We start from the raw sequence: 56,910 nt of genomic DNA on the forward strand, positions 1-56,910 counted from the left end.
GACAGCGCCGCCGCGAGCCCGCCGAGCACTCCCGCGAACAGGAGGGCGGCGGGCACCCGGAGCCAGGTGAGCAGCACTGCGGACGCCGCCGTCGTGACGGCGGCGAGGGTCCAGGACCAGCGGGCGGACACGCGCTAAGGGACGAGCACGGCGAGCGGGACGTGGTGCTGGCCCGCGTGGACGTCGCGGTCGAACAGGCTGCCCTGGCTGACCGGACGCGGGTAGGACGCCTTCACGACCCGCAGCGACGGGATGCGGAACACCCGCACGCCGTCGACCGGAACGTCGTACACGCGGGCGATGAGGGCCTCGTCGACGAGGTCGGCGGCGAGCGCGTACCCGGCGTCGTCGCGGAGGAACAGCTCGACCGTGACCCAGAAGGGCCCGGCGTTCTTCGACCGGACCTCCAGGGCGAGGTCGCCGAGGGTGGTGTCAGACATGGGCGGCCTTCCGGATCGTGGTGCGGAACATGCTCGTGGGGGTCTCGGTGTCGACCACGTGGTTCAGGACGAACTCGTACGCCGCGCCGCGCTCGGTCTCCGCGGGGGACGTGGCGAACGCGAGGCTCGGCAGGTACGCCATGTCCGTGGCGGGCAGGTGCAGCATCAGCGGGTTGGCGACCTTCGCGACGGCGGTGGCCGTCTCCTGGTCGGCGGCCTGGACGAGCAGCATCACGCCGACCTCGCGCGGAGGCGTGGTCGCGGGGTCGAGGTGGCCGAGGACGGCGTTGTGGCCGTAGAGCCGGATGTCGAAGGCGTAGTCGGCGGGGGCGAGGCCGAGGGTCTGGCTCACCCGCGCGGTGAGGACCTGGCGGAGGAACTCGGCCCAGCCGTCGACGTCCTTGAGGATCAGGGGGTCGCGGATCGCGGAGAACGACATCGTCTCGTAGCCGGTGATCCGCGCGCCCTCCAGCTTCACGGTGTGCTGGTCGGCGAGCTCGAACCGCGAGCCCTCGACGCGAACGCGACGGTCGTCCAGCGCGGTGTAGACGGCGTCGGTGACGTCGAGCGTGCCCGCTGGTTCGCGCATCCGGAACGGGTCGGCCGTCTCGTAGAGCATGTGCGCGGCCACCGAGTGCGGGGTGCAGGACACGGACTCGTCGAGCGACTCGATCACGAACCCGGTGCGGTCGATCGTGGCGAACACGCTGCCGGAGCGCGGGTTGGTCGTGCACTGGCCGCCGCACTCGACGATCTTCGCCGCGTGCCAGGTCGGCCCGGCGGGCATCCCCATCATCAACGGGTACGCGGCGGCGACGGCGGTGTCCGTGGCGCGGCCGGCGAGGACGACGTCGGCTCCGTCCTGGAGCGCGGCGACGATGGGTTCGTGGCCCATCATCGCGACGACGTGCGTGCAGGCCTCCAGCGTCGCGGCGCGCAACTCCCCCATCGGCGCGAGCGGGTGGACGCGCCCGGCGTCGAGGTGCTCCACGAGGGTCGCGGCGGTCTGCTCGGCGTGGATCGTCGCGACCGCGAGGTCCAGCCCGTCCTCGACGAGGATGCCGTCGACGATCCCCGCGACCCAGTCGACCCCGGAGTCGGTCCCGCTCGTGCCGCACGAGCCGACGATGAGCGGAATCCGGGCGCGCGCGGCCGCGCCGAGCAGGATCCGCAGGTCACGGGCCACGGCGGCGGCAGCGGTCTTCGGCTTCCCCGAGCCCAGGTAGTACGGCCCCGAGTCCGTCGACCCGCCGTCGACGGCGATGACGTCGGCCCCCAACACGAGCCCGCGCTCGACCGCGGCCACGTCGAACCCGGCGCCCAACATCCCCGAGGGCACCAGGACCCGCACTTCGTCCGGCTTGCTCATGCGTTCTCCGATGCTTTGTTGATGAGTTTTGCTATAGCATAATGCCTCACGCGGCCTACAGCACCTTGCCCACGCCCGCGGGCAGGCGGCGGGCCAGGACGCGGACGCGCAGGACCGCGGCGGCCGCCAGTGCGGTGAGCACGGCGATGTCGAGGAGCAGGAAGCGCCAGCCGGTGACGTCGACCATGCCGCCGACGACGGTGGGGCCGACCAGGCCGCCGAGTTGCCAGGTCACGGTGTACAGGCCGGTGTAGGTGCCGATCACGCGGACGGACGGGGCGAGGTTCCACAGGACCACGGCGGCGTTGATGATGAAGCCGGACGCGCCGACGCCCGCCAGTGCCAGGGCGATCGTGGTGGCGGTGGCCGTCGGCACGGCCGTGGCCGCGAGCATCCCGGTGGCGAAGACCGCCATGCCGAGCGCCATCGTGCGCAGTCGGCCGAGGCGTTCCGCCAGCAACGCGGCGGGGTAGGCGGCGACCAGGAACGCCACGCCCGCGGGGAGCGCGAGGCCGCCCGCGTCGCCGCGGGACAGGCCGAGGGTTTCCATGCCGTACGGCGTCATCAGCGCGCGTGACGCGGCATAGGCGCCGCCGAAGAGGAGCACCGACGCGAGCAGGAGCAGCCGACTGCGGTCGTGGTCGCGGAGGATGCCGACCACGACGGCACGCATGGGCACGCCTTTGGGGGCATCGGGGCGGTCGGCGGCGTCCTCCACGAGCGCTGTTCGGTACGCCTGCGACCGGTTGTCGCGCACCCGCCACACCAGCACGGCCACCGCGAGGAACGCGATCGCGGACGGGACGGCGAACGCGAGCGTCGGGTGGTCGTCGACCAGCAGCACGCTGAGGACCGCGGTCGTGACAGTGGTGAGGCCGGAGGCGGTCTTCACCGCCGCGTTGCCGCGACTGCGGCGTTCGGGCTCGATGAAGTCGGGCATCAGCGACTCGACGACGGGCTTGAAGCTGTTGCCCACCAAGGCGAACAGGAACATCACCACGACCAGCGAAGCGAACGACCACGCGAGCGGGATGAGCAGGAACAGCAGGGCCGACGCGGGCATCACCACGGCGATGTACGGCATCCGACGGCCCCACCGGGTGCGGGTGTTGTCGGACCGGTTGCCCATCCACGGCTGGACGAAGACGCCGAGCAGGTTGTCCATGCCCATCAGCAGGCCCACGACCGCGGCGCTGCCGACGTGTTCGCGCAGCAGCGGCGGGACCTGGGTGTCGTAGAACGACCACATCGACTCCTGGGCGAACACCGCGAGAGCGCAGTAGAACGTGATCCCGCGGGTCACGGGTGTGCTGACCGTCGTCATGCGCGAGTCCTTCGGTGGAGTCGTAGTGACCCAGACCACCCTAGTTTTGCTATAGCAAGATTGTCAAAAGTCTCTTAACTACTAGCCCATCGCACGTGCCCTAAAGTGGCGGCATGTCCCGCGACACCCTGAGCACGCTCACCAACGACACGCTGGCCGACCGCTCGTACCGCGCGGTCCGCGACGCCATCGGGTCCGGCGAGCTACGCCCCGGCGAGAAGATCACCGAACGCGGGCTCGCCGAACGGCTGTCGGTCAGCCCCACGCCGGTGCGCGAGGCCCTCCGGCGGCTGGAGCAGGACGGGCTCATCGAGCGCACCGGGCCGCGCACGGTCGTCGTGGCCACGATCGGGGACACCGCGCGGCAGGACCTCGCCGAGGTCGAGATCGGCCTGCGCGGCCTCGTGGCCCGCTTCGCCGCCCGGCACGCCACCCCGGAGCAGCTCGACCGGCTCGACGCGGTCCTCGACGAGGCCGACGACCTGCACATCGTGATCCGGAAGCGGCACGACGACGGCAAGCCGATCGACAAGCACCTCGACGCGCTGCTCGACGCCATGTGGCGGTTCAACGAGGGCGTGAACGCGTGCGCCGCCAACGCGGTCCTGGTCCGGCTGCTGGAGCAGACCAGGGTGTTCTCCCCCGCCGAGCGCCGGGCGCGCCTGCTGGAGCGCGTCGCCGCGGACAAGGAGTTCGGCCAGGACCGCTACGCGAGCCACCGCGCGCTGGTCCTCGCGCTGCGCGCGGGCGACTCCGCCGAGGCCGAGCAGATCGTGCTGGAGGACGCCCGCGGCGGTCTCAACGCACTGCGGGGCGAACCACGCCGGACCGGCTGACCAGCACGATCACGACGACCGCCAGGACGATCGCGACCCCGGCCTGCCGGAAGCCGGTGAGCACGCTGACCAGCGCTCCCGCGCATCCGACGACCTCGACGGCGATGGCCAGCGGGCGAGCCCACGGGCGGGAGAGCAGGGAGGCCGCGGCCACGGCGGCGGCGATCGCGATCACCGGGTTGACCACCAGCACGAACCACACGGTCGCGGGCACGTTCTGGCCGTGGTTCAGCCGGTTGAGCGTCGTGAGCACCTGCACGACCCAGATCCCCGCCGACGCCGCCGCTTGCGCGAACAGCACCACCCGTGCGATCCGAAGACCTCGATCGGCCACGGCCAACTCCCCCCGCTTCGGCTTGCGGTAGGGCACCCTAGAGCAGTTCCGCGACCGACCGGAGGATCGACCCCCATGCGCCGTCTTCGACTGGCCGCCGCCGTCCTGCTGCTCGCGGGCTGCACCAGTCCCGCGCCCACGGTGTGCCACGGCCGCCTGTGCAGCGGCCCCGGCTACTCCCCCTCCACGAGCCAACGGATCCAGAACGGCGTGGTCGCCGTGCTCAGCACCATCGGCCTGGTGCCGATCGTGCCGCGCAGCGCGGCGGGCCCGGCCAGGCGGACCGTCGGGCGCTAACCGCGGGTCAGGCCGTCGAGGAGGGTGTCGATGGCCTTGCCCCGGCTCGCCGCGCTGTCGGCGGTCAGGGTCATCCGGACGAACGCCGCGATGTCCTCGACGGTGATCCCGGCCCGCAGACCGCCCGCCTCGCTCAACCGCGTGGTGGCGGGTGCCAGCACGCTCTCGATCAGGCGTTGCGCGTGCTCCCCCGCCCGGCCGCTGACGGTCGCCAGCCGGGCGAAGGTCGCCGTCTCCGCCTCGGACAGGTCGCAGCTGCTGGTGAAGGCGGCGCGGAACGCCTGCTCCGGGTCGCCGGTCGCGGCGGCCAACGCGGCCTTCTCGCGGACCGCGTCCACCAGGTCGTCCAACACCGCCTCGACGAGGTCCTCCTTGCCGTCGAAGTGCCGGTAGAGGGTCGTCGCGCCGACGCCCGCGCGCCGGGCCACCTCGTCCAGCGTGAGGTCGGGGCCGTGCTCGCCGAACGCCTCGCGCGCGGCCGTGACCAGCCGTTGCCGGTTGCGGACCTGGTCCTTGCGGGGTGCTCGCATCGAGGTCCCTCCGGTGAAGCGGTAGCCGGACTCCCACTTTAGCGGGTACGGTGAAACGGCAGTGCCACTACCGTTTTCGGAGGTCTTCATGCCCCTTCCCGATGTCTTGGTCCCGATCTTCGCCTGGCACCAGGTGGCGCTGTGAGCGCCACGAGGTGGACGCTGACCGCGCTGGGTGTACTGGGCGGTGCGATCGGGGTGCTCGGCGTGGTCGCGCCGGACCGGTCGCTGGACGCGGCTGGTTTCGAGCCGGTCGCCGACCGCGCGCCGGGCGACCACACGCTCACGATCCTGCGGAGCAGTTCACTGGCCGCGCTCAGCGAGGGCGGCCTCTACGTGCTCGGCGCGACGCTGGGGTGGCGGCTGTTCCCGGCGCAGGCCGTCGCGCACCGGCTGCTGCTGGCCGCGGACATGGTCGGCCAGGTCGTCACCGGTCGTGGGCCGCGGTCGTTGCTGCGCGGTGCGGCGTGGGAAGGCGTTGGCGCGGCGGCGATCGGCGCGGCGGTGTGGTTCGACCGCCGCCGGTGACGCCGCCCGATTCCGGGCGGGGTGGACTTCCTGGTCCATTTCGGTGATCTTGCCCGGCCCGCACACCCCGGACACGTCGGCGTGGAAGCGTTCCACGGGCGTTCGCCCCGTGACGGCGCCGCGGCGAGGGAGGTTGGGGTGGGTGACGTCGTTTTCCGCGGCCTCGACGCGCTGCTGAGAGAGCTCCAGGTCCTGCTGGACCGGCCAAGGGCGTTGCGCCACGACCGGAAGCCCTACGACAGCGAGCGAACCCGGTGGCACCGCAGCCGGGAACGCGCGCTGCCGATCCTCTGCCTGATCGGCGACCAGGTCGACTCGTGGGTGCGGGCGTTGGACGACCGGCTGGGCAAGGCGGAGCGGCCCGCGGTGCTGTACGCCTCGCTGGACCTCGACAAGACCGCGGCCCCGGACCCGGACGACGGGCTCGAACCCCGACTGCTGCCGCTGCTCGACGTCCTGCGCGAGCGGCTGGCCCGCACCCCGTCGGGCCACCGGCACCGGCTCGGGTTCCGCGTCTTCCGCCTCGTCGACCTGCTCACCCGGCTGCCGATCCGGTCGAGCCGCACCCGTGACGAGCGGTCCGCCACCACCGCCGTGCTGCGGTCCTGGCACCGCGCCGCCGCCACCGACGCCGAGCCGGTCAAGGTCACCGCGCTCGGCGGCGTGGAGTTCTCCCCCGGCGCGGTGGTCCGCGCGCTCCGCTACCGGTGGTGGGCGTGGTTCGGGCGCGAGCGGTCCTGGTTGGTGGACCAGCAGTTCGCGGCCCCCCGCCACTTCGGTTCCTTCGTCGGGTTCGCCGAGTGGCTGGCCGGGCCGAGCCCGAGGGAGGAGGCCCGCGAGGAGGTGAAGCTGCTCCTGGTGCACGCCTTCCTCCAGGAACTGCGCTGGGCCTACGGCATGGGCTCGTGGCGCTTCCGGCGCGGGCGGCGCACGGCGTACGCGCTCGTGGTGCTCAAGGGCGTGACCGAGGAGAACGGCGGCTGGGAACTGCTGCGCCTGATCAACGACGTGCGCAACCAGTCCACCGAACCCGATCCGCTGCTGGTGGTGGCGACGGCGGACGCGGCGCCCCGGTGGCTGGTCGGGGAGGACCGCGCCGAGCCCGTCTACCGCCTGCCGAGCGAGGTCGGGCGGTGGGCTCGCCGTCTTCCCGAGCGGCGGCAGTCGATGCACCGCACGGCCCGGTTCGTCGTGTCCCGGATGCCGGAGGACGACGACGGCCCGCCGAGCGACCAGGACGAGGCCGCGTGGGCGGACGTGGGCCACCCCCGTCCCAAGCCGGTGCCGCTGCTGATCCGCAGGGTGACCACCCGGCTCGCCTGCCTGGTCCTCGTCGCGAGCCTGCTCGTGCCCGCCGGGTTCTGGGTCGTCCCCCGGTGGGTCGGGGACTGCCTGCCCGGCACCGGCATCGGGGTGAGCACCCGACTGGTCGACAGCGGGGGCCGCACGGAGTGCGTCGGCTACAGCGACCGCGCGGGCCAGGTCTTCGGCACCGACGAACGCCTGCTGGCCGCGCAGCGGGCGGTGTTCGAGATGAACGAGACGGCGCTGCGGTTGCACGCCGAGGCCACGACCCGGCCGCTGGTCAGCGTCGTCTACCTGTCCGAGTTCACGAAACCGGACGGCCAACTGGGCGCGGACGACTCCACCACGGAGCAGCTCACGGGCCTGTTGCTGCTCCAGGCCGAGATGAACCGGCGCAGCGACCACTCCACCCCGCTGCTCCGCGTGGTCCTCGCCAACGCGGGGTTCGAGATGCGGCACGCCCGCTCGCTGGTCGACCTGCTCGCTCCCCTGCTGGCCGAGGACCCGACGATCCTGGGCGCGGTGGGCATGAGCCGCACCGTCGAGCCGGTGGAGCAGGCCATCACGGCGCTCGGCGACCTGGGCGTCCCCGTCATCGCGACCACGCTCACCGGCGTCGGGCTCACCGACCGCTCCCCGCTCTACTTCCAGGTCGTCCCGGACAACAAGCGGGAAGCCGCGCTCGTCAAGCTCCACGCGGACAAGGAGGGCAAGAAGCTCACCGTGTACCAGCCCGACGACGTGCGGGGCGACGGGTACCTGACGTCGCTCGGGGCCGAGATGGCCAAGCTCGTGGACCCCGGCGCGTTCAGCCGGTGGACCGACGTCGGCACGGTCGTCCCCGTCTGCGGCGCGGACCAGATCGCGTTCTACGCGGGCAGGCAGGTGGACTTCGACCGGTTCTTCGACCGGGTGCTGGACGAGTGCGGCGCCGACCCGCCCGTCGTCGTCGGCGACGACACGGTGGCGCGCTTCGTGGCCCAGCGGGAGAAGCGGGCCAAGGCGAGGTACAGCGGGAAGTCGATCCTCTACGTCTCGCTCGGCCCGATGACCGTCCTGAACAACCGGTCGTGCCTCCCGGAGGACGGCCGTCCCGTGACCTCGTTGTGCCTGGGCCTGCGGGACCTGCTGGACGGCGCCGACGTGTACGGCCCGGCGGGCCGCGCGTTCGGCGGGATCCTCCGGGCCCAACCGCCCGTGTGGATCGGTGAGCGCGTCGGCCTGAGCTACGACGGCGCGGGCGTGTTCCTCCAGGCCGCCGCGGCCGTCGCCGCCGCCGGGTCGGGCCCGCACCGGTCCGCGGTCGCGCAGGAGCTGCGCGAATCCGCCTGTTCGGACCCCGTCGTCACCACCCGGAACTGCTACGAGGGCGCGTCCGGTCGCATCGACCTCTCCCGGTTCCGCGACGGGCGGGACCGGCCGCTCGCCCTGCTGCGGCTGCCGGACGTGCGGGACGTGACGCGTCCGCCGGACTGCGTGCTGCTGCTCAACGCCGACCAGTTCCCCTGTCCGTGACGGTCACGCGTCGGGCGCGACCGCGCGGCGGACGGTGTCGCGCAGCAGGGCCCGGCGTCGGTCGTGGACGTCGTCCGGCTCGTCGGCGGTGGCGGCGTAGACGTTGCTGACCGGGGACCAGGCCATGGACAGGGCGATGACCAGGGCCATCAGGTCGAACGGGTCGCCGTCGCGGACCAGGCCCGCCGCTTGGGCGTCGGTGATGGCGGCCAGTTTGGTCGTGTCGAGGCGGTCGGCGTCGGCGACGAGGTGGCCCGCGGGGCGGCGTTCCAGGCGGGACCAGGTCGCCAGGCGGATGAGGTCGGGGCGGCGGAGGTACTCGTCGTAGAGGCGCACGGCCCAGCCCGGCAGGTCGGTGGCGTCGATGGGGACGACGTTGACGATCCGTTCCAGCGAGGCGCGGAAGATCGCCTCGAACAGGCCTTCCTTGCTGCCGAAGTAGCCGTAGAGCTGGGCCTTGTTGGTGTTCGCCTCGGCGACGATCCGTTCCACGCGGGCGCCCGCCACGCCGTGCTCGGCGAACTCGCGGGTGGCGACGTCGACGATGCGCTGCCGGGTGGCCGCGCCGCGGGCGGTCAGGTGCTGGTCGGGCATGGTCGCAGCTTACAGACAGACTGTTCGGTTTGCTTTTGGTGCTAGTGTCGAAAACAAACCGACTGTTCTGTTTGAGGAGCGCCCATGAGGAGCACCACCGGCTGGCTGGCCCACGGGTCGACGGAGTTGCGCAGGACGTCGATCCCCCGCCGCGACCTGCGCCGCGACGACCTCGCGGTGCGCGTGGACCACTGCGGCGTCTGCCACACCGACCTGCACGCCCTCCGCTCGCACCACGGCGACGACCCGCTCGTGCCGGGCCACGAGTTCACCGGCGTGGTGACCGAGACCGGTCCGGACGTGACCGGCTTCCAGGTCGGCGATCCCGTCGCCGTCGGCAACATCGTCGACTCCTGCGGCACGTGCGTCGCCTGCGCGGCGGGCCAGGAGAACTTCTGCCGCGAGTTCCCGACGCTGACCTACGGCGGCACCGACCGGCACGACGGGACGCCGACGTTGGGCGCGTTCTCCCGCGAGTACGTGGTCCGCGACCGGTTCGCCTACCACCTGTCCGAGGGCCTGGACCCGGCCGCGGCGGCACCGCTGATGTGCGCCGGGATCACCGTGTGGGAGCCGCTGCGGGCCCTCGGCGTGGGGCCGGGCTCCCGTGTCGCGGTGAGCGGCTTGGGCGGACTGGGGCACCTCGCGGTCAAATTCGCCGTCGCGCTGGGGGCCGAGGTCTCGGTGGTCAGCCGGTCGGCGGACCGCGCGGCCGACGCGGCCCGGCTCGGCGCGCACGACCTCGTCGACTCCACCGACCCGGACGCCATGGCAGCCGCGCGCGACCGGTTCGACGTCCTGATCGACACCATTCCCGTCGCCCACGACGTCGGCCCCTACCTGGGCCTGGTCGCCGTGGACGGCACCCTCAGCCACCTCGGCTACCTCGGTTCCATGACCGTGGACGCGATGGACCTGCTGGTCGGCCGCAAGAAGCTCAGCTCCGCGGGCAGCGGCGGCCGTCCCGCGACGGCCGCCATGCTCGACTTCTGCGCCGCCCACGGCGTCACCGCCGACGTCGAGGTGCTGCCGTCGGCCCGCGTGGCGGACGCGCTCGAAAGGCTCGGCCGCAACGACGTCCGCTACCGGTTCGTGCTCGACCTGTCCGACCTCGACTGACCGGTCACGCCGACTGGCGGACCACCAGGGTCGGCTCGAACACCACGGACGTGACCCGGCGGTCCTGCTTGCCGATCCGGTCGAGCAGCAGGCGGGCCATCTCGGCGGCCATGTCCTCCACCGGTTGGCGGACCGTGGTCAGGGCCGGACGGCTGGCGGTGGCGGCGCTGCTGTCGTCGAAGCCGATCACGGCCACGTCGTCGGGGACGCGGCGGCCGTGGTCGCGCAGGACGTGCAGGGCTCCCGCGGCCATCAGGTCGTTGGCGGCGAAGACGCCGTCGACGTCCGGGTGCTCGGCCAGCAGGCGTTCCATGGCGCGCTCGCCGCTGTCCTGGGTGAAGTTGCCCTCCACGAACGGCGCCTCGGCGTGGCCGTGGCGGGCCCACGCCTCGCGGAACCCGGCCAGGCGCTCCTGGCTCGCGGGCACGTCCAGCGGGCCGGAGATGGTCGCGATCCGGCGGCAGCCGCGGGCGACGAGGTGGTCCACGGCGAGCTTGCCGCCCTCGCGGTGGGCCAGGTCGACGTAGCTGATCGGCAGCGGCCGGGTCGGGCGGGCGAACAGGACCGCGGGCACGCCCGCCGCGACGAGCATCCCCGGCAGCGGGTCCGCCGAGTGGATCGCGACCACGAGCGCGCCGTCGGCGTTGCCCTGGCGCAGGTGGTCCACGACGTGCGCGCGGGTCTCGGGCGTGTCGGCGAACATCAGCAGCGGGTAGACGCCGCGCGGCCTCAGCGCGCTGATGATGCCGCTGGCGACCCGGCCGAAGAACGGGTCGACCAGGATGTCGCCGCCGGAGTCGCCCGCGCCCGAGACGACCAGGGCGATGGTGCCGGTGCGGCGGGTGACCAGCGAGCGGGCCGCCGTGTTGGGCGTGTAGCCCGTCTTGGCGATGGCCCGCCGCACGGTTTCCTGGATGGTCGGGTCGACGTTGCGGGTCGTGTTGATCACGCGCGACACCGTCGCCCGCGACACCCCCGCGACCCGCGCCACGTCCTCCAAGGTGGGAGGACGTGCCTGGGACGCTGCGCTCATGGAGGCTTTATAGCACGTGGGAGAGCGCTCTCCACGTCACGAACCGGTCGCCGCGGCAGCCGAAGGCCGTCGACCGGTGCTCCGCACGGGGTCGTGGGACCTGCTTGGAGAGCGCTCTCCAAGGCGTTCTTCCCAGATGCCCGCGCGCGCCATCCGGGAATGAGGGAATTTGTTCCCGCTCCCAACATGAAGACCAGGTAGTGGGCATCCCTTGACACGAACGACACCGAGAGGCGAGGGTTACCCCAGTTGGAGAGCGCTCTCCAAATCACCCCCAGGAGTGATCGCCCCATGACGACCACGCAGCGAGCCGACACGGGCACCGACCTCGACGCGCTCGTCGACCGGCTGACCCTGGAGGAGAAGGTCCGCCTGCTCTCCGGCGGCGGGACCTTCCGCGCGCAGGCCGAGGAGTCGATCGGGCTGCGCGCGATCGTGTTCTCCGACGGCCCGGTGGGCGTGCGGGGCGAGCGCTGGGACGAGCGCGACACGGCGCTGACCCTGCCGTCGCCGACGGCGATGGCCGCGACCTGGGACGCCGACGTGGTGAGCGGGCTCGGCAGGCTGCTGGCCGCCGAGGCGCGGCGCAAGGGCGTGGACGTGCTGCTCGCGCCGAACCTGAACCTGCACCGGTCCCCGTTGGGCGGCAGGCACTTCGAGTGCTTCTCCGAGGACCCGCTGCTGACCTCGCGGATCGGCGCCGCCTACATCACCGGCGTGCAGTCCGGCGGGGTCGCGGCGAGCCCCAAGCACTACGTGGCCAACGAGTCGGAGACCGAACGGCTGACGCTGGACGCCCGCGTGGACGAGGCGACCTTGCGCGAGGTGTACCTGGCGCCGTTCGAGGCCGCGGTGCGCGCGGGCGCGTGGGTCGTCATGTCGGCCTACAACGGCGTCAACGGCACCACCATGTCCGACAGCCCCCTGCTGGACGAGCCGCTGCGCGGCGAGTGGGGCTTCGACGGCGTGGTCGTGTCGGACTGGGGCGCGGTGCGCACGGTCACCTCGTCCACGGACCTCGCGATGCCCGGCCCGCACGAACTGCGCGGCAGGCCCCTGGTGGACGCCGTGCTCCGCGGCGAGGTCGCGGAGTCGGAGATCGACGACCGGCTGCGGCGGATCCTGGTGCTGGCGCGGCGGGTCGGGGCCCTCGGGCCCGCGACCCCGGTGCCGCCGCCCCGGATCACCCCCGACGAGTCGCGCGGCCGGTTGCGCAGGGCCGTGGCGGCGGGTTCGGTGTTGCTGCGCAACGACTCGGTGCTGCCGCTGGACCCCGCGGTGCTGACCCGCGTGGCTGTGCTCGGCCCGAACGCGGTGGACGCTCGGGTGCAGGGCGGCGGCAGCGCCGGGGTCTTCCCCGCCGCTGTGGTGTCCCCGGTCGACGGCATCCGGGCCGCGCTCGTGGGCCGCGCCGAGGTGGTGCACCGCGCGGGCGCGTTCCTGCACACCCGGCCGACGCCGTTGAAGCCCGAGCACACCAGCGACCCGGTGACCGGCGAGGCCGGGGTGCTGGTGCGGTACCTGGACGACGAGGACGAGGTCGTGCACGCCGAGCACCGGCTCAGCGGCCGCATCCTGGACCCGTCCGTCGACGTGGAAGCGGCGTTCGTGGAGGTCAGCGCGCTGTTCCGGCCGCCGACGTCGGGCGAGTGGCGGTTCGCGGTGATCGGGCTGGGCGAGGTGCTGCTGGAGGTCGACGGGCACGTGCTCGTGGACGAGCTGGTGGTGCCGGAGTCCGACGACCCGACGTACGTGCACGTGACGCCGTCGTTCCGCGAGGCGTCCTGGCCGGTCGAGGCGGGCCGCGAGGTGCTGGTGCGGGCCAAGCGGCGGCTCGCGGCCGACACCGGCAACGCGGTGGCGCTGGCCGCCGACCCGCCGCGGGTGGACGAGGACGCGGAGCTGGCGGCGGCCGTGGAGCTGGCGCGCACGGCGGACGTCGCCGTGGTCGTGGTCGGCACGACCGACGAGATCGAGAGCGAGGGCTTCGACCGCACGACCCTGGAGCTGCCCGGCAGGCAGGACGAGCTGGTGCGCGCGGTCGCCGCGGCCAACCCGCGCACGGTCGTCGTGGTCAACGCGGGCGGCCCGGTCGAGCTGCCGTGGCGCGAGGACGTAGCCGCGGTGCTCGTCACGTGGTTCCCCGGTCAGGAAGCCGGTGACGGCTTGGCCGACGTGCTGTTCGGCGTCGCCGAGCCCGGCGGGCGGCTGCCGACGACGTGGGCGGCGCGCACGGCCGACGTGCCGGTGCTGGACACGACGCCGGTCGACGGGGTGCTCGCCTACACCGAGGGCAGCCGCGTCGGCTACCGCGCGTGGGCGGGCGGTCCGGTGGCCCCGGCGTACTGGTTCGGCCACGGCCTGGGCTACACGACCTGGTCCTACGAAGGGCTTTCCGCGCGCGACAACGTGGACGCCGAGTCCGGGTTCGACGTGCGCGTGCGGGTCCGCAACACCGGTCCGCGCGCGGGCCGCGAGGTGGTGCAGGTGTACCAGGCCGAGGGCGAGGACCGGCGGCTCGTGGGCTACGCGGCCGTGCACGTCCCGGCGGGCGAGGCGGCGTGGGTGCGGGTGCCGATCGAGCCGGACGCGCTGCGCCGCTGGTCGACGCTCGACCACGCGTGGCACTCCCCCGCCGGCCCGATCACCCTGTTCGTCGGCCCGTCCGCGGGCGACCTCCAGCTGTCGGCCCGGTTGAACCCGGCTCCCTAGGCGAGGGGGCCGCCGCCGAAGCCGAACTCGTTGCCGTCCGGGTCGACGTAGGTGGCCTTGCGTACGCCGTCCGCGTAGGTCTCCCGCTTCGCGGGCTCGACGCCCTGCTCGGCGAGCCGGGCGACGACCGCCTCCAGGTCGTCGACGAAGACGCTGAGCAGCAGGTGGCCCGCGCGTGCGGGGTTGTGCTGGATGTACACCGCCCGGTGCTCGGCGAGGTCCCACACGGCCTCGTCCCCGGTGACCAGCGCAGGCGGGAAGCCGAACAGCGTCTCGTACCAGGCGAGCGCCCTCGGGACGTCGGTGACGGCGATCCCCGCGTACAGGTCCATGCGGCGATCCTACGTCGACTCGCGGACCACCAATTCCGGCCGGAACATGATCTGCTGGTGGGTGTGCGAGTCGGGGTGGTCGCACTCCTCCACCAGGAGCCGCGCCGCCGTCCGTCCTATGTGGAGGGTCGGCTGGCGCACCGACGACAGGGGCACGGCGGCGTCGGCGGCGAAGTCGATGTCGTCGTAGCCCAGCAGCGCGATGTCGTCGGGCACGCGGCGGCCGGTGCTCACGGCCGCGCGCAGCACGCCCAGCGCCAGCAGGTCGTTGGCGCAGAACACCGCGGTGGGGTCGGCGCCGTCGTCGAACAGCCCGCGCGCGGCCTCGTAGCCGTGGCGGGCCTTGAGCGCGGGCACCTCGACGACGTCGACCTCCACGTCCCCGCCGACCGCGCGGCGCAGGCCGGTGAGCCGGTCCTTGCACTGCCGCAACGACAACGGGCCGGTGACGTAGGTGATCCGGCGGTGGCCGCGCTCCAGCAGGTGCGCGCCCGCGAGTTCACCGCCCGCCACGTCGTCCACGGCGACCGAGCAGCAGTCGACCCGCGGGTCGTGGCGGTCCACCAGCACGGTCGGCGTGCCGCGGCTCCGCAGCGCGTCGAGCCGTTCCGACGTCGGGCCGACCGGGGTGATCAGCATGCCGCGGACCCGCTGCTCCTCCAGCAGTTGCAGGAACCGGTCCTCGCGGGAGGCCTGCTCGTCGGAGTTGCACAGCACCAGCGCGTAGCCCAGTTCGGTGGCCACGTCCTCGATGCCCCTGGCGATGTCGTGGAAGAACGGGTTCGCCAGGTCCAGCACGATCAGGCCCAGCGACCGGCTCGCGCCCGCGCGCAGTTGGGCCGCCTGGGAGTTGCGGACGAACCCCAGTTCGGCGATGGCGGCGAGCACGACGGTCCGGGTGGCCTCGGAGACCTTGTCCGGTCGGTTGAGCACGTTGGAGACCGTGCCGAGGGAGACCCCGGCACGTTCCGCCACGTCCTTGATGCTCGGCGCCATCGCGCGATCCTATTCGTCGGGCGACGATTCTGCTGAAACGATTCACTGCCGTCCGGTGAACCGCCACGTCCCGAACGACACCCGGTGCACGACGTAACCGGGCTCGGTTCGCACGTACTCCGCGCCCTGCGCCGCGGTCACCGCCTCCCGCGACACCGCCGGGACGTGCACCTCGGCGGTCGACCCGACCGGCACCTCCACCGTGAGCTGCACGGCCGTGCCGACGAGCGACCAGCCCGCGGACGCCGTGCCGCGAACCGTCTTCACCGACGTGCGCGCCCACGTGACCCCGACCCGCGCGTCGGGCCGGACGACGAACGTCCGGTACCCGGCGTCACCGGGACGCAGGCCCGCCACGTTCTCGTAGAGCCACTGCACGACCGTGCCCTGGAAGTAGTGGTCGCGCGACCGGGAGTCGGCGGGCCACATCTCCCACATCGTGTCGGCCCCGTTGTCCATCCAGAAGCCCCAGCTCGGGAAGGTCCGCTGCACCGCGAGCGCGTGCGCCACGTCCGGGAAACCCTGCTGCGTCAACACCCTCAGCAGCACGCTCGTGCCCAGCGCCCCGGTGTTGAGGTGGTCGCCGCGCGCCCGGATGTCGGCCACCAGGTTCGCCACCACCGCCGCCACCTGGCCCGGTGGGACGAGGCCGAACATCAGTGGGACCGCCTGGGACGTCTGGCGGAAGTCCGGGTCCTGCGCGCTGCGATAACGCCCGTCCACCAGGAACTTCGCGTTCAGCGCGTCCCGGCAGGCGTCCGCCTGCGCCCGGTACCGGGCCGCCACGTCGGCGTGCCCCAGCAGGTCGCCGAGGTCGGCGACACCGGTCAACGCCCGGTGCAGGTACGCCGTCGCGGTGAGCCGGGTGTCCTCCGGCGGGTTGCCGCCGTAGCCGGGCGCGAGGTAGTCGCCCAGCGCCGTGGAGGCCAGACCTCCTTGCAGGCGGCCGATCTCCCAGTCCAGGTACTTCACCAACGTGGGCCAGTGGTCGGCGGCAAGACGTTCGTCGCCGTACACCCGGTACATCTCGCGGACCAGGAACGGGTACACCGTCGTCCACTCCGGCGACGGCGCGGCCTCCTGGTAGCCCCAGCCGCCGCTGGGCACGATCACCGGCAGCGCGCCCGGCGCGGTCTGGCTGTCGGCGAGGTCGCCGATCCACTTGGACAGGAACCGCTGCACGCCGAACGCGTACGCCATCACCGGCGCCCCGAGCTGCGCGTCGCCGGTCCAGCCGTTCTTCTCGTACATCGGGGTGTCGGTGGGGATGCCGTGCAGGTTGTTGAGCAGCGTCCGCTTCATCGCCCGGTCGAGCTGCTCGAAGAACGGCTGCGAGCACTGGAACGTCCCGGTCTCCGGCACGTCGCTGTGCACGACCCGGCCGACCACGTCGTCCAGGCCCGGCCGGTACGGGAACCCGGTGACCTGGACGTAGCGGAAACCCTTGTAGGAGAAGCGGGGTTCCCACGTCTCCACGCCCTGCCCGGAGCACGTGTACTCGTCGATCTGGTGGCGGCCGGGCACGTGGCCGTTGGTGTTGAGCACACTGCCGTCGGGGTTGAGCCGCTCGCCGTGCGCCAGCCGCACCACCGTGCCCGCGGGTGCCGTGACGGTGATCCGCGACCACCCGGCCATGGTGCGGCCGAGGTCCACGACGTAGACCCCCGCCCGGAGTTCGGTGACGGCCGTGGCGCGCACGGTATCCACCACCCGGATCGGCTCGTGCTGCTGCGCGACCAGTGTCCCTTTGGGAGGGTCGAGCAGCGTGGCGTCCCGCCAGTCGCCCGGAACGCGCCGGGCGTCGTAGGACTCCCCCGCGTACAGGGAGTTCGACGTCGTCGGGCTGTCCGAGACCTTCCACCCGGCGTCCGTGGCCACGGTGGTGTGCGACCCGTCGGTGTGGGTGATCTCCAGCTGCGCCAGCAGTTTGGGCTCGGCGTGCCAGTACGCCTGTTCCCACCGCCACACGTTCGGCGTGGTCATGCCGTAGAACCCGCGGCCCAGCGTCACGTCCAGGGTGTTGGCGCCCTTCACCACCTGCGAGGTGATGTCGTGGGTGGCGTAGAGGACGGTCTCCTCGTAGTCGGTGAAACCGGGGTCGAGCACCCGGTCGCCGACCTTGCCCCCGTTGAGCCGGGCGTCGTAGTAAGCCAGCCCGGCGAGGTGCAGCCGGGCGCTCGCGACCGGCTTGGCGAGCGTGAACTCCTTGCGCAGCACCGGAGCGGGCGGTTCCACGACCAGGCCGACGCCCCGGCCCCACGGCCCCTGCCCGTAGGGCGCGAGCACGACCGCCGCGGCCCACGCCGAGTCGTCGAACCCCTTCTGCTGCCACCCGTTCCGCTCGGCGTCGACGACCTTCCACCCGGCTCCGGTGACCAGTTCCCGCGTCCCGGACCCGGAGTCGACCACCAGCCGCACGAGCAGGCCGCCGGGGTTGACCGACACGGAGCCGCGGTTCGTCGCGAGCGCGGCCAGCACGACCCGACCGCCCGCCGCCCGCACCTGCGCCGTGACGTCGGCGGACTGGCCGAGCTTCCACCCGTCGACCTGCTCGGGAGCGGAGAGCACCTGCTGCCCGTTGAGGTACAGGGTGAAGTCGTCGTCGGCCGTGGCGATGACCCGCGCCCGCGTGACGTCCGCGGGCACGTCCAGGCCCGCCCGGAACCAGCGCGGACCGGTCGGCGCGCCGGACGGGGTCGCGCCGGGCGACCAGATCCACGACGCCGGGTCGAACGCCAGCCCCGCGACCGGTGGCGCGGCCCCGATCCAGCGGGCGGTCCACGGCGTGCCGAGGAACGCCGTCTCCCACCACCTCGCCGCGCTCCACGCCGACGCGCGACCGCGCTCGTCCCACACCCGGACCCGCCAGGTGTACCGGGTGTGGGGCCGCAGCGCGGGACCGTCGTAGACGACCCCGACGCTGCGGTCCGACACGACCTTGCCGGAGTCCCAGCCGCCGTCGACCCTCACCTGGTACGCGGTCTGCCGCGCGCCGACGGCGTCCGCCGCGAGCACCCACGACAGCCGGGGCCTCGCGACGTCCGTGCCCAGCAGGGTTTCCGCGTACTCCACCGCCGTCGACTCGACCCGCAGCCCGCCCGCGGGGTCGACGTCCGCTGCGGCCGTGCCCGCCGGCAACGCCAACGCCCCCGCCCCTACCGCCGTGCCCAGCAAGAAGTCCCGCCGGTTGACGCTCATCGAGTCCCCTTCGTCGTGAGGTTCAGGCGCCCCACCCGGCTTGTTCGCCGCCAACGCGGTCCGCGCTGATCCGATCGCCGTACCCGGACCGGCGGTAGGCCCGGACGGGATCGGGGTCGAGCCCCATGTCGGTCCGCAGCTCGGCGAGCAGCGGGCGCACATCGGTGTTGTAGGCGTCCATCAGCACCTCGTTGGACTCCAGCACGTCGCCGGAGTCCTGCGCGGCCTCGAGCGCGTCCACGTCGACCAGCAGCGCCTTCGCCGTGGCCTCCTGGACGTTGAGCACCGAGCGGATGATCGCGGGGATCTTCGCCTCGATGTTGTGGCACTGGTCGAGCATGAAGGCGATGCCCGCCTCCGGTTTCAACGCGTCCGCCCGGACGATCTCGTGCATGATCCGGAACAGCTGGAACGGATCGGCCGCCCCGACCATCAGGTCGTCGTCGGCGTAGAAGCGGGAGTTGAAGTCGAACGCCCCCAACCTCTTCTGCCGCAGCAGGAACGACACGATGAACTCGATGTTCGTGCCCGGCGCGTGGTGACCGGTGTCGATCACCACCTGCGCCTTGGGCCCGAGCTCCACGCAGTGCGCGAACGCGGTGCCCCAGTCCGGGATGTCGGTGGCGTAGAACGCGGGCTCGAACAGCTTGTACTCCACCAGCATCCGCTGGTCGTCGCCCAGCCGGTCGTAGACCTCGCGCAGGGCCTCGGCGAGCCGGTCCTGCCGCCGCGCCAGGTTGTCCTGGCCGGGGTAGTTCAGCCCGTCGGAGAACCACAGCTTGAGGTCGCGCGACCCCGTCTTGTCCATGATGGCCACGCAGTCCAGCAGGTGGTCCGTCGCCTTGCGCCGGATCCGCGGGTCCGGGTTGGTGACGCTGCCGAGCTTGTAGTCGTCGTCCTGGAACACGTTGGAGTTGATGGCCCCCAGCGCCACGCCGCGCTCGGCGGCGTGGTCGGCAAGGGCCCGGTAGTCGTCGACGGCGTCCCACGGGATGTGCAGCGCCACCGTCGGCGCCACGCCGGTGAAGGCGTGGACCTGAGCGGCGTCGTCGATCTTCTCGAACGGCGTGCGCGGCACACCGGGTTGGGTGAACACCTTGAAGCGGGTGCCCGAGTTGCCGTACGCCCACGACGGCGTCTCGATCCGCTGTGCCCGCAGGGCGTTCCTGACCCGGTCGGTGGTGTCCGTCATGGTGCTGCTCCCAGGACTAGAAGTTGAACTGGTCGATGTTGTCCTTGGTGAACTCGGTCGGCGGGCCGAGCACCAGTTCGCCCTTCGCGCCGATCGTGTAGTCGCCCAGGTCGCCCGCCTTGAACTTCTCGCCCTCCGCGCCGGTGATCTGGCCGGACGCGAGCGCGCCCGCGGCGTACACGGCGAGGTAGCCGAGCTTGCTCGGGTCCCACAGCGCGAACGACTTGACGGTGCCGTCCTTGACGTAGTCGCGCATCTGGTTCGGCGTGCCCAGGCCGGTCAGCGCGACCTTGCCCTTGTACTCCGAGGAGCTGAGGTAGCGGGCCGCCGCGGCGACGCCGACGGTGGTCGGCGAGACGATGCCCTTGAGGTTCGGGTGCGCCTGGAGCAGGCCCTGCGTCTTCTGGAACGACGTCTGGTCGTCGTCGTTGCCGTACGCCGTTTCCACGAGCTTGAGGCCGGCGTTGGCGGGCTTCGCCAGCTCGGTCTTCATGATCTCGATCCACGCGTTCTGGTTGGTGGCGTTGGGGGTCGCCGACAGGATCGCGATCTCGCCCTGGCCACCGGTCGCGTCGGCGATCATCTTCACCTGGATGGTGGCGATCTCCTGCGTGGTGGCCTGGTTGACGAACACGTCGCGGGCGTCGGGAGCGGCGTCGGAGTCGAACGTGACGACCTTGACCCCCTGTGACCGCGCGGTCTTCAACGCCGGGGCGACGGCGTTGGCGTCGTTGGCCGACAGCACCAGCGCGTTCTGCTTCTGCTGCGCGGCGGTGTTGATGTAGGTGACCTGCGAGGAGGCGCTGGCCTCCGACGGGCCGGTCGCCTTCAGCTCGGCCTTGATCGCCGACGCGGCGTCGTCCGATCCCTTCTGCGCCACGGTGAAGTACGGGTTGTTCACCGCCTTCGGCAGGAAGGTGATCTTCAGGCCTTCCTTGATCTTCGCGTTCGGATCGGCCGCGCCGGTGCTGCCCGCGGCAGGCGCGTCGGACGCGGCGCTGTTCTTGCTGGTGCCGCTGCACCCCGCCAGCGCGAGCGCGCCGGACAGCAGCAGCACCGCCGTGGTGACCAGTGGACGAGTGGTCATGGTGACCGCCTTACTGTTCTGGAGGATCGAACGCGGGCCGTCAGCGCGGGTGCGAGGACGCTCACCAGGAGCAGCAACCCGGTCACGACGGTGAGGATCTCGGTGGAGACGTCGTCGAGGATGAGGACGTTGCGGAGACCGCCGAGCAGGAGCACTCCGGCGAGCACCCCGCCCAGCGTCCCGCGACCACCGAAGATGGAGACGCCGCCGAGCAGCACGGCGGCGACGACCGCGAGTTCCAGTCCGACTCCGTTGTCGGCGCGGGCACTGGAGAAGCGGAAGGTGTAGACGATCCCGGCGAGCGCGGCCATCGCGCCCGTCAGGACGAACAGCGTGAACTTGACCCGCTTGACCCGGATGCCGGAGAAGCGGGCTCCCTCCTCGTTCGAGCCGATCGCGAAGACCGACCGGCCGAACGAGCTGGTGTGCAACAGGACCGCGAACACGACCGCGAGCACCGCGCACAGCAGGATCGGCCACGGCACCCACGTGCCGGGGACCGGTGTGGTGCCGAACCGGGTGAAGCTGGCCGGGAAGTCGGCCACGGCCCGGTCGCCGAGCACGACCAGCGCCAGACCCCGGTACAGGGCCAGGGTGCCGATCGTGACGGCGAGGGACGGCAGGCCCAGGCGGGTGACGAGGAAGCCGTTGACCGCCCCGCACACCGCCCCGAGGACGACCACCGTCGGCAGGATCGCCTCCAGCGTCCAGCCCGCGTCCCACAGCTCGCCGATGACGGCGCTGGACAGGCCCAGCACCGAGGCCACCGACAGGTCGATCTCGCCGGACACCACGACCAGCGTCAGCGGGAGCGCGATCAGCGCGATCTCGCCGATGTCGAGGCCGAGGTAGAACAGGTTGCCGCCGTCGAGGAACGCGCCCCCGGTCCTGATCTGCCCGACGACGGCGACGAGCACCAGGAACGCCACCAGCGCCGTCTCCCAGCGGGCGAACCGCTCAGCCATCGTGGTCGCTCCTTCCACGCAGTTCCCTGGCCAGCCTCAGCGCGAGGAGGCGGTCGACGGTGATGGCGCCGATCAGCAGCGCGCCGCTGATGGCCTGCTGCCAGAACGCCGGGATGCGCAGCACCACCAGGCAGCTGGCGATCGTGCCGAGCAGCAGCGCCCCGAGCGCCGCGCCGACGACCGTGCCGGAGCCGCCGAAGATGGCGACACCGCCCACGACGACCGCGGCGACCACCTGGAGTTCCAGGCCGGTGCCCGCGGCGGCGTCGACCGTGCCGTAGCGGGCGACCCACAGCGCGCCCGCCAGCCCGGCGACCGTGCCGGACAGCAGGAACGCGGTGAACACCCGGCGCGGCACGGGGATGCCCGCCAGCACGGCGGCCTCCGGGTTGGAGCCGATCGCGTAGAGGTCGCGGCCGGAGCGGTAGGACCGCAGGTACAGCGCGGCGGCCGCGACGACGGCGAGGGTGACCAGCACCAGCACGGGGACGCCGAACAGGCGGCCGTTGCCCATCGCCAGCAGCTCGTCCGGCAGGTTGGTGGCGTTGATCTGCGTGCCCTGCGCCAGCGCGAAGTCCACGCCGCGGAACACGTACAGCGTGCCGAGCGTGACGACGAGGCTGGGCACGCGGCCGACCGCGACCAGCAGGCCGTTGACCGCGCCGCAGACCAGGCCGATCAGCACGCCCAGGAGCATCCCGACGACGATCGGCATGCCGGGGTGGTCGGCGAAGGTCTGCGCGGTGAGGAACGCCGAGATCCCCAGGACCGAGCCGACGGACAGGTCGACGTTGCGCGTGACGACCACGAGCGTCTGCCCGGCGGCGAGCACGGCCACGACGGAGGCGTTGAGCAGCAGGTCGCGGATGCCCTGGGCCTCCACGAACCGCGGGTTGACGAAGGCGGTCGGGATGACCACCAGCGCGAGGGCCACGACGATGCCGAGTTCACGGGCGCGGCCGACCAGGTCGGCGACCCGGCGGGCGCGCGAGGGCGCTTGCACGGTCATGACGCCACCCGGCCCGCGGCGGCGAGCGCCACCCGTTCCTCGGTCGCGTCGGCGCGCGGGATGTCGTCGACGAGCCTGCCCTCGTGCATGACGAGCACGCGGTCGGCCATGCCGAGCACCTCGGGCAGCTCGGAGGAGATCATCAGCACCGCCACGCCCTCCCCGGCGAGTTCGGACAGCAGCCGGTGCACCTCGGCCTTCGTGCCGACGTCGATGCCGCGGGTGGGCTCGTCGACGATCAGCACGCTCGGCCGCCGCGACAGCCACTTGGCGAGCACGACCTTCTGCTGGTTGCCGCCGGACAGCGTCGCGGCGGGCGCGCCGAGCCGGGCGGTCTTGATCCGCAGCTTGAGCGCCCAGTCCTGGGCGAGCCGCTGCTCGGAGCGGCGGGACAGCAACCCGAACCGGGACAGGCGGCCGAGCGAGGCCAGTGCGACGTTGCGCTCCACCGAGGCGTCCACGACCAGCCCCTGCTGGCGGCGGTCCTCGGGCACGAGCCCGATCCCGGCGGCCATCGCGGCCGTGGGCGAGCCGAGCCTGAGCTTGCGGCCGTTGACGAACACCTCGCCCGCGTCCACCCCGTCGATGCCGAAGACCGCACGGGCGACCTCCGTGCGGCCCGCCCCGACCAGGCCGGACAGCCCGACGATCTCGCCGGCGCGGACGGTGAAGGAGACGTCGGTGAACACGCCTTCCCTGGTGAGCCTGCGGACGTCGAGGAGCACCTCGCCCACGTCGGTGTCCTGCTTGGGGAACAGCGCGGACAGCTCGCGGCCGACCATGCGGCGCACCAGCCCGTCCGGCGTCTCGTCCGCCAGCGGCCCGTCCCACACGTGCTTGCCGTCGCGCAGCACGGTCGCCCGCTGGCAGAGCGCGAACACCTCGTCCAGCCGGTGCGACACGAACAGCACGGCGGTCCCCTGCGCGCGGAGCACCTTGACCACGTCGAACAGCCGTTCCACCTCACGGGCGGACAGGGCGGCCGTCGGCTCGTCCATCACGACCACGCGCGCGTCGAAGGAAAGGGCCTTCGCGATCTCCACGACCTGCTGGTCGGCGATCGACAGCCCGCGAGCGGGCCGCGCCGGGTCGAGCACCACGCCGAGGCGCTCGAACAGCGCGGCGGTGTGCGCGTGCATGGCCTTGGTGTCGATGCGGCGGCCCGCCTTGAGCGGCTGGCGGCCGGTGTAGACGTTCTCGGCGATCGACAGGTCCCCGAAGAGCATCGGCTCCTGGTAGATCACCGCGATCCCGGCGGCCTTCGCGTCGGCGGGCCCGGAGAACCGGACCTCGACCCCGTCGACGAGCACCCGCCCGCTGTCCGGCCGGTGCACGCCCGCGAGCGTCTTGATCAGCGTCGACTTGCCCGCGCCGTTCTCCCCCAGCAGCGCGTGCGCCTCGCCCGCGACCAGCGCGATGCTGACGTCGGACAGCGCCTGAACAGCGCCGAAGGACTTCGCGACGCCGTCGAGCACGACAAGCGGCGGCGGGTCTGGAGGCAGGTCCACGCACGACTCCCGGTCCGTGATGAAACGTTTCAATCATCAGCCGTAGGGAGTGTGCCCCGCGTCACAGGGCCTGTCAATGCCGCGAACGGACGGACTTACCGAGCGCGGTGCTCCCCCCGCTCCGATCTCGACCGGAGCGACTCCTGCGGTTCAGGACGGCGTTCCGCGGGCTCCGGCGGCACAGGCGCGTCGGGGTCGCCGTGCTTCGCGACGAGGGCGGTGTAGATCGGGTGGGGGTCCGGCTGGGTCACGTGGATCGACCTTCCTGCGAGCACGGTGGGGTGGGAATCGCCCCAGGTGAGCACGGGCGACTCGCCCATCCTGCGCCGCGACTACGACATTTGCCGGCCATCCGGCGGAAACACGCGGGAGGTCGTGGATCTTGGTTAAGCGGTTGAGGACTTGGTGACGAGGAGTTTTCTTCCTCGCTCGGTGATCGGCGGTGAAGCGTTCTACCCGACGCGTTCGCGCAGGCCCGCGGCCAGTCCGGCCACGGTCACCAGGTCGAGGAAGCCGCCGAGCGCGCCCATCAGCCGGGGGCGGCGGACCGGGGCCAAGCGGAGGCGCAGGTGTACGCGGGTGCCGGTGGCGTGCGGGGTCAGGGTGATCGCCCAGCTCAGGTTCGTGCGGCCGCGGGTCGAGGTGTGCACGAGGGTGGTCGGGGCGTGGAGGAGGGCCACCTCGAACGTCGCGTCGCGGCCGCCCCAGTCCGGGATCACGTCGCCGACCGCCAACGCCTGCCACGCGGGGTCGAGGTGGCGCAGCGCTCGTCGGCCGCGGGGCAGCAGGCGTTCGACGGTCCGGGGCAGGTACCAGCCCGCGCGGGCCTTGCCGAGTTGCACGATCCACGGCCACACGGCCTCGGGTGGGGCGGGCACGGTGAAGGCGCGGTCCATCACCACGTCCGGGCGCGGCACGAGGTCGTCGCCCGCGACGGGCGTGGTGCGCTCGGCCGCGGTCGGCGCGATGGTGGCGAACATCCGGCGCTCCCGTCCTCGGCCTCCACCGTACGCCCGCAGTCCACGTCGGACGCTGAGCACCCGGTTCCCTTGCACCCCAGCGGTTCCCGACCAGTGGACGTCCCCGTCCCAGATGATCGCCGCCTGCCACAATCGGGGAAAACCCTGGACGAAGGAGCGCCGGTGCCCTCCACCTCGGAACCGCTGCGGAAGCTCGGCTTCCTCACCATCGGCCTGTTCGACGAGGCCGATCCGCGCAAGGGCCACGAGTCCACGCTCGAGATCATCGAGTTGGGCGAGCGGCTGGGGTTCGACAGCGCGTGGGTGCGGCACCGGCACCTCCAGTACGGGATCTCCTCGCCCGTCGCGGTGCTGGCGGCGGCGACGCAGCGGACCAGCCGGATCGAACTCGGCACGGCGGTCATCCCCGTGGGCTGGGAGAACCCGTTGCGGCTGGCCGAGGACCTGGCGACGGTGGACGTGCTGTCCGGCGGGCGGCTCAACCCCGGTGTCAGCATCGGGCCGCCGCTGCACTTCGACCGGGTCAAGGGCGCGCTGTACCCGGACACCGCCGACGTCGAGGACTTCGGCTACGAACGGGTCCGGCGGCTGCTGGGGTTCGTCCGCGGCGAGCCCGCGACCGACACGGCGGGCGTCGAGGGCTTCGAGGTGTTCTCCAACCGCGTGCAGCCGTTCTCGGAGGGGCTGGGACGGCGGATGTGGTACGGCGGCGCCAGCCTGCGGTCCGCGCAATGGGCGGGCGAGAACGGCATGAACTTCCTGTCCAGCAGCGTCGTCAAGGCCGAGGAGTCCGAGGACTTCGCCGCGATCCAGCTGTCCCACGTACGCACGTTCCGCGCCCACCACCCCGACGGCGACCGGGCCCGCGTCTCCCAGGGCCTCGTGGTGATCCCGACCGACAGCGCGTCCCCGGACCAGCGCGCGAAGTACCACGCGTACGCCGCCCAACGCCTCCCCCGCACCACCACCCCACAGGGCCCGGCCCGCCTCCTGTTCGCCCCGGACCTGGTGGGCACGTCGGAGGAGATCGCCGAACGCCTGTACGCGCACGTGGCGTTCCAGGAGATCGACGAGGTCGCCTTCGCCCTCCCGTTCACCTTCGACCACGACGACTACGTCCAGATCCTCACCGACATCGCCACGAAACTCGGCCCGGCACTCGGCTGGAAGCCCGCGAGCTAGATGGTCTGCTGCGATGCGGCACGGTGTGGAAGCCGTCAGGAGTCGGAAACACAGGAGGCAACCCCATGTCCTTGAGAGCGGCTTCTTCACCCGCCTCGCGGAGGGCCTGGCTGAGGCAGGCGTGGCGTCGCTGCGGTTCGACCTCCGCGGACACGGTGAGAGCGAGGGCCGTCAGGAGGACCTCCGCGCGGAGTGGATTGGTCGAACGGGGGAAATGCCCACCGTCCACAGCGGAGCGGCGACGGCCGGGAACTGCAAAGATCCCCTGACCGGACTCGTACGCATCACTCACGTGCGGTAGCCGCTTCCGCGCTGGTGCGGTTCGCGCGTGCAGGCCGTTCGAGGGTGAGGCGGGCCGCACCCACCACTCGAACAGTCGCCGGGGACGCCCGCGCGTCACACCGTGATGACGACCTTCGAGCGGGCGTGCTCGATCTCCACGTGGCGGATGGCGTCGGCCGCGTCCGCGAGGGGGTAGGTGCGCTCGATGACCGGGGTGACCTTGCCGGAGTCGAGGAGTTCGGCGAGCGCCGCCAGGTTCTCCGGGCTGTTCGCCGCGGTGAGGGCGAGGACGCGCTGGCTCACGAACGGCTTCAGGACCACGGACCTGAGCAGCAGCGCGATCGGCCCCAGCAACGACCCGCCCTCGGACACGCCGCCACCCGCGAGGACCAGCGTGCCCGCCGGGGTGAGCGCGCGGCGGTAGTCCGCGAGCGAGCGGTTGGCCACGAAGTCGAGGACGGCGTCGTAGCGGTGACCGGTGCGGGCGAAGTCGTCGGTCCGGTAGTCGACGACGTGGTCCGCGCCCAAGCCGCGGACGAGGTCGAGGTTGCGGGTGCCGCAGACGGCCGTGACCTCCGCGCCGTAGGCCTTGGCGATCTGCACGGCGAACGTGCCGACCCCGCCGGACGCGCCGTTGACCAGCACCTTCTGCCCCGGCCGGACCTGGCCGAGGTCGCGCACGGCGATGAGGGCGGTGTTGCCCGCCAGCGGCACGGCGGCGGCCTGCTCGAACGTCAGGTTCTTGGGCTTCGCGCCGACCGAGGTCTCCGCGACGGCCACGTACTCGGCGAACGTGCCGTCGACCTCGCCGTAGACCTCGTCACCGACGGTGAACCTGGTGACGCCGTCGCCGACGGCCTCGACGACACCCGCGTAGTCCCGGCCGCGAATGGCCTTCTTCGGCCTGCTCAACCCCATCGCCAGCCGGGCGAGGTAGGGGTCGCCGCGCATGAAGTGCCAGTCGTAGGCGTTGACCGCGGCGGCGCGCACCCGCACCAGGAGCTCACCGGGGCCCGCGACCGGCGTGGGGACGTCCTTGAACTCCAGGACGTCGGCGGAGCCGTACCTGTCCTGCACGATCGCCTTCATCGGGCACCTCCTCGGCTACCGCTGACGGTGGCAGGTAGGAGGGGGTCGGCACATCCGGAACGCCCCCTAGGTGAGGACTTCGGGGTTCCGCAGAAAAAATCTTGGAAAATTTCCTCCGCTGACTCTGCGTGACATAACCGCAGCTCAGAGGCCCAGATCGGGACCTTCGGCCAGCGTGTCGGGCTTGACAGGGCCTCAGGAGAACCCCTTCGGCCGATCGCCGAGCCGTTTTTTGTCGGTGCTCACCGGCACCATCTCGAACAGGTGTTCGTTTTGGTGTTGGCGAGCCGAGAGGAGCGTGCGATGCGGGTGAGGCTAGATCCCAGGCAGTGGCCCGGCCGTGTCATCCCCGAGACCGATTCCGAGATCGACACGGCTGTCGAAGCCGTGTGCTTGCGGGCGAGCTGGACCGACGCGGATCGTCGGCTGGCGCGCGCGGTGCTGGAGCCGTGGTTCCGCGACGGCTGGCCGGTCGACGCCGTGCTCACGGCCGTGGACCACCGGCCGGACGGGTCGTGGCAGGGCCGCCCCCGCGGCCGTGACCAGGAGGCGCACGAGTTCCTGCGGGCGCGGCTGCGCACGTGGTCCGGCGCGGGCGGGCAGCGGGCGAAGCCGCCGGTGCCGGGCGTGCCGCTGGGCCAGTGGTGGCGGGTGAACCGGCGCAACGCGCGGCTGACGGAGCGGCGCGCGCCCGTGCCGCTGGGGCCCGCGGGCGAGCAGGCCCGCGAGGAGACGATGGCGCGGGCGCGAGCCCACCTGGCCGATCCGGTGGAGCGGTCGCGCGCCAAGGCGCGGCGGTGGCGCGAGGCGCTGGACACGCTGCTCGTGCCGGGCAAGGCGACACCGACGTTCGAGGACTCGCGGCGGCTGCTGGTCGACCGGGTCGTGCCGCGCACGGTGTGCGCGCACTGCGGGTCGGGGCAGGTGGTGATCCGCCGGGCGGCGTGAGGTTGACGGATGCCGTGCCGTGGTACCCCCCTCCTCCCAGGACAGGAGGGTGCGGCCATGGCTCGGGCGATCTGGAGCGGTGCGATCAGCTTCGGGCTGGTCACGATCCCGGTGGCGCTCTACAGCGCCACCCACGACCACACCGTGCACTTCAACCAGTTCGAGCGGGGCACGTCCGACCGCATCCGCTACCAGCGGATCAACGAGCGGACCGGCGAGGAGGTCGACTACTCCGACGTCGTGAAGGGGCACGACGTCGGCGGCGGCGAGTACGTCGTGGTCGAGCAGGAGGAGCTGGACGACATCGCGCCGGGCCGGTCCCGCACGATCGACATCGACACGTTCGTCGACCTGGCCGAGATCGACCCCGTCCACTTCCAGAAGAGCTACTGGCTGGGCCCGGCCAAGGCCGAGTACGCGCGCCCGTACCGGCTGCTGGTGAAGGCGATGGCGAAGACCGGCAAGGCGGGCATCGCCACGTTCGTGATGCGCGGCAAGCAGTACCTGACCGCCCTCCACGCCGACGGCGACCTGCTGGCGCTGGAAACCCTGTTCTTCGCCGACGAGATCCGCGACCCCGCCGACGTGCTCGACGAGCTGCCGAGCGGCGACCGCGCCAAGCCCCGCGAGGTGGCCATGGCGACGGCACTGATCGAGTCGATGAGCGGCCCGTGGCGTCCGGAGGACTTCCACGACACGTACACGGCGAAGGTCGAGAAACTCGTCCGCCGCAAGCAGGCGGGCAAGAAGACCATCACCGCCGAGGAACCCCCGGACCCCACCGAGGTGGTCGACCTCATGGAAGCCCTGCGCCGCAGCGTGGAGGGCACCCGCAAGAAGCCCCGCTCGACGGACCTGTCCGACCTGTCCAAAGCGGACCTGACCAAACGCGCCCGCCAACTAGGCGTGAAGGGCCGCTCCAAGATGACCCGCGCGGCCCTGGAAAAGGCCATCCACAAGGCATCCTGACCCCTGGGGCTCGGCTTCCCCTGGTCCGACGAAGGCGCCTCCGCGGAAGGCCACGCCCCAACACTCCCGCCAAAGCCGACCGGAACCCCCAACCGGCCTTGGCACAGCCGAACAGGGCGTTCTCCCTGCTCGTTGAGTCCACTGAACCAGTCGCTCCCGGCCGGAAATCTCAGCAAGCCGGCTTGGTCAGACCTGTTCATGGTCGCCCTGCGCGCCCAGGCGAGGCCTTTATCGGAGTTCGGAACCCACCAAGCCCTACCCGGTCTCCCGACTAGCTGTCTCGGTTACCTTCGGGCCTCGCTGTCCCAAGCCTTTGTGAAGTCCTGAGGCGGCCCCCGCCCCCCGGTCGGACACGGCTCCCAGGGGTCCCCCGGTCGTGAAGGGCCCCCCGAAAAGAACGCTACCGGTGGGGTACGACAAAAACGGGGGTTCAAGGGTCGCGTGGGCGGTTTTGGTTTTCTGCCAACGGTTTGCGGGCGATCGACCGCCTTGTGGAAGGGGTGGACCACCAGAGGTAGAGGTCTGGGTCCACAGGTTTAGACCACAGGGGTTGGCGTGTGGCTTGACTCCGGCGCTGGGGCGTCGCAACATGAGAGCGCTCCCACGATCAGGCGTGTGTGGAGTCGTGGTGTCCAGCGGCGTCGGGGGTCGGTGGGCTTCGCGGTTCAGCGGTGTGGTGCCGTTCGTCTGAGACGCTCGTGCGGGTGTTCGCCGCCGCACCGGCGGACGTCCGTGCGAGTTCCGTGTGCGCCCCACCGAGGGGGTGGGGCGCACACGGGGTAACTCCCCCGTCAGATGAGTTTCGCGGGGACGTTGTACGCCTCCACCTGGAGGCGGGGGCGGTTGACCGTGCGGCGTGGGGTGACCGTGACGGTGCGGCTTTCGCCTGGTAGCAGCCAGAAGTAGTTGTCGCCGTACAACGTCGGCAGCACGCGGTCCGTGCCGTTGTTCTCCCGCAGCGACAGGCGGATCATCGGGGCGACGGTCTTGCCCGTGTTGCGGATGGTGGCGGTGTAGCCGTCCTTGCCCGCCGAGCGCACGGTGGTGCTGAGCTGGGTTTTGGCGAGCTGGTTGAGGCCGCGCATCGCGGTGTCGGTGCGGTAGCGCCAGTACGTGTTCTCCGAGATGACCGACCCCTTCGCGTCGGTCATCGTGAGGCGCAGCAGGTGCAGCGCGGGCAGGTCGTCACTGAACGGGACGGTGAAGGCCTTCGCGGTCGACGAGGCCGCCACGTCGAGCTTCTGCTGGGCGGGAGTGCCGATCTCCTTGCCGTCCATGCCGTGCAGCTTGGCGTTGACGGTCACGCCCGCCATCGCGGTCGGCGTGTGGTTGACCGCGATCACCTGCCACGTCGACAGGTCCGCCTGGACGTGGCGGGACTCGCATCCCTTGCGGGAGCCGTAGTAGCTGCCGTTGACGTCGAGGTCGTAGTCGTAGGTCTGCCACACGGTGCTGTGCCACGCGGGGTGCGACATCCAGAGCAGCACGCCGGTGGCGTCGTTCCACAGCTTGGCGTTCCACGCCTCGAAGATGGCCCGCATGCTCTCGTAGTTCACGAACTGCGCCTTGCGGCAGAACTCGGCCAGGCTGGTCGACGGGGCGAGGCGGGCGTCGATCGCGGCGAGGTAGCCCTGCGGCGACTGGTTGCCGTTGGTGGACCAGTCGTGCATGAACCACGCGGTGTCGATGGGCCAGCCGGGATTGCCCTCGCCCACGAGGTTGCGCATGCTCTCGACCACGGACACGGTCGGCAGGCCGATCTCGCTCCAGAACCCCGCTTTGCCGCCGGTGGCCTCGCCGGTGAAGTACTGGCGCGGGTCAAGCCAGCGGTACGGACCGTCGCCGGTGATGACGCCGCCAGCCGAGTTGCCCTGGTACAGCGTGTCGGTGTTCGTCGTGACGATCTCGCGCAGCGCCCGGTCGATGTCGGCGGGCGGGTTGCCCTCGTTGCAGCCGAACCAGACGGTGACGCACGCGTGCGAGCGGTAGCGCAGCACGGTGTCCTTCGCCTGCGCGAGGTAGACCTCGTGGTTGCCGGGGTCGGCGGACCAGCCGTCCCAGAACTCGTTCCACAGCAGGATTCCGTGCTTGTCGCACGCCGCGAACAGCTCCTCGCGGTAGGACGACCCGACCCAGTTGCGGATCATGGTGAAGTTCATGTCCCGGTGCATCGCGACGACGTTGTCCACCCGCGACTCGGGCATGCGGCGCAGCAGTTCGTCCCAGCCCCAGCTGCCGCCGCGGATGAACACCTTCACGCCGTTGACGATGATCGCCAGCGGCTTCGGCGAGTTGTCGACCGACACCACGTCGGTCCACTGCTGACCGTCCTGCGACACCTGGACCTTGAAGTCCTTGGCGTAGGCCGTTTCCCACAACAGGAAGAGCCGGTCGAACGCCACGGCGGAGCCGAGGTCGACCTGGATCCACTGGTTGTCCTCGTAGACGGAGGCCCACCGGGTCTTGGGGTCGCCGTCCACGACGTTGCCCGGCGCGCCCCAGTCGGCGTCCTGCGAGGACGCGGTCGCGGTCTTGCCCCTGGCCAGGTCAGTGCCGGGGGAAGCGCTGTCGACGACCGACAGGGAGAACAGCGAGATGCCCCAGCTGGTCGCGCGCTTGCCCGTCTGCACGCGCAGGAACTTGGCCGTCTGCCGGGGGAAGTTCACGGTCTGCGGGGCCGCGCCGTCCTCGTGGACGATCGGCAGGTCGAACTCGTACCCGAGCTGCCGGATGCCGATCTTGATCGTGCGGCGGTCGCTGACGGTCCTGCCGATCTCGGCGGTCAGCGTCAGGTCGTGCAGGGTGGCGTCGCCGTACCCGTTGGGCCACCACAGCTTCGGCTTCGACAACCGAAGCTGGGCGAACTCCGAGGGCGCGAACACGACGTCCGTCTGCTGGCCCGCGGCGACGGTGATGGTCTTCGAAACGGTCACGCCGCTGAACGCCGCGGTGACCTTCACGTTCTGGGAGGTGGTGGCGGCGTTGCGGACGGGGACCGTGATGGTGACCTCGGCGCTGGAGGTGTCGGGCAGCTTCGGCAGCTTCGAGTCGATCCGGGCGTCGCCGAGCACCGCGTCGCCGGTGGAGCGCAGCCGCACGTGGTTCCAGATGCCGGAGGCGCGGTCGCGCACGGCGGGCATCCAGTCCCAGCCGGAGACGGCGAGGTAGGTCGGCGAGTTCTTGAACATGGTGCTGTTCGCGCTCACCCACGACTGGCCCGCCGGGCCCTTGTCGCCGGGGCTGCCAGGGAACGGCATGGGGCTGATCCCGACCGCGAGCGCCTGGTCGCCGGACTTGCGCAGCACGGCGGTCACGTCGAGCGACGTGCGGCCGAACGGGTGGGTGAGCGTGCCGACGTTCGTGCCGTTGAGCCAGATGTCGGCCTTGTGGTTCACGCCGTCGAACTCCAGCCACACCCGCTTGCCCGCGCCGGTGTCGAGCTTGCGCGGCACGGCGAACGAGCGCCGGTACCACCACGAGTGCCGCGACAGCGCCTCCGGGACGTGCAGGTTGTTCAGGCCCTTGACCGGGTCCGGCAGCTGGCCCTGCTCGACCAGCGACGCCAGGACCGTGCCGGGCACGGTCGCGGGCAGCCACGAGCGGGTGTCCACGGTCGGGCCGGACAGCACCGCGCCGTCGGTGCTCGGGGCCCAGTCGTCCATCGTGAGGACCCAGCCGGACTCCAGCGGCACGGTCCCGTCGGCCGCGACCTCCAGCGCGGGCGGGGTGTCCCGCTGCCGGACCGGCCACGTGGTCCAGCCGCGCGCGGCCGGACGGCTGTCCTTGCTGGTGCCGTACACCTGGAAACCGTTGAGGCCCACCGGGTTGGTCGTGGAACGGCGGGACGCCGAGAACCGCACCCAGCGGGCGGTGACGGCGGGGTCCAGCGGGATCGTGAGCACGCCGCCCGCGCCGGAGTCGGTGCCGTAGACCGTGCGCCACGACTTGCCGTCGGTGGAGACGTCGAGCTGGAGCACCACGGCGTAGCTGGACTGGATCTCCGCGCCGGTGGTGTTGTCACGGGCTCCGTTGGCGTCGAACGCCTGGTCACCGGGCTGGGCCTCGAAGGTCAGCACCACCGAGCTGACCTGGCAGCGGCCCTGGAGGTCGACGATCATCCACTGCGAGTCGCCCTGCGCGGCCCGCCACCCCGAGCCCTTCACGCCGACCTGCGCCAGGCCGTCGACGGCGAACTCCGCGGGCGTGGCCGCGTAGTCGGTGGACGACACCTGGACCGGCCGGAACAGGGCCAGGTCCGTCGTGCCCTTCGCGCCCTGGGCTGTCACGGGGGCCGCCGACGCGGTGCCGGGCAGCACCGCCGCGAGCCCGAACCCGGCCAGCAGACCCGTGCCCGCGGTCAACACGAAACGCCGGGACACGCCGTTGAGGTCCTGCGCCATGGAAGCTCCGATCTCGACAAGACAGGCGTCGGCCGATCCGGGGTCTCCCCTGCGAGTCGACGACGACTGACAACGTTGCCATGGAGCTTCGGCCGTGGGTAAACGAACGTCAAGGAGTCGAGGAAGACAAAAATTCGGACAATAAATAGTTTCCAACTCAGCCCCCCAGCCCGCCTCCGGCCCAGGTTCGGACCTGAAACGGTCCAGCGGACCCCTGATTCGCCAGAAGGCGAACCGGACGTGTGCAGTGGGCAACCGGGCGTCCGGCACGCTCACCAACCCTCACGCTGACAAGGTTGTCATCGCTCGTCGAGGCCAGTCGATACCGTGGTCGGATACGGACCTGAAGACGACCTGGGGGGAACCATGCCGTGGGAGGCGAGCGCTATCGGCCGTGAGGTGCGCCGTGGCGAGATGAGCGCGGTCGAGGTCGTCGAGGCGCACCTGGCGCGGATCGCCGAGGTGAACCCGGTGGTCAACGCGCTGGGCGAGGTGTTCGCCGAGGACGCCCTGGCGCGGGCGCGGGAGGTCGACCGGCTCGGAGGCGAAGCAGGACCGCTGGCGGGTGTCCCGTTCTCGGTGAAGGACAACCTCGACGTGGCCGGGAAGGCCACGACGCACGGGTTGCGCCGGTTCCGGGAGAACGTCCGTCCGGTGGACGCTCCCCCGGTCGCGCGGCTGCGGGCGGCGGGCGCGATCCCGATCGGGCACGCGAACCTGCCGACGCTGACCGTGCGCGGGATGCACACGGCCAGCGAGCTGCACGGCCACACGGTGAACCCCTGGGACCACGCCAAGACGCCCGGCGGCTCCAGCGGCGGCGACGCGGTCGCGGTGGCCACCGGCATGGCCGTCCTGGGGCTGGGCAACGATTCCGGCGGCTCGCTGCGCCTCCCGGCGGCGTTCACCGGGGTGTGCGGGCTCAAGCCGTCGACCGGGCGGTACGCGGCCGACCACCGGCTCGGCGCGGACGACCCCTCGTTCGCCGCGCAGGTGATCCCGGTCGACGGGCCGCTGGCGCGCACGGTCGCCGAACTCCGGGTGGCGCACGAGGTGCTGGCGGGCGCGGACGTCCACGACCCGCGCGCGGTGCCGGTGCCGCTCACCGGCCCGCCCGTGCCCCGCCGGGTGGGTCTGGTGGTCGATCCCAGCGGCCGCGGTGTCGACCCCGCGGTGCGGTCGGCGCTGGAGGCGGCGGCGGCCACGTTGTCCGACCGCGGTTACGACGTCGAGGAGGTCGTGCCGCCGCGGATGGCCGACGCGCTGGACGCGTACTCCGGCTTGATCCTCACCGAGTTCGCGCGCACCTGGCCCGCGGTCCGCGACCTGCTCGGCCCGGAGGCGAGCCGCTACCTGGAGCTGTCGATGCGCAGGCGGGAGCCGACGGACCTGGCCGGGTACCTGGCGCTGACCGGCGTGCTGCTGGGGATCCGGCGGGCGTGGGGCGAGTTCCTGGACGACCGGCCGCTGCTGCTCGGGCCGGTCAGCACCGTGCCGTCGTTCGAGCCGGACCAGGAGTCGCGCGACGCCGAGGAGTTCGACCGCTACACGCACGCGATCTCGCTGTGCTCGGTGAGCAGCCTGGTCGGCGTGCCCGCGGTCGCGGTGCCGACGGGACTGGCCGACGGGTTCCCGGTGGGCGTGCAGCTGATCGGGCGGATGTACCGCGAGGACACGTGCCTGGACGCGGCGGAACTGCTGGAGCGCGCGCTCGTGCCGTGACCCGAGCGCCGGCCGGAAGGTGGAGCCTTCCGGCCGGCGTGCCCATGCCGGGTGGGGGGACCACCCGGCAGTGGCCGCTACCGGGGCAGGTACGCCCGGTTGGCCTTGGAGAACTCGAAGCCGTTGAACCTGTCCCAGTTGACCGACCACGTCATGAGGCCGCGCAGGTTCGGGTACACGCCCTTCGGCTTGTAGGAGCCGCAGTTGGTGCCCTTCATCAGGCAGTCCAGCGCGGTGTGGGTGTCGGCGACGGAGGTGAACCCGTTGCCGGCGTTGATGCTCGCGGGCAGGCCGATGGCGACCTGGTCCTGCCGCAGGCCGGGGAAGAACTTGCTCGCGTCGCCGCGCACCGGGAATCCCGCGAGGACCATGTCGGTCATGGCGACGTGGAAGTCCGCGCCACCCATGAAGTGGTACTGGTTGTCCAGGCCCGTGACGGGGCCGGAGTTGTAGTCCTGGACGTGCAGCAGGGTCAGCGAGTCGCGCAGGGCGTGGATGACCGGCAGGTACGCGCCGGTGCGGCTGTCCGCCCCGCCTTGGCCGCCGTAGAACTGGTAGCCCACCTGCACGAAGAACGTCTCGGGCGCCATCGTGAGCACGAACTTGGTGCCGTAGCGGGACTTCAGCGACTTCAGCGCGGAGATCAGGTTCACGATCACCGGCGTGGTCGGGCTGCGGAAGTCGGTGTCACCGGAGTCCAGCGACAGCGAGTGGCCCTCGAAGTCGATGTCGATGCCGTCCAGGCCGTACTTGTCGATGATCGCGGACGCGGAGCTGACGAACGCGTCGCGCGCGGCCGTGGTGGCGAGCTGGACCTGGCCGTTGGCGCCGCCGACGGAGATCAGGACCTTCTTGCCCGCGGCCTGCTTCGCGCGGATGCCCGCGATGAACTCGGCCTCGGACTCGACGTTCGGGCACTCGGCCACCGGGCACTGGCTGAACCTCAGCTGGCCGGAGGTCGCCGACGTCGGCTCGGCGAAGGACAGGTTGATGATGTCCCAGTCGTCGGAGACGTCCTTCATCCGGATGTAGCCGGACCCGTTGGCGAAGCTGGCGTGCAGGTAGCCGACGAGCACCCGCTTGGGCAGGCCGGTCACCGGCGGCTGCGACGTGGTCGTGGTGGTCGTCGTCGTGGTCGTTGTCGTCGTGGTGGTCGTGGAGCTGGTGGTGGTCGGCGGGGTCGTGCCGCCGGTGCAGGCCGCGCCGTTGATCTTGCAGTTGGCGGGGCTCGCGGTGCCCGAGGCGTTGAAGCCGAACGTGACCGTGGCGCCGGGCGCGACGGTGCCGTTGTAGTCGCGGTTGGTGAACGTGTAGTGACCGGAGGCGTTGGTCTGCAACGAGTCCCAGTACGCGCCGACGGTCGTGCCGGAGGGCAGGTCGAACTCGACCTTCCAGCTCGTCACCGCCGTGCTGGTGTCGTTCTTGACGGCGAACTGGGCGGTGTACCCGGTCTCCCAGCTCGACGTCTTGGTGAAGGTGGCCGTGACACCCGCGGCGTAGGCGGGCGCGAGGCTCACCAGCACCGCGCCGAGCGTCAACGTCACCACCGCCGCCACCTTGGCGGCCAGCACTCGTGACATTCGTCCTCCTAGTGGTGGCGGCCTCCAGGTGGTCCTGCCAGAATTGGACTAGACCATCCACCAACTGTCAAGGTTCGGGGTCGAAACGCCTCCCGGCGAACATCCGATGTATAGGGTGCGGAGGTGCAGATCCCGTGGCGTGCCGCACCCCGAGCCGCGCTGTCGAACCCGCTGACCCTGCTGGTCAGCGTGGTGACGGCGCTGCTGCTGAGCTTCGTGGTGGCCGCCGCCGTGCTGCACTCGTCCGCCTCCGGCAGCGCCGCCGTCGCCTACCAGGAGGACCGGCTCTGCGACCAGCTGCTGCATCCGGGCCTGGACGCGAAGGGCGGCGTGCGCCCGGAACTGGCCACGCCCGCGATCACCGCGATCAAGGCCGAGGCGGGGTCGCGGCCCGTGCTCGCCGCCAGCTACACCGCCATCGTGCGCGCGGACTTCGGCGGCAAGCCGACGTTCGCCAAGTTCGGCTACCGCGAGGGGGCGTTCGACCACGTCCAGGTGCTCGAGGGCGGCTCGCGCGACGGCCTGTGGGTCCCGCGCAGCGTCGCCGACACCACGGACCTGCGGCTGGGCGAGCGCGGGATGGGCGGGCGGCTGCCCCCGGTGACCGCGATCTACGCCGACGTCAGCGACCCGATCGACCAGTGGTGGTGCACCGAGCGCCAGCAGGTCATCCCGAACAAGATCGTCCGCAAGGACGTCACCAGCGCCGTGGTGTGGCTGCCCAGCCAGGCCGCGTTCGACGCCCTGCCGCCGGAGGTCACCGGGCAGGGGCTGGCGATGTCGGTCCGCTTCCCGGTCGACCGGCCGCGCACCGCGAGCGAGGCCGAGGCCCTGCTGGCGGACGGCAACGCGCTGCTGGACCGGATCGACGCCAAGACGCCCGCCATCACCTGGCGGCACAACGTGGTGTTGCCGCTGCCGGTGGAGAACGCGCGCGACACCGCGGGCAACGTGCGCGCGGCGATCCTGCCGCTGACCCTCATCAGCCTGCTGATCGGCCTCGCGGGCGTCGGCACCGTCACCACCGGCTGGGCGCAGCGCCGCCAGACCGAGCTGCGGATGCTGTGGTGCCGCGGGTCCGGGCCGTGGGCGCTCGGCGGGCGGGCGGTGCTGGAACTGGGGCTGCCGCTGCTGCTGGGCGGTCTCGCGGGGCTCGGCACGGCCCGGCTGCTGCTGCCCGTCTACGCGCCGTCGACCGCGCTCGAACCCGGCGCGCTGCCCCTCGCGGCGCTCGCCGTCGCCTGCGTGGTCGCCGCGAGCCTCGCCGTCACGGTCGTCGTGGCCGCGCTCCGCGTCCACCGGATGTTCCAGGCGCCGGTCGTGAACGGCAAGGCGCGCAAGGTGTTCGCCGCGATCCCGTGGGAACTCGCGACCGCCGCGCTGGCGTTCCTCGCCTGGCAGCGGCTGCGCGAGGGCGGCCTGTCCTCGCCGCTGAAGATCGGCGGCCTGCCCCGGATCGACGCCGCCGCGCTCGCGTTCCCGCTGCTGGTCGTGCTGACCACGGCGCTGCTCGCGGCCAGGGTGCTGCGGGTGCTGCTGCGGCTGTCGCACCGCACGTCGCTGTGGCACCGGCCCGCCGCGCAGATCGCGATCCGCAGGCTCGCCGCGAGCGCCGGACCGGTGACCGGCGTGCTGCTCGTCGGGGTGCTGGCGATCGGCACGATGGCCGTCGGCTCCAGCATCTCCAGCGCCCAGAAGACGTCGCTGGACGAGAAGTCCGGCCTGTACACGGGGGCGAACAGCGTCGTGCAGATCGGCACGGACCTGGTCACCGGCAAGCGCGAGCTGCCCGCCGAGCTGCGCGGCTCGACCACGGTCGTCGGCGTGAGCACGCAGTACGAGCGCACCGCCGTGATCGTCGACCCTGCGACGTTCACCGACGGCGCGTTCCTCGGCACGGCGGACCCTGACGAGCTGCGGGCCCTGATCGCCGCGCCGGTGCGGGTCGGCACGGCCCCGCGCCGCGAGGTCCAGCTCCCCGGCCTGCCGCCGCTGAACCCGGAACCGCACCTGGACTCGTTCCCGAAGGTCGGCGACGCCGGGTACGTGGTGCCGCGCGCCGAGGTCACGACCGTCGACGGCGTCGGCTCCTGGTACCTGTGGTCCACGAAGTCCGCGGCCGACCTGACCGCGCCGCTGCGCGCGGCGGGCATCGACTACACCGGCGTGCAGGAACGCGCGAAGGCGATCTCCGGGCTGCCGTTCCTGACGATCCAGTGGACGTTCGCGTTCGTCACGGCGATCGGCGGGGTGCTGGCGATCGTCGCTGCCATCGCGCTGCTGCTCGCGATCGAGGTCCGCAGGCGGCAGAACGCCGTCGCGGGCGCGCTGAGCACCCGGATGGGCATGAGTCCGGCGACGCTGCTGTCGAGCCACCTGATGGAACTCGGGGCCGTGGCGGCGTTCGCGGTCGTGGTCGGCAGCGCGGCGAGCGCGCTGAGCACGGGGGTCGCCGTGCCGCGGCTGGACCCCGCGCCCCGGCTCACGCCGTCGCCGGAACTGCCGAACGTGGTGCCCCTGCTGGTGACCACGGCGGTCGGCAGCGCGCTGGTCGTGCTGGCGGCGGCGTGGATCGCGCTGCGGTCCGCGCGGGCCGCCCGGATCGGGGAGCTGATCCGTGGCTGAGCACGTGCTGCGACTGGTCGAGGTGGGCGTGGAGTACCGCACGCCCGGCGGGACGGTGACGGCCGTGTCCGACGTGAGCCTGGACGTGCCGTCGACCGGCATCACCGTGCTGGCCGGGCCGTCGGGGTCGGGCAAGTCGACGTTGCTGCGGGTGCTGAGCCTGGTGGAGCGCCCGACGCTCGGCAACGTCGAACTGCGCGGCGTCGGTACGGCCCGGCTGCCGAACAAGGCGCGGCGGGCGTTGCGGCGCACGGACGTGGCGCTGGTGTTCCAGAACCCCGGCGACAACCTGATCGGCCACCTGTCCGTCGGCGACAACCTGCGGGCCGCCGCCCAGGCCGCGGGCAAACCCGAACAGGTGGACGAGGTGCTCGACCAGCTGGGCCTGCCCGGCACCGCGGACTGGAAGGTGACCGCGCTGTCCGGCGGCCAGCAGCAGCGACTGGCGTTCGGGTGCGCGCTCGCGCGCGGCGCGACCGTGGTGCTGGCCGACGAGCCGACCTCGCAGCTCGACACGGCGTCGGCGGACCTCGTCCTGGAGACGCTGGTGGACCTGTCCCGCCGCGGCATCCCGGTCGTGGTCGCGTCGCACGACCCGAGGCTGATCGCGTTGGCGGACACCTGCTTCACGCTGCGGGACGGGGTGCTCGCATGAGCTTGCGCGCGACGGACGTGCACCGGTCGTTCGACCACCCGAGCGGCGCGGTGCACGTGCTGCGGGGCGTCGACCTGGCCGTGGAGCCGGGCGAGCTGGTCACGCTGTCCGGGCCGTCCGGGTCGGGCAAGAGCGCCCTCATCACGCTGCTGTGCGGGTTCGACCAGCCGGACAAGGGCGTGATCGAGGTGTGCGGGCGGTCGCTCACCTCCCCGCCGAGCTGGCGGCTGTGCGCGGTGCTGCCGCAGGCGCTCGGCCTCGCGGGCGAGCTGACGCTGGCGGAGAACATCGCGCTGCCGCTGCGCCTTGACCCGGACCGCCGCGGCGAACCGGTCGGCGACGCCGTGGACGAGCTGATGGCCGAACTGGGCGTCGACGGGCTGGGCGACCGGTACCCGGCCGAGGTGTCGTTCGGCCAGCAGCAGCGCGCCGCGCTGGCGCGGGCCGTCATCGCCGGGCCGACCGTGCTGCTCGCCGACGAGCCGACCGCGCACCTGGACCACCGCAGCGCGCCCGCGGCCGTGCGGCTGCTGCGCCGGGCGGCGGACGCCGGGGCGGCCGTGCTGATCGCCACCCACCACGACCTGGTGCACCGGGCGGCGGACCGGACTCTGGTCCTCGACGAGGGCCGGATTTCCGTACAGTAGTGCCCGATGCACCCCCTCGCGCGCCGCTCGCTGGCACTCCTCGTGGTGATACCGCTGCTCGCCGTGCTCACGGTCGTGAGCGACCACCGCTTCGCGGCTCCCCCCGGTCCCGCGCGCGACGCGCCGACGGCCATGGTCGCGATGGGCGACAGCACGATGTCCGGCGAGGGCGCGGGCGACTACGAGCCCGGCACCGACGGCGAGAACGGCGACTGGTGCCACCGCTCGCTCAAGGCGACGATCGACAGGACGACCGTGGCGGGCATCGACCGGAGGTTCAACCTGTCCTGCTCGGGCGCGAACTCCGAGCAGGTCGGCTTGACCGACAAGTTCCAGAACACCGAGCCGTCGCAGGCCAAGCGCCTGGCCGCCATCGCCCGCGTCAACCGGGTGGCCGTGATCGTGGTCGCGGTCGGGGCCAACGACGACCCGCGGTTCTCCGACGTCCTCAACCGCTGCGTGCAGGCGTGGTTCGAACGCGGCGCGGACTGCACCGCGACCCTGACTGACGACTGGCGCGGCCGCGTCGACCGGATGGTGCCCAAGGTGGAGAAGGCGTTGCGGGACATCCGCAAGGTCATGGACGACGAGGGCTACACCGAGCGCTCGTACTCGCTCGTCGTGCAGTCCTACGCCTCCCCCGTCGCGCCCGGCGTCCCCGGTGACCTGCAGAACCTCGCGGGCTGCCCGCTGCGCACGGCCGACATGGCGTGGGTCCGCGACACCGGCGTGGGCATCCTCGCCCAGGGCGTGAACACCGCCGCCAACCGCGTAGGTGCCCGCTACCTCGACCTCACCCAGGCGGGCGCGAAGCACGAGGCGTGCACGGGCGGCGGCAACCCGGACGACGAGTGGTTCACCCGGCTCACGGTCGACTTCGACGGCCTGCGCGACGAGACCCGCGCCTCGCACGCGTTGCAGGAGTCGTTCCACCCCAACGCGAAGGGCCACGAGCAGATCGGCCGCTGCCTGACGGACTTCCTGAGCACCAGCGCCAGGACCGCCGCGTGCGTCGCCGACGAGAAGGGCAACCTCAAGGCCGTGAGCAACCCGAAGGCCGACTAGCGGGCTTCGTCACCACGAAGTCACCGGGCGCGGATCGGCCCGGTGGGCATAGGACAACGGTCTGCGCCGAACAGCCGACGGCCCGCGCGTCCCTTCCTTGATCACCCGCGGCCGCGTGCGGAATTCAGCACACGGGTGAGCTGCCCGAACACCCCTTCGCTGCGGTACTCCGCACGGACCACGTCCGTGTTGCGAAAGTTTTCAGCGCCACCATTGTGATTCCACCTTTCGTCGCATTACCCATCAATCGCGGGCGTTGTCGCTTTTCGCGGCCGGACCTAGCGTGTGCAACCGTTCCGCCGTCGACCCCACCGCCGCGGTCGCCGTGGTCAAAGCCCTTCAGAAGAGGTCGAGGTCATGCGCACTCTGCTGCTCTTCGACGGCCTCGGTGGCACCAACGACACCCTGGTCGCCGCGCTCCGCGAGCTCTACGCCCGACCGGAGAACACCGCCTACTTCCACACGGTGTTCACCGTTCTGGACGACGTCCTGAAATACATCGGAAACGAAACCCGCCGCACGGTGCTGCCGTTCGACTTCTCCCTGAAACAATGGCTCGACGGCGATTTCCCGGTCGCCGCGCTGCGGAATTCCATCGTGGCCGGGATCTGCGTGCACGTGTGCCAGGTGTGCCACCTCCAGCCGACCGCGCGCGGCGCGGACGACGGGGTCGTGGCGGCGCTCGGGCACAGCATCGGCTTGCAGGCCGCCGTGGTGGCCGGGGTGCGGGCGAGGCGGGTGGACGAGTTCCTGGCGCTGGCCGCGAGCTCGCTCAAGCTCGTCGCGCTGAGCCTGGTGCGCGGCCACCAGCTCGACGAGGCGCGGGTCGCCAGCCCGGAGCTGGTGAGCCGGTACCTGGCGCGCGACGGCAAGGGCCGCACGCCGAGCCCGATGGCGTCGCTGACGGGCATGTCGCGGCACGAGCTGAGCAGCGCGGTCCGCGGCTACGACCGGCTGTCGGTGAGCCTGGTCAACTCCCCCACCGTCCAGGTGCTCAGCGGGTCGACCGCCGACCTGCTCGACTTCTACTTCGCCCACGAGGACGCGTTCGCCGAGGCCAGGGTGAGCTGGGCGTTCCTGTCGAACTCCATCCCGTTCCACAGCTCCCGCCTCGCGCCCGCCGCGCTGCGGGTCCGCGACGACCTCGCGTTCATCGGCCCGATGCCGGGCGCGGACGCGCTGAAGGTGCCGGTGTACGCCACCGACGCGCCCCGCAACCTCCAGCAGTCGACCGACCTGGTGCAGGAGTTCCTGGACCAGGTGCTGGTGCGGCCCATCGAGTGGGAGCCGGCGGCCAGGCACGCGATCGGCGACGCCGGGATCGAGCGCGTGGTGGATTGCGGTCCCGGTCCGGCCGCGCGTCGGTTCACCCGCGAGTGCCTGCGCGCCGACGCCCGCCCCGTGCGCTTCGAGTCCGTCCAGCAGTTCTCCCGCCGAGCACGTTAGGAGCACCGCCATGCGTTGTCTGCTCTTCCCCGGTCAGGGCGTGCAGAAGAAGGGGATGGGGGCGGAGCTGTTCGCCCGCTTCCCCGACGCCACCGCGCTCGCCGACGAGGTGCTGGGCTACTCGATCGAGGAGCTGTGCGTCCGCGACCCCGAGCGGCGGCTGCGGGACACCCGCTACGCGCAGCCCGCCGTGTTCTTCGTCAACGCCCTGATGGGGATGGCCGAGGCCGACCCCGAGTGCGTCGCCGGGCACAGCCTGGGCGAGTACAACGCGCTGGTCGCGGCGGGCGTGCTCGACCTGGAAGACGGGCTGCGGCTGGTGCGGCGGCGGGCCGAGCTGATGTCGGAGATCACCGGCGGCGGCATGTCGGCCGTGCAGGGCGTGCCGGTGGCGTTCGTGCGGCGCGCGCTGATTGAGACCGGGCTGACGGCGGTGTTCATCGCCAACCTCAACGCCGACACGCAGACCACGATCGCGGGCGACCGCACGGAGGTCGCGGTGGCGGCGAAGGCCGTCGCCGCGCTGCCCGGCGCGCGGGTCGTGCCGATCAACGTGAGCGGCCCGTTCCACACCCCGCTGATGGCGCCCGCCGAGGCGCGGTTCCGCGAGGTGCTGGCCGGGTTCGAGTTCCGACCGGCCCGCGTGCCCGTGGTCTCCAGCGTCACCGGCGACGCGTTCGAGGGCCCGGACCTGCTGGCCCGCCAGCTGTCGTCGCCGGTGGAGTGGGTGCGGGCCGTCAAGACCCTGCGCGCGCTGGGCGTGACCGCGTTCGACGAGGTCAACGGCAAGACCCTGAGCTCGCTCGTCTCCAAGATCGCCTGAGGAAGGGTGTTATGAACACGGACATCGCGATCGTCGGCGGGGCGGTCGGAGGGGCGGGAGCCCGCGACCTCGACGCGTTCTGGCGGATCATCAGCACGGGGGCGAGCAACGTCCGCCCGTTCCCGGAGGACCGGCGGCGCAAGCTGGAGCAGTACATCCACTACCTGCGGGCCACCAGCATCGACCCGTTGAACGAGCCCGACATCGACTACCACAACGGGTCGTTCCTGGACGAGGTCGACACGTTCGACTACGCCGCGTTCGGGATGAACCCGCGGCAGGCGACGCTGACCGACCCGCACCACCGGATGGTCATGCGGGCGATGTTCCTGGCGTTCGAGGACGCGGGCTACTCCGTGGACCGCTTGCGCGGCAGCAGGACCGGCGTGTTCGTCGGCTTCGCCGTCAACCCCGGTTCGACGTACCTGGACTACATCTGCCGCATCGACCCGACCGTGGGCCAGCAGGCGATCACCGGGAACATCCCGACGATGCTGGCGAACCGGCTGTCGCACCTGCTGGACCTGCGCGGCCCCAGCCTCGTCGTGGACACGGCGTGCTCGGCGACGCTGGTCGCGGTGCACCAGGCCAAGAACGCGCTGCTGATGGGCGACTGCGACATGGCCGTGGTCGGCGGCGCGCGGATCGTGTTCGCGCCGGTCAAGCACCCGCACTCCAACATCGGCATCGAGTCCTCCGACGGCGTCACGCGGACGTTCGACGAGGCAGCGGACGGCACCGGGTTCGGCGAGGGCTCGGGCGCGGTCGTGCTCAAGCGGATGGAGCAGGCGCTCGCCGACGGCGACCAGGTCTACGCGGTCCTCAAGGGCAGCGCGGTCAACCACGACGGCAACACCGAGGGCATCACCAACCCCGACTCCGACTCGCAGGCCGACCTGCTGCTCGCCGCGTGGCGCGACGCCGACGTGGACCCGCGCAGCATCGGCTACTTCGAGGCGCACGGCACGGCCACCCGCGTCGGCGACCCGATCGAGCACGAGGGCATGAAGCGGGCGTTCGCCAAGCACACCGACGACCGCGGTTTCTGCGCGGTGGGCACAGTCAAGGCCAATGTGGGGCACCTGTTCGAGGGCTCGGGCGTGATCGGGCTGATCAAGGCCGTCGCCGTGCTGCGCAACAGGATGATCCCGCCGCAGGCCAACTTCGCCACCGCCAACCCGAAGCTGGACTTCGAGTCCGGGCCGCTGTACCTGCCCCGGACGTTGAGCCCGTGGGAGTCCGAGGGCCCACGCCGCTGCGGCGTCAGCGCGTTCGGGCTCGGCGGCACCAACGCGCACGCCGTGCTGGAGGAGTACGACTCCCCCGCCGAGCAGCCGCCGTCGGAGGGCGAGGTGCTGGTCACGCTGTCCGCCGCCACCCCGCGCTCGTTGACGTGGCTGGTGGAGCGCTACCTGCGGTTCATCGACGGCGGTGGGCTGGCGGACGCCGACATCGCCGACATCGCCTACACCACCAGGGTGTCCCGCAGCTCGCACCGGCACCGCGTCGCCGTCCTGGCGTCCGATGTGGACGGTCTCCGCCGCGGTCTGGCCGAGCTGCTGGTCAACGGGCAGCGGCCGATCACCGGCCCGCTGGCCGCGCAGGCGAAGGCGTACCTGTCCGGCGGCCCGGTCGACAGCTCCCGGCCCGCGGACCGCGCGCCGCGGATCGTCCGGCTCCCCGGCTACGCGTTCGACGAGACCCTGGCGTGGATGGAGTTCCCGGACACCTGGCGGGACCAGTTGTCGTTGGCCACCAACGACGAGCGCCACCCGGTGACGCACGACGTCGAGTTCCAGCCCACGCCCGCGTTGCCGCGGAACGGCGTGCCCGCGGGCGCGTCCGTGCTGGCGCTGGTCGACCCGGACACCGACGCCGAGGCGTTCCTCGCGACGGCCGACCTGGGCGCGGCGCGCGTCCTGCGGCTGGGTGAGGACTTCACCGCCACCGCGTTCGACGACGTCGCCCGGCTGGTCGGCGACGAGGGCGTCACGCACGTCGTGCACGCGCTGGCGTTCGAAGCCGAGCCCGCGGGCGACATCGACGAGGTCGAGCGGCGGACGGCGAAGAACCTGACGAGCCTGTTCCACCTGTCCAAGGCGTTGATGGCCGCGGGCGTGAAGGTCGACCTCGCGGTCGTGACGCGGACCGCCGTGTGCGCCGAGGAGGGCGACACCACGGCCGTCACGGAGAACGCCGCGCTGGTCGGCTTCGGCAAGGTCATCGGCCGCGAGTACCCGTACATCAAGGTGAAGCACCTCGACGTGGACACGGCGGTGCCCGGCCCGGTGTTCGCCGCGGAGGTGTTCGCCGCCGAGCACGGCCTGTTCCTGCTGCGCGGCGTGCACCGGTCGCGCGAGGTGTTCGTGGAGGTGCCGGAGGTCGACACCGACGGCCCGCAGGCCTACCTCAAGCCCGGCGGTACTTACCTGATCACCGGCGGCACGGGCGCGCTCGGCCTCGCGGTCGCCCGGTCGTTCGCCGAGAAGCAGCCGGACATCACGCTGGTGCTGCTCAGCCGGTCCGGGATGCCGCCGCGCGAGGAGTGGGACTCCCTGCTCGCGGCGGGCACGGCGACCGAGCGGATCACCACGGTCCGCGACCTGGAGGCCCTGGGCGTGAAGGTGCTCGTGCGGTCGGCGGACGCGGGCGACCCGAAGGCGCTCGCGGCGGCCGTGACCGGCATCCAGCAGGACCAGGGGCGCATCGACGGCATCGTCCACGCCGCCGGCCTGCCCGGTGGCGCGACGCTGATGTTCCGGCTGCCCGAGGACTTCGACGAGGTCGTGCGGGTCAAGCTGCACGCCGCGTTCGTGCTGGACGAGCTGACCCGGACCGACCGGCCCGACTTCGTCGTGCACTTCTCGTCGGTGGCCTCGGTGTTCCCGGCCCCCGGCCAGGCCGACTACGCGGCGGGCAACTACTACCTGGACAACCTCGCCCGCTCGCAGGCGGGCGGACCGTGCCACGTCGTGGCGCTGGACTGGGTGGCGTGGAAGGAGATCGGCATGGCGGTCGACCACGGCACCAACGGCGACACCATGTTCAAGGCGCTGCCCACGTCCGTCGGCCTCGACGTCGTGGACGCGGCGCTGCGGTCGCGCAGGCCCCGGCTGTTCGCGGGCGAACTGCACTACCGCGGCGAGCTGATCCACCTGCTGCGGTCCTACGACGTGCCGCTGTCGGCCGACATCGACGCGAAGGTCGAGCGCGAGATGCACGCGCTGGAGGAGCGGCTGCTCAAGGCGTCGGAGAAGATCAAGGCCACCGTCGCCGCCGTCCAGGTCGAGCTGAAGGGGCGGGAGAACGGCGAGTACACCGACGTCGAGCAGTCGGTCGCGCAGTGCCTCGCCCTGGCCTTCGGCTACCCCGCGCTCGACGTGGAGGCCGACTTCTTCGAACTGGGGGGCGACTCCATCATGGCCGCCTCGGTGGCGAGCACGATCGCCGTCCGGCACGGCGTGCACTACGACGTGGCGGACCTGCTCGCGGACCGGACGATCTCCGAGATCGCCTACCACGTCGAGGAACTGGCCGAGTTCGCGGAAGACGTGGCCTGATGACGGACATGACGGAGGGGCCCGCGCTGCGCAAGATCGTCGGCTTCGCGCTGCCCCTCACCGCCGCCAACCTGCTCCAGCAGGGCTACGTGCTGATCGACGGCATCCTGGTCGGGCACTACGTCGGCGTCGACGGCCTCGCGGCCGTCGGCGTGGCAGGCCCGATGTTCTACCTGCTCAACGCGATGTTCATCGGTCTCGGCACCGCGTTCACCATCCGGCTCGCGCACCTGCGGGGCGCGCGGCAGGACGGTGAACGGCGGGGCGTGGTGCTCGCGCTGGCGCTGGTCACGGCGGTGTGGTCGGCGGGGTGCGTGGTGCTGGCGACCGTGGCGGCCCGGCCGGTCCTGGGCCTGATGGGGATCCACGGGCAGCTCGCGGAGGACTGCGCGCTGTTCTTCGGGACGCTGTCGCTCGGCTTCCCGGCGATGTTCGGGCTGGCCGCCGTCAGCGCCTACTTCCGCGGCCTGGGCAACTCGCGGGCCGCGATGTGGGTGCAGGGCTTCGGCAACGTGGCCAACATCGTGCTGGTCTGGGTGTTCCTCTCGGTGCTGGGCATGGGGATCGGCGGCGCGGCGCTCGCGACGGTGATCGCCAGCGCGGCCGCGTTCGTCGTCGGGCTGGTGGCCGCGCGGCGCATCTACCCGTTGGGGCGCAAGCAGGCCGAACCGGCCGTGCGGCGCGAACTGGTGGACGCGGTGCGGCTGGGGTTCCCGTTGGCGAGCCAGCACATCATCCTCGCGGTGGGGATCATGGTGCTGGTCTGGATCATCCAGTCCTACGGGGCCGTGGTGCTGGCGGCGTTCACCATCGTGTCCCGGCTGGAGCTGTTCACCGGGATGCTGTTCCTGGACTTCTCCGGCGCGGTGACCGCGTTCGTGGCGCAGAACCTGGGCGGCGCGGACCGCGACCGGGCCCGACGGGGGCTGGTGCAGACGCTCGGGCTCACGGTCGGGCTCACCGCCGTGGTCTCGGCGGTGGTGCTGCTGGCCCGCTCCCCCATCGCCGGGCTGTTCACCGGCGACCCCGCGACCCAGGAGCTGACCGAGCGGTACGTCCTGATCATCTACCCGTTCCTGGTGCTGTACACGGTGATGGTCGTGCTGCACGGGTACCTCAACGGGTCGCGGCGCACGACCGCGCCGCTGATCTGCACGCTCATCGCGTTCGTCGTCGTCCAGGTCCCGTTCGCCTACCTGCTCAACGGCCCGTTCGGCATCGACGCCGTGATGTGGGCCGTGGTCGCCGGGTGGACGGCGGGCCTGACCTACTCCGTGCACTGCCTGCGGGACGTGCTGTTCACCCGTCCCGCGGCGGTCGAGCTGAAGGGCGCGTCGTGATCACCGAGAGCACGGTCCAGGCCGAGTTCCACGGCGGCCGGTCCAGGGTCGCCCCGCTGACGTGGGGTCAGCGGGGCACCTGGGACGGCATCCACGAGTGGCTGCCGGAGGTGAAGCCGTTCTTCGTCCTGACCCGGTGGCTGGACGTGCCGCTGCTGCTGTCGCTCGGCGACGTGCTGGAGCAGCTCAGCGAACTGCTGCTGCGCCACGAGTCCCTGCGCACGCTGTTCCACGCCTCCCCGCGCGGCGACGCGACGCAGGAGGTGCTGGCGTCCGGCGCGCTCGACGTGACCGTGTTCGACCGGCCCGCCGACGACCCGGTGGACTTCACCAGCATCGTCACCGACTGCCTGGTGCGGGCCGGTGCCACGGCGTTCGACCACGACAAGGAGCTGCCGGTCCGGATCTCCCTGGCGCTGCACGAGGGCATCCCGGTGCTCGTCGTCCTCGGCGTCTCGCACATGGCCGCCGACCACACCGGCGTGGAACTGCTCGTCGCCGAACTGACGGCCATGCTCCACGCCCGCGCGGGCGGAAAACCCGTGCCCGCCCCGAAACCGGCCGTGCAGCCGGTGGACCTGGCCACCCGGCAGAACTCGCCGGACGGCCAGCTGCTCAACATCGAGGCGATGCGGCACCTGCGGGAGCACGTGGCGCGGATGCCGTCGCACGGCCCCGCGGCACGGGCCGTTCCCCTCTCGCCGCGGTTCGTGCGCGGCGAGATCGAGTCCGACGCGCTCCCGGTCGCGCTCCGGGCGGCGGCCCGACGGCTGCGCACCACCACGTCGGTCGTGCTGCTGTCGATCACCACCGGCCTGCTCCGCCACCTCTGCCCCGAGCCCGTGCACCGGCTGGACGTCATGCAGAGCAACAGGTTGGCGCCCGACCTGTTCGACGCCGTGACGACGCTGAACCAGGCCGTGAAGACCGTGGTGGACCTGGACGTGCCGGACTTCGCCGCGGTGCTGCGCCAGTCCGCGGCGACGATGACCGCGGCCAAGAGCCACGCCCGCTACGACGGCCGGTTGGCCGCGGAGGTGCTCCGCGACGTCGTGCTGCCACCGGGCTGCCAGATCAACGACATGTGGTCCACCCTGCCCCGGTCGCGCACGAAGGCCGGCCCACCGACCCCGACGACGCTGACGTGGCCGGAACGCACCCCGCACGAGGACATGGCCCTCTACCTGGACACCGGCGGCACCCCGGACCGGATGCGCCTGTCCCTGATGGCCGACACCGCGTTCCTGCCGCTCGACGACCTCCGCGCGTTCCTGTTCACGGTCGAGCGGATCGCCGCCGAACTGGCGGAGGAGGACGTGGACCTGGACCGGATCGGCGAGGTGTTCACCGTGCTCGCGTCAGACGGCGAGGAAGGCGGCGGCACGGTGTGACCAGCCCTGGGCGTCGGCGGCGGTCCGGACGACCTCCAGCTCCGCGCCGGGGATGAGCGACGCCAGCTCGACGGCCGACGCGACGGGGTGGACCGGGTCGCCCTCCCAGGCCAGGAGCAGCACCGGGAGGCGGAGGGCGGCAACGCGGGTGCGCGGGGGCAGGTCGGACGCGCCCACCCCGCGCAGCAGCGCCGGGAGCTGGTCCTCGGCGACCTCGATCCGGTGTGACGTGGGGGCGGGGGCGTCGCGCAGCAGGTCTTCCAACGCGCCCGCCCCCTTCTCCTCCACGAGGGCGGCCATGGACTCGTAGAGCGCGCGTTGCGGCGACCGGGCCTCCCACGCGGTGGGCGGGACCGCCAGCACCAGCCGGTCGAACCGCTCGGGCGCTTGGACGACGGCGTGCAGCAGGGTCGCCGTGCCCAGGGACGCGCCGATCCCGGAGACCGGCGCGTCCGGGGAGAGCACATCGAGCAGGGCCAGCAGGTCGCGGGCCAGGTTGTCGAAGGTGAAGTCCGCCGAGGTTCCGCTCCCGGAACGGCCGTGGCCGCGGGCGTCGTAGCGGACGAGGCGGTGGTCGGCGGCGACCGGCGTCCAGTCGAACAGCGGCGCCGATCCGCTGCTGGTCAGGGGGTGCGCCCAGACGGCGACCGGGCCGTCGCCGGACTCGTCCCAGGCGAGCGTGGTGTCGCGGATCGCGGTGATCATGGCTCCAGCGTGGCCCCGCGCGCCGACGGGTGGCAGGGCGAGTCGCTCCCCCGGAGAAGTCCTCCGTGGTTGGGTGGTGGTGTGGACGGACAGCAGTTGGCGGACTTCCTGCGGGCGCGGCGCGCGGACGCCCGCCCCTCGGACACCGCGGGTGTGCGCCGGGTTTCGGGGCTGCGGCGGGAAGAGGTGGCCGACCTGGCCGGGATCTCGGTCGACTACTACACGCGGCTGGAGCAGAACCGCACGAGCAGGCCGTCGGCGCAGGTCGTCACGGCGCTGGCCGCCGCGCTGGAGCTGACCGCGGCGCAGCGGGACCACCTGTCCCGGCTGACCGACCACCCCGTGCCCCCGCCGCCTCGGGTGGTCGACCCCGATCCGGCGCTGCTGAGGGTGTTGGAGCAGCTCGGCGACGTTCCCGCGCACGTGATGACCGACCTCGGCGAGACCCTGGCGCAGAACCGGCTCTCCCTGGCGCTGTTCGGCGACGCGACCGTCCACAAGGGAGTGAGGCGCAGCACGTACTACCGGTGGTTCACCGACCCGGCGGCCCGTCGGGTGTTCCCCGAGGACCTCCGCGACGAGGAGAGCCGGGCGCGGGTCGCCGACCTGCGGGCGGTGGTCGTGCGGCGGGCGGACGCGGCGGCGCGCGACCTCGTGGACCGGCTCCGGCGGGACAGCGAGGAGTTCGCCGACCTGTGGGACGCCCACGAGGTGCTCGGCCGGGTGACCGACCGCAAGCGGCTGGACGGCCCGAACGGCCCGCTGGAGCTGTACTACCAGTTCCTGACCACCGGCACGTCCGACCAGGTGCTGCTGGTGTTCACGCCGGTCGACGACACCGGCACCGCGGAACTGCTGGCGGGGCTCTAGGACAGCTCGTCGTCGAGCATCGCGTAGACGAGTTCCTCGCCCCACTCGCCCTTGAAGATGTCGTTGTGCCGGAAGTGCGCCTCCTTGCGCATCCCGAGCCGCTCCATGAGCTTGATCGACCCGGTGTTGCGCACATCGCACCGCCCGATGATCCGGTGCAACCCGAGGTTCACGAACCCCAACCGCAGCACCACTTCCGCCGCCTCGGTCGCGAACCCCCGCCCACCGTGATCGGGGTGGAACACGAACCCGAACTCCCCCTGCCGCCACTGCTCGTGCGTCCACTCCACGTGCACCTCGCCGATCACGTCACCGGTGTCCCGCCGCTGCACGGCCAACGAACACGACTCCCCCACCGCCTCGGGCCACGCCTTCTTCGCCGCGAGCGCGACCCGGCTCTCCTCACGGGTCCGCGCCGACCAGTACAGGAACCGCGCCACCTCCGGCAACGCCTGCCAGGCGTGCACGGCATCGAGGTCATCCATCGTGAAAGGCCGCAGCACCAGCCGTTCCGTCGTGATCGGGAATTCAGGTTTCACCACCACCGCAACCTACTAGGCTGCCCGAAATGCCGATCGCCTTCTCCGACCCCGACCCCACCTGGCCCGCCGAGGCCGAACGCCGCATGGCCGAACTACGACCGTTGTTCCCCACCATCGAACACGTCGGCAGCACCGCGATCCCCGACCTGGCCGCAAAACCGGTGATCGACCTGATGGCGTCCACACCGGACCTGTCCACCGTCCCCGACACCGCCCTCACAGCCCTGGGCTACGTGCGCGAGGAAACCGACATGCGCAACCGCCTGTTCTACACCCGCGACACCAACGGCGTGCGCACCCACCACCTCCACATCGTCCCGGCCGACACCTGGGCCACCCGCAACGAACGCCTGCTCCGCGACCACCTCCTGGCCAACCCAGACGCCGCAGCCGAGTACGGCACCCTGAAACGCCACCTCGCCGCGACCGAGTCCGACGGCCTCGCGTACACGAAGGGCAAGACGGCGTTGATCCAACGCCTGATCGACCGCGAACGCGCGGCGCGCGGACTACCGGCGAGCGACGTCTGGGAGGACTGACGCGTCAGGGTTCGCGGGGCCGCGGAACGGGAGGGTTTGGCTGTAGACGATGTTGGTGTTGGTGTCGCCGAAGAACGACAGGGCGTTGACGACGTGTTCCAGGTGTTCCATCGAGGTGGCCGCGACCTTCAGCACGTAGCAGTCGTCGCCGGTGGTGCGCAGGCACTCCAGGACCTCGGCGCGGTCGTCCAGCAGGCGGTGGAACGGTTCGTGCCTGCTGCCCGCGTGCTTGAGCCGCACCACGGCGAGCACGGGGTAGCCGACCCGGTCGAGGTCGACGGTGGCGCGGTAGCCCGTGATCACCCCGGCGGCCTCCAGGCGTTTGACGCGCTCGGTCGTCGCCGACGCGCCCAGGCTGACCCGCCGCGCCAGCTCGGTGAGCGGCACGCGGCCGTCGCGCTGGAGTTCCAGCAGGATCAGCCAGTCGGTCGGGTCAAGGGTCTCGGCCATACCGCGAAAATACCGTGGATTCCCCGGTCCTAACGGATCAACACCGGGGATGTTCCCTTCCTGCTCCAGGGCGCGAAATCTAGCCTGGTGTCGTGGACACCAACCAGGAAAACCTCCTCCGCCGCGCCATCGAGCTTGCCCGCACGGCCCGCGAGGCGGGCGACCCGCCGTTCGGGTCGCTGCTGGCCGACGCCGACGGCACGGTGCTCGTCGAGTTCCGCAACACGGTCCTGACCGACGGCGACATCACCGCCCACCCGGAACTGAAGGCGGCCCGCTGGGCGGCCCGCGAACTCGACCCGGCCACCGCCGCGACCACCACGATGTACACCAGCACCCAACCGTGCCCGATGTGCGCGGGCGCGATCGACCGCTCCGGCCTGGGCCGGGTCGTGTTCGCGTTGTCGGGCGAGCAGCTCGCGGCCCTCAAGCCCGGCGGGTTCGCCGGGTTCCGGCTGGAGGGCCCGGCGTTGACGGAGGAGGCGACGGCGGTCGTGGACGGGTACTACAACTAGCGTCAGCCGTCGGCGAGGCGCTGGATGGTGGCGCCGAGCCAGGCCCGGAGTTCGGCGGGGTCGCCGAGGTCGGCGCGCAGGACTCGGCGGCGCGTCGAGACGCCGAGCACGAAGGCGTCGATCGCGGCGGCCCGGTCGTGGGCTTCCTCGTCGGTCAGGCCGCCGTCACGCAGGTAGTGGCGCAACGGCTCCAACGAGTTCGCGTCGAGGAACGCGGCCAACGCCTCCGCCGCCTCGGGACGTTCGCCGGACGCGCGTTGCAACACGAGCAGCGGGTCCTCTCCGGGGTCCCCGAACCAGCGTTGGACGATGCTCGCCGCGAGGCGCTCGCCCAGCGTGGAGCGGTCGCCGTCGAACGAGTCCGCGACCGGGATCTCTACCTGGGTCGCCGCCAGGAAGAGACCGTCCTTGCCGCCGAAGTAGCGGGTGATGAGGTTCGGCGACACCCCCGCCGCGTCGGCCACGCCCTTGACCGTGATCGCCGTGTACCCGTGCCGGGCGAACAGGCGGCGCGCGTGCTCCAGGATCCGCTGCCTGGTGGCGGCCGCGTTGCGGGAAGTCATGTGTATGAGCATACACATCATGTGTACGCTCATACACATGGACGATCTGAAGGAACGACTCCGCCGAACGCGGCACGCCACGACCCCGTGGAGCGACGACCCAACGCGCGGCATCACCCGCACCCGGCTCGACGACCTGCTCGACCACTGGGCGAACGGGTACGACTGGGCCGTGCACGAACGCCGCATCGGCGAACTCCCCTGGCAGACCGTGCGAGCGGGCGACACCGAGCTGCGGGTGGTCCACCAGCGGGCCGCCGATCCCGCCGCCCCGGTCGTCGTGCTGCTGCACGGCTGGCCGGACTCGGTGCTGCGGTTCGAACGCGTCCTGCCCCTGCTCACGGACGTCCACGTGGTGGTCCCCGCGCTGCCGGGCTTCCCGTTCGCCGCCCCGCTCACCGCTCCCGGCACGTCCGTCAACCGGATCGCCGCCCTCGTCGCGGACGCCGTGGAGGAACTCGGCTACCCGCGGTACACGGTGTCCGGCGGCGACGTGGGCGGCACGGTCGCGGAGATCCTCGCGGCCGAGCACCCGGACCGGGTGACCGCCCTGCACCTCACGAACGTCGCCCCTCGACGCGCGGTCACGGCGGACCCGGCGTCGCTCGCGCCCGACGCGGTGGCCTACCTCGACCGGTCGGCGGCGTGGTTCCGGGCTCACGGCGGGTACATCGCGGAGCAGTCGACGCGGCCCAACACGCTCGCCGTCGCCCTCGGCGACTCACCGGCGGGCCTCGCGGCCTGGATCGTCGAGAAGCTGGAGTCCTGGTCCGACGACCAGGCCTTCACGCGGGACGACCTCCTCACGTGGGTCACCGCCTACTGGGTGACCGGCACGATCGGCACGTCCTTCGCCACCTACGCCGAACCGGTCGCGCTCCCCGACCGGGTCGACACGCCGACCGTGCTCTCGGTGTTCCCGCGCGACACCAAACCCGAGCCGCGCGGCTACGCCGAGGCGTTCCTGAACGTCCGCGAGTACGTGGAACACCAGGCGGGCGGCCACTTCGCGGCGTGGGAACAGCCCGAGGCCTACGTCGGCGACGTGCGCCGTGCGATCGACCTGGGCGGCCGCTAGTCCGCCACGTGCGGGACGCGGGTCGCGGGGGCCCAGCGCAGGCGGCGTTGCGCGCCCGCCACCTGGACCTGGTCGCGGCCGAGGCGCTTCGCCTCGTACAGCGCGGAGTCGGCGGCGGCCAGGACGCCCTCCAGGGTGTCCTCGTCGATCTCCGGCCAGATCGCCACGCCGATGCTGACGCCCAGGCCCGTGACCAGGCCGCCCGCGCAGTCGTCGATCTTCAGGCCGAGCACCCGCGACCGCACGCGTTCGGCGATGACGAGGGCTTCCGCGCGTTCGACCATCGGCAGCAGGACGGCGAACTCCTCGCCGCCGAAGCGGCCCACCGAGTCGCCGCGCCGGACCGTCGCCGCCAGCGCCTCGGCGATCTCGCGCAGCACCGAGTCGCCGACCTGGTGGCCGTAGCGGTCGTTGATGTCCTTGAAGTGGTCGACGTCGATCATGAACAGCCCCAGGGTCGCCGGGGTCTGGCGGTCGCGGGTGCGCTGGAGTTCCAGGCGGGCCTGGAGGTGCCACGACTCGGCGTTGAGGAGCCCGGTCTTGTTGTCCGTTCGGGCGGCCAGCTCGAGCTGGTGGATCAGCACCGTGCGGTGCAGCGCGACGGCCGCGACGACCATCGGGAGGGCGAAGCCCGGCCACCACGCGACGGCCAGCGCGACGAACGAGCCGAGCGCCAGCTGTCCGACCTCGAGGAGGTTGTCCCCGGCGCTGCCGACCGCTT

At 72.0% G+C, this 56,910-nt stretch carries 47 protein-coding genes and 1 pseudogene (1 of these 48 only partly in view); 23 read left to right on the top strand and 25 right to left on the bottom strand.

The genetic code is table 11. The features are described 5' to 3' along the window. Positions 1-134 precede the first annotated feature (134 nt). From ACFWW9_RS18355 to ACFWW9_RS18365, 3 genes are read right to left on the bottom strand one after another with little or no spacing between them, the layout of a single operon-like run. Positions 135-440: a DUF4387 family protein gene (locus ACFWW9_RS18355; RefSeq protein ID WP_390378671.1), complete on the bottom strand. Its 306-nt coding sequence runs from the start codon at positions 438-440 to the stop codon at positions 135-137. Continuing rightward, a complete protein-coding gene (locus tag ACFWW9_RS18360) occupies positions 433-1,809 on the bottom strand; it encodes an acyclic terpene utilization AtuA family protein (protein ID WP_390378674.1) in 1,377 nt (458 codons plus the stop codon). The genes ACFWW9_RS18355 and ACFWW9_RS18360 overlap by 8 nt, the downstream gene beginning before the upstream one ends. A gap of 55 nt (positions 1,810-1,864) precedes the next feature. Next, positions 1,865-3,133 (bottom strand): MFS transporter, encoded by a 1,269-nt coding sequence (locus ACFWW9_RS18365; RefSeq protein WP_390378677.1) that lies wholly within the window; start codon positions 3,131-3,133, stop codon positions 1,865-1,867. Between the two features lie 113 nt (positions 3,134-3,246). Between ACFWW9_RS18365 and ACFWW9_RS18370 the strand changes: the two genes are divergently transcribed. Next, a complete protein-coding gene (locus ACFWW9_RS18370; RefSeq protein WP_390378680.1) occupies positions 3,247-3,969 on the top strand; it encodes a GntR family transcriptional regulator in 723 nt (240 codons plus the stop codon). Here ACFWW9_RS18370 and ACFWW9_RS18375 read toward each other — a convergent pair. Next, entirely contained in the window at positions 3,932-4,303 is a 372-nt protein-coding gene (locus tag ACFWW9_RS18375) for a hypothetical protein (protein ID WP_390378683.1), read from the bottom strand. The two genes, ACFWW9_RS18370 and ACFWW9_RS18375, sit on opposite strands and share 38 nt — an antisense overlap. Before the next feature lie 75 nt (positions 4,304-4,378). Between ACFWW9_RS18375 and ACFWW9_RS18380 the strand changes: the two genes are divergently transcribed. Next, positions 4,379-4,600 carry a hypothetical protein gene (locus ACFWW9_RS18380; protein WP_390378686.1) on the top strand — a complete coding sequence of 74 codons (222 nt, stop codon included), beginning with the start codon at positions 4,379-4,381 and terminating at the stop codon, positions 4,598-4,600. Here ACFWW9_RS18380 and ACFWW9_RS18385 read toward each other — a convergent pair. After that, complete coding sequence (locus ACFWW9_RS18385) at positions 4,597-5,130, bottom strand: TetR/AcrR family transcriptional regulator (protein WP_390378689.1); 534 nt, start codon at positions 5,128-5,130, stop codon at positions 4,597-4,599. The genes ACFWW9_RS18380 and ACFWW9_RS18385 overlap by 4 nt on opposite strands. A gap of 141 nt (positions 5,131-5,271) precedes the next feature. Here ACFWW9_RS18385 and ACFWW9_RS18390 point away from each other — a divergent pair, with 141 nt between their 5' ends. Next, the gene (locus tag ACFWW9_RS18390) at positions 5,272-5,658 is read left to right on the top strand and encodes a hypothetical protein (protein ID WP_390378692.1); all 387 of its coding nucleotides are present in this window, start codon (positions 5,272-5,274) and stop codon (positions 5,656-5,658) included. 138 nt (positions 5,659-5,796) lie between these two features. Then, entirely contained in the window at positions 5,797-8,478 is a 2,682-nt protein-coding gene (locus ACFWW9_RS18395; protein ID WP_390378695.1) for a hypothetical protein, read from the top strand. A 3-nt stretch (positions 8,479-8,481) separates the two neighbouring features. Here ACFWW9_RS18395 and ACFWW9_RS18400 read toward each other — a convergent pair whose 3' ends face one another. Further along, positions 8,482-9,072, bottom strand: a complete 591-nt coding sequence (locus ACFWW9_RS18400) for a TetR family transcriptional regulator (RefSeq protein ID WP_390378698.1) — start codon at positions 9,070-9,072, stop codon at positions 8,482-8,484. Between the two features lie 84 nt (positions 9,073-9,156). Between ACFWW9_RS18400 and ACFWW9_RS18405 the strand changes: the two genes are divergently transcribed. Next, entirely contained in the window at positions 9,157-10,191 is a 1,035-nt protein-coding gene (locus tag ACFWW9_RS18405) for an NAD(P)-dependent alcohol dehydrogenase (protein WP_390378701.1), read from the top strand. Positions 10,192-10,195: 4 nt separating this feature from the next. Here ACFWW9_RS18405 and ACFWW9_RS18410 read toward each other — a convergent pair whose 3' ends face one another. Further along, positions 10,196-11,224, bottom strand: coding sequence for a LacI family DNA-binding transcriptional regulator (locus ACFWW9_RS18410; RefSeq protein ID WP_390378704.1), 1,029 nt, complete (start codon positions 11,222-11,224; stop codon positions 10,196-10,198). Positions 11,225-11,515: 291 nt separating this feature from the next. Here ACFWW9_RS18410 and ACFWW9_RS18415 point away from each other — a divergent pair, with 291 nt between their 5' ends. Then, the gene (locus ACFWW9_RS18415) at positions 11,516-13,936 is read left to right on the top strand and encodes a glycoside hydrolase family 3 C-terminal domain-containing protein (RefSeq protein WP_390378707.1); all 2,421 of its coding nucleotides are present in this window, start codon (positions 11,516-11,518) and stop codon (positions 13,934-13,936) included. On the opposite strand, the gene ACFWW9_RS18420 is transcribed toward ACFWW9_RS18415, so the two are convergent. The 9 genes from ACFWW9_RS18420 to ACFWW9_RS18460 form a co-directional block, all read right to left on the bottom strand. Next, on the bottom strand, positions 13,933-14,268 hold the full coding sequence (locus ACFWW9_RS18420) for a VOC family protein (RefSeq protein ID WP_390378710.1): 336 nt from the start codon (positions 14,266-14,268) through the stop codon (positions 13,933-13,935). The genes ACFWW9_RS18415 and ACFWW9_RS18420 overlap by 4 nt on opposite strands. A 9-nt stretch (positions 14,269-14,277) precedes the next feature. Beyond that, positions 14,278-15,264 carry a LacI family DNA-binding transcriptional regulator gene (locus ACFWW9_RS18425; RefSeq protein WP_390378713.1) on the bottom strand — a complete coding sequence of 329 codons (987 nt, stop codon included), beginning with the start codon at positions 15,262-15,264 and terminating at the stop codon, positions 14,278-14,280. Positions 15,265-15,306: 42 nt separating this feature from the next. Then, entirely contained in the window at positions 15,307-18,462 is a 3,156-nt protein-coding gene (locus ACFWW9_RS18430) for a family 78 glycoside hydrolase catalytic domain (RefSeq protein ID WP_390378716.1), read from the bottom strand. Between the two features lie 22 nt (positions 18,463-18,484). Then, positions 18,485-19,654, bottom strand: coding sequence for an L-rhamnose isomerase (gene rhaI, locus ACFWW9_RS18435; protein WP_390378719.1), 1,170 nt, complete (start codon positions 19,652-19,654; stop codon positions 18,485-18,487). Between the two features lie 16 nt (positions 19,655-19,670). Next, entirely contained in the window at positions 19,671-20,741 is a 1,071-nt protein-coding gene (gene rhaS / locus ACFWW9_RS18440; RefSeq protein WP_390378722.1) for a rhamnose ABC transporter substrate-binding protein, read from the bottom strand. Then, a complete protein-coding gene (locus ACFWW9_RS18445; RefSeq protein ID WP_390378725.1) occupies positions 20,738-21,706 on the bottom strand; it encodes an ABC transporter permease in 969 nt (322 codons plus the stop codon). Before ACFWW9_RS18445 ends, rhaS begins: the two co-directional genes overlap by 4 nt. Next, positions 21,699-22,715, bottom strand: coding sequence for an ABC transporter permease (locus ACFWW9_RS18450; protein ID WP_390378729.1), 1,017 nt, complete (start codon positions 22,713-22,715; stop codon positions 21,699-21,701). The genes ACFWW9_RS18445 and ACFWW9_RS18450 overlap by 8 nt, the downstream gene beginning before the upstream one ends. Beyond that, complete coding sequence (locus tag ACFWW9_RS18455) at positions 22,712-24,223, bottom strand: sugar ABC transporter ATP-binding protein (RefSeq protein WP_390378732.1); 1,512 nt, start codon at positions 24,221-24,223, stop codon at positions 22,712-22,714. Before ACFWW9_RS18455 ends, ACFWW9_RS18450 begins: the two co-directional genes overlap by 4 nt. Positions 24,224-24,675: 452 nt before the next feature. Next, complete coding sequence (locus ACFWW9_RS18460) at positions 24,676-25,203, bottom strand: SRPBCC family protein (RefSeq protein WP_390378735.1); 528 nt, start codon at positions 25,201-25,203, stop codon at positions 24,676-24,678. A gap of 162 nt (positions 25,204-25,365) precedes the next feature. Here ACFWW9_RS18460 and ACFWW9_RS18465 point away from each other — a divergent pair, with 162 nt between their 5' ends. Further along, the gene (locus ACFWW9_RS18465) at positions 25,366-26,385 is read left to right on the top strand and encodes an LLM class flavin-dependent oxidoreductase (RefSeq protein ID WP_390378738.1); all 1,020 of its coding nucleotides are present in this window, start codon (positions 25,366-25,368) and stop codon (positions 26,383-26,385) included. 396 nt (positions 26,386-26,781) lie between these two features. Here the strand turns inward: ACFWW9_RS18465 and ACFWW9_RS18470 are convergent, their stop codons facing one another. Then, on the bottom strand, positions 26,782-27,756 hold the full coding sequence (locus ACFWW9_RS18470) for an NAD(P)-dependent alcohol dehydrogenase (protein ID WP_390378741.1): 975 nt from the start codon (positions 27,754-27,756) through the stop codon (positions 26,782-26,784). A gap of 303 nt (positions 27,757-28,059) precedes the next feature. Between ACFWW9_RS18470 and ACFWW9_RS18475 the strand changes: the two genes are divergently transcribed. Then, positions 28,060-28,704, top strand: coding sequence for a hypothetical protein (locus ACFWW9_RS18475; RefSeq protein WP_390378744.1), 645 nt, complete (start codon positions 28,060-28,062; stop codon positions 28,702-28,704). A gap of 57 nt (positions 28,705-28,761) precedes the next feature. After that, positions 28,762-29,673, top strand: coding sequence for a Ku protein (locus ACFWW9_RS18480; RefSeq protein WP_390378747.1), 912 nt, complete (start codon positions 28,762-28,764; stop codon positions 29,671-29,673). A 791-nt stretch (positions 29,674-30,464) separates the two neighbouring features. Here the strand turns inward: ACFWW9_RS18480 and ACFWW9_RS18485 are convergent. Together ACFWW9_RS18485 and ACFWW9_RS18490 are read right to left on the bottom strand one after the other, a co-directional pair. Continuing rightward, the gene (locus ACFWW9_RS18485; protein ID WP_390378844.1) at positions 30,465-32,219 is read right to left on the bottom strand and encodes a discoidin domain-containing protein; all 1,755 of its coding nucleotides are present in this window, start codon (positions 32,217-32,219) and stop codon (positions 30,465-30,467) included. Positions 32,220-32,411: 192 nt separating this feature from the next. Continuing rightward, positions 32,412-34,073 (bottom strand): annotated as a pseudogene (locus ACFWW9_RS18490) (discoidin domain-containing protein); the annotation flags it as partial. 414 nt (positions 34,074-34,487) lie between these two features. On the opposite strand from ACFWW9_RS18490, the gene ACFWW9_RS18495 reads away from it, so the two are divergent. Beyond that, on the top strand, positions 34,488-35,795 hold the full coding sequence (locus ACFWW9_RS18495; protein ID WP_390378751.1) for an amidase family protein: 1,308 nt from the start codon (positions 34,488-34,490) through the stop codon (positions 35,793-35,795). Between the two features lie 77 nt (positions 35,796-35,872). Here the strand turns inward: ACFWW9_RS18495 and ACFWW9_RS18500 are convergent, their stop codons facing one another. Further along, entirely contained in the window at positions 35,873-37,375 is a 1,503-nt protein-coding gene (locus ACFWW9_RS18500; protein ID WP_390378753.1) for a chitinase, read from the bottom strand. Positions 37,376-37,498: 123 nt separating this feature from the next. On the opposite strand from ACFWW9_RS18500, the gene ACFWW9_RS18505 reads away from it, so the two are divergent. From ACFWW9_RS18505 to ACFWW9_RS18545, 9 genes are all read left to right on the top strand, one after another. Continuing rightward, entirely contained in the window at positions 37,499-40,000 is a 2,502-nt protein-coding gene (locus tag ACFWW9_RS18505; protein ID WP_390378756.1) for an ABC transporter permease, read from the top strand. Further along, positions 39,993-40,655, top strand: coding sequence for an ABC transporter ATP-binding protein (locus ACFWW9_RS18510; protein WP_390378760.1), 663 nt, complete (start codon positions 39,993-39,995; stop codon positions 40,653-40,655). The genes ACFWW9_RS18505 and ACFWW9_RS18510 overlap by 8 nt, the downstream gene beginning before the upstream one ends. Beyond that, positions 40,652-41,302 carry an ABC transporter ATP-binding protein gene (locus ACFWW9_RS18515; RefSeq protein ID WP_390378763.1) on the top strand — a complete coding sequence of 217 codons (651 nt, stop codon included), beginning with the start codon at positions 40,652-40,654 and terminating at the stop codon, positions 41,300-41,302. The genes ACFWW9_RS18510 and ACFWW9_RS18515 overlap by 4 nt, the downstream gene beginning before the upstream one ends. Before the next feature lie 6 nt (positions 41,303-41,308). Beyond that, positions 41,309-42,367 (top strand): GDSL-type esterase/lipase family protein, encoded by a 1,059-nt coding sequence (locus ACFWW9_RS18520; RefSeq protein WP_390378766.1) that lies wholly within the window; start codon positions 41,309-41,311, stop codon positions 42,365-42,367. Between the two features lie 357 nt (positions 42,368-42,724). Then, positions 42,725-43,813 (top strand): hypothetical protein, encoded by a 1,089-nt coding sequence (locus ACFWW9_RS18525; RefSeq protein WP_390378769.1) that lies wholly within the window; start codon positions 42,725-42,727, stop codon positions 43,811-43,813. Positions 43,814-43,823: 10 nt separating this feature from the next. Further along, the gene (locus ACFWW9_RS18530; protein ID WP_390378771.1) at positions 43,824-44,636 is read left to right on the top strand and encodes an ACP S-malonyltransferase; all 813 of its coding nucleotides are present in this window, start codon (positions 43,824-43,826) and stop codon (positions 44,634-44,636) included. Between the two features lie 11 nt (positions 44,637-44,647). Beyond that, a complete protein-coding gene (locus ACFWW9_RS18535) occupies positions 44,648-48,196 on the top strand; it encodes an SDR family NAD(P)-dependent oxidoreductase (RefSeq protein WP_390378774.1) in 3,549 nt (1,182 codons plus the stop codon). Further along, positions 48,196-49,536 (top strand): MATE family efflux transporter, encoded by a 1,341-nt coding sequence (locus tag ACFWW9_RS18540; protein WP_390378777.1) that lies wholly within the window; start codon positions 48,196-48,198, stop codon positions 49,534-49,536. The genes ACFWW9_RS18535 and ACFWW9_RS18540 overlap by 1 nt, the downstream gene beginning before the upstream one ends. Then, on the top strand, positions 49,533-50,927 hold the full coding sequence (locus ACFWW9_RS18545; protein ID WP_390378779.1) for a hypothetical protein: 1,395 nt from the start codon (positions 49,533-49,535) through the stop codon (positions 50,925-50,927). The genes ACFWW9_RS18540 and ACFWW9_RS18545 overlap by 4 nt, the downstream gene beginning before the upstream one ends. Here ACFWW9_RS18545 and ACFWW9_RS18550 read toward each other — a convergent pair. Continuing rightward, positions 50,895-51,632: an alpha/beta fold hydrolase gene (locus ACFWW9_RS18550; protein WP_390378782.1), complete on the bottom strand. Its 738-nt coding sequence runs from the start codon at positions 51,630-51,632 to the stop codon at positions 50,895-50,897. The genes ACFWW9_RS18545 and ACFWW9_RS18550 overlap by 33 nt on opposite strands. An 81-nt stretch (positions 51,633-51,713) precedes the next feature. On the opposite strand from ACFWW9_RS18550, the gene ACFWW9_RS18555 reads away from it, so the two are divergent. Then, positions 51,714-52,502 (top strand): helix-turn-helix domain-containing protein, encoded by a 789-nt coding sequence (locus ACFWW9_RS18555; RefSeq protein WP_390378785.1) that lies wholly within the window; start codon positions 51,714-51,716, stop codon positions 52,500-52,502. On the opposite strand, the gene ACFWW9_RS18560 is transcribed toward ACFWW9_RS18555, so the two are convergent. After that, positions 52,499-53,044, bottom strand: a complete 546-nt coding sequence (locus tag ACFWW9_RS18560; protein ID WP_390378788.1) for a GNAT family N-acetyltransferase — start codon at positions 53,042-53,044, stop codon at positions 52,499-52,501. The two genes, ACFWW9_RS18555 and ACFWW9_RS18560, sit on opposite strands and share 4 nt — an antisense overlap. A gap of 26 nt (positions 53,045-53,070) precedes the next feature. On the opposite strand from ACFWW9_RS18560, the gene ACFWW9_RS18565 reads away from it, so the two are divergent. Further along, the gene (locus tag ACFWW9_RS18565) at positions 53,071-53,583 is read left to right on the top strand and encodes a GrpB family protein (RefSeq protein ID WP_390378791.1); all 513 of its coding nucleotides are present in this window, start codon (positions 53,071-53,073) and stop codon (positions 53,581-53,583) included. On the opposite strand, the gene ACFWW9_RS18570 is transcribed toward ACFWW9_RS18565, so the two are convergent. Further along, positions 53,554-54,033, bottom strand: coding sequence for an Lrp/AsnC family transcriptional regulator (locus ACFWW9_RS18570; protein ID WP_390378793.1), 480 nt, complete (start codon positions 54,031-54,033; stop codon positions 53,554-53,556). The genes ACFWW9_RS18565 and ACFWW9_RS18570 overlap by 30 nt on opposite strands. Positions 54,034-54,125: 92 nt before the next feature. Here ACFWW9_RS18570 and ACFWW9_RS18575 point away from each other — a divergent pair, with 92 nt between their 5' ends. Further along, positions 54,126-54,548 carry a nucleoside deaminase gene (locus tag ACFWW9_RS18575; RefSeq protein WP_390378796.1) on the top strand — a complete coding sequence of 141 codons (423 nt, stop codon included), beginning with the start codon at positions 54,126-54,128 and terminating at the stop codon, positions 54,546-54,548. Positions 54,549-54,550: 2 nt separating this feature from the next. Here the strand turns inward: ACFWW9_RS18575 and ACFWW9_RS18580 are convergent, their stop codons facing one another. Continuing rightward, the gene (locus tag ACFWW9_RS18580; protein WP_390378799.1) at positions 54,551-55,111 is read right to left on the bottom strand and encodes a TetR/AcrR family transcriptional regulator; all 561 of its coding nucleotides are present in this window, start codon (positions 55,109-55,111) and stop codon (positions 54,551-54,553) included. Positions 55,112-55,148: 37 nt separating this feature from the next. On the opposite strand from ACFWW9_RS18580, the gene ACFWW9_RS18585 reads away from it, so the two are divergent. Further along, complete coding sequence (locus tag ACFWW9_RS18585; RefSeq protein ID WP_390378801.1) at positions 55,149-56,189, top strand: epoxide hydrolase family protein; 1,041 nt, start codon at positions 55,149-55,151, stop codon at positions 56,187-56,189. Here ACFWW9_RS18585 and ACFWW9_RS18590 read toward each other — a convergent pair. Then, positions 56,186-56,910, bottom strand: the 3' portion of a protein-coding gene (locus ACFWW9_RS18590) for a diguanylate cyclase (protein ID WP_390378804.1). Its footprint extends 619 nt past the window's final position; the window shows 725 of its 1,344 coding nt (coding positions 620-1,344); its start codon lies off the right edge, out of view; it ends in the stop codon at positions 56,186-56,188. The two genes, ACFWW9_RS18585 and ACFWW9_RS18590, sit on opposite strands and share 4 nt — an antisense overlap.

It is taken from the genome of Umezawaea sp. NPDC059074 (assembly GCF_042738955.1).
Lineage (GTDB): Bacteria > Actinomycetota > Actinomycetes > Mycobacteriales > Pseudonocardiaceae > Umezawaea.

What these genes read in the sequence shown, in the direction of transcription:
- ACFWW9_RS18570 (WP_390378793.1), bottom strand. Translation starts at nt 54,033, where the DNA reads ATGGCCGAGACCCTTGACCCGACCGACTGGCTGATCCTGCTGGAACTC.
- ACFWW9_RS18540 (WP_390378777.1), top strand. Translation starts at nt 48,196, where the DNA reads ATGACGGACATGACGGAGGGGCCCGCGCTGCGCAAGATCGTCGGCTTC.
- ACFWW9_RS18365 (WP_390378677.1), bottom strand. Translation starts at nt 3,133, where the DNA reads ATGACGACGGTCAGCACACCCGTGACCCGCGGGATCACGTTCTACTGC.
- ACFWW9_RS18420 (WP_390378710.1), bottom strand. Translation starts at nt 14,268, where the DNA reads ATGGACCTGTACGCGGGGATCGCCGTCACCGACGTCCCGAGGGCGCTC.
- ACFWW9_RS18500 (WP_390378753.1), bottom strand. Translation starts at nt 37,375, where the DNA reads ATGTCACGAGTGCTGGCCGCCAAGGTGGCGGCGGTGGTGACGTTGACG.
- ACFWW9_RS18410 (WP_390378704.1), bottom strand. Translation starts at nt 11,224, where the DNA reads ATGAGCGCAGCGTCCCAGGCACGTCCTCCCACCTTGGAGGACGTGGCG.
- ACFWW9_RS18580 (WP_390378799.1), bottom strand. Translation starts at nt 55,111, where the DNA reads ATGACTTCCCGCAACGCGGCCGCCACCAGGCAGCGGATCCTGGAGCAC.
- ACFWW9_RS18380 (WP_390378686.1), top strand. Translation starts at nt 4,379, where the DNA reads ATGCGCCGTCTTCGACTGGCCGCCGCCGTCCTGCTGCTCGCGGGCTGC.
- rhaI (WP_390378719.1), bottom strand. Translation starts at nt 19,654, where the DNA reads ATGACGGACACCACCGACCGGGTCAGGAACGCCCTGCGGGCACAGCGG.
- ACFWW9_RS18445 (WP_390378725.1), bottom strand. Translation starts at nt 21,706, where the DNA reads ATGGCTGAGCGGTTCGCCCGCTGGGAGACGGCGCTGGTGGCGTTCCTG.
- ACFWW9_RS18415 (WP_390378707.1), top strand. Translation starts at nt 11,516, where the DNA reads ATGACGACCACGCAGCGAGCCGACACGGGCACCGACCTCGACGCGCTC.
- ACFWW9_RS18585 (WP_390378801.1), top strand. Translation starts at nt 55,149, where the DNA reads ATGGACGATCTGAAGGAACGACTCCGCCGAACGCGGCACGCCACGACC.
- ACFWW9_RS18370 (WP_390378680.1), top strand. Translation starts at nt 3,247, where the DNA reads ATGTCCCGCGACACCCTGAGCACGCTCACCAACGACACGCTGGCCGAC.
- ACFWW9_RS18550 (WP_390378782.1), bottom strand. Translation starts at nt 51,632, where the DNA reads ATGATCACCGCGATCCGCGACACCACGCTCGCCTGGGACGAGTCCGGC.
- ACFWW9_RS18400 (WP_390378698.1), bottom strand. Translation starts at nt 9,072, where the DNA reads ATGCCCGACCAGCACCTGACCGCCCGCGGCGCGGCCACCCGGCAGCGC.
- ACFWW9_RS18360 (WP_390378674.1), bottom strand. Translation starts at nt 1,809, where the DNA reads ATGAGCAAGCCGGACGAAGTGCGGGTCCTGGTGCCCTCGGGGATGTTG.
- ACFWW9_RS18460 (WP_390378735.1), bottom strand. Translation starts at nt 25,203, where the DNA reads ATGTTCGCCACCATCGCGCCGACCGCGGCCGAGCGCACCACGCCCGTC.
- ACFWW9_RS18425 (WP_390378713.1), bottom strand. Translation starts at nt 15,264, where the DNA reads ATGGCGCCGAGCATCAAGGACGTGGCGGAACGTGCCGGGGTCTCCCTC.
- ACFWW9_RS18565 (WP_390378791.1), top strand. Translation starts at nt 53,071, where the DNA reads ATGCCGATCGCCTTCTCCGACCCCGACCCCACCTGGCCCGCCGAGGCC.
- ACFWW9_RS18495 (WP_390378751.1), top strand. Translation starts at nt 34,488, where the DNA reads ATGAGCGCGGTCGAGGTCGTCGAGGCGCACCTGGCGCGGATCGCCGAG.
- rhaS (WP_390378722.1), bottom strand. Translation starts at nt 20,741, where the DNA reads ATGACCACTCGTCCACTGGTCACCACGGCGGTGCTGCTGCTGTCCGGC.
- ACFWW9_RS18530 (WP_390378771.1), top strand. Translation starts at nt 43,824, where the DNA reads ATGCGTTGTCTGCTCTTCCCCGGTCAGGGCGTGCAGAAGAAGGGGATG.
- ACFWW9_RS18355 (WP_390378671.1), bottom strand. Translation starts at nt 440, where the DNA reads ATGTCTGACACCACCCTCGGCGACCTCGCCCTGGAGGTCCGGTCGAAG.
- ACFWW9_RS18515 (WP_390378763.1), top strand. Translation starts at nt 40,652, where the DNA reads ATGAGCTTGCGCGCGACGGACGTGCACCGGTCGTTCGACCACCCGAGC.
- ACFWW9_RS18475 (WP_390378744.1), top strand. Translation starts at nt 28,060, where the DNA reads ATGCGGGTGAGGCTAGATCCCAGGCAGTGGCCCGGCCGTGTCATCCCC.
- ACFWW9_RS18480 (WP_390378747.1), top strand. Translation starts at nt 28,762, where the DNA reads ATGGCTCGGGCGATCTGGAGCGGTGCGATCAGCTTCGGGCTGGTCACG.
- ACFWW9_RS18520 (WP_390378766.1), top strand. Translation starts at nt 41,309, where the DNA reads ATGCACCCCCTCGCGCGCCGCTCGCTGGCACTCCTCGTGGTGATACCG.
- ACFWW9_RS18405 (WP_390378701.1), top strand. Translation starts at nt 9,157, where the DNA reads ATGAGGAGCACCACCGGCTGGCTGGCCCACGGGTCGACGGAGTTGCGC.
- ACFWW9_RS18525 (WP_390378769.1), top strand. Translation starts at nt 42,725, where the DNA reads ATGCGCACTCTGCTGCTCTTCGACGGCCTCGGTGGCACCAACGACACC.
- ACFWW9_RS18385 (WP_390378689.1), bottom strand. Translation starts at nt 5,130, where the DNA reads ATGCGAGCACCCCGCAAGGACCAGGTCCGCAACCGGCAACGGCTGGTC.
- ACFWW9_RS18430 (WP_390378716.1), bottom strand. Translation starts at nt 18,462, where the DNA reads ATGAGCGTCAACCGGCGGGACTTCTTGCTGGGCACGGCGGTAGGGGCG.
- ACFWW9_RS18450 (WP_390378729.1), bottom strand. Translation starts at nt 22,715, where the DNA reads ATGACCGTGCAAGCGCCCTCGCGCGCCCGCCGGGTCGCCGACCTGGTC.
- ACFWW9_RS18470 (WP_390378741.1), bottom strand. Translation starts at nt 27,756, where the DNA reads ATGAAGGCGATCGTGCAGGACAGGTACGGCTCCGCCGACGTCCTGGAG.
- ACFWW9_RS18535 (WP_390378774.1), top strand. Translation starts at nt 44,648, where the DNA reads ATGAACACGGACATCGCGATCGTCGGCGGGGCGGTCGGAGGGGCGGGA.